Origin of the sequence: Rathayibacter sp. SD072 (genome assembly GCF_017355185.1) — a bacterium.
Lineage (GTDB): Bacteria > Actinomycetota > Actinomycetes > Actinomycetales > Microbacteriaceae > Rathayibacter.
On record NZ_JADILJ010000007.1, the window covers coordinates 1 to 53,317 of the forward strand.

The following is a 53,317-nucleotide window of genomic DNA, read 5'->3' on the forward strand; positions in this document are numbered from 1 at the left end:
GGAGCCGGGCGCGGCGCTGTCGCTCATGGCGCCGAGTCTATCCAGCACCCGTCGGAGACCTCAGGCGGGCAGATACCCGTCGGAACGCAGGCCGCCGACGAAGGCGGTGTAGGCGAGGTACGCGACGACGGCGAGTATCACGACCAGGTAGCCCAGCGCGAAGCCGGCGATCGCCAGACCGCGTCCGCGCTGGCCTGAGCGCCGGGCCTGGGCGAAGCCCACGTGGCCGAGCACGATCGCCGCGGGTGCGAGACCGAGGATCCCGCAGAGCAGTGCGGCGACCGCGAGGCCGTTGAGCGGCGTCCGCGGACGAGGACCACCCGGGAAGCCGGGGTGCGGATCCGCGGAGCCCGCCGGCGGCGGGTAGGCCGCCGACGGTGCTCCCGTCGGAGGGGCGAACGGCAGAGGGGGTGCCGGGTTCCCGGCGACCGCCCCGGCGGACTCGTCGTTCACGTGCTCTCCCCTCGCGCGGCTCCGTCCAGCCTAGGGTCCCCCGAGGGACCGGCCGTCGTCAGTACTCCGACATCGGGACGGTGGCCAGCGCGGCGAAGAAGAGGACTCCGACGATGACTCCGAGGATCAGGGCGGCGAAGCCGATGACGATCGCGGCGATCGCGAGGCCGCGTCCCTTCTCCCCCGTGCGCTTGATCTGCGACAGGGCGATGAAGCCGAGGACGATCCCGACGACGGAGACGAAGAACGAGGCGATGAAGCCGATGATCGCCAGGATGTTGTAGCGATCGGTGGTCGGCGTGTACGGAGTGGTCATGGGATCCCCCTTGATCAGGAACGGCAGGAGAGGCCAGCGTGGCAGGGCGCCGAGCACGCTGTCAAAAGGCTGAGCGCCGCTTGCAGAGCGCCGGATCCACGACTAGTGGACTTGGATCTCGGTGACCGGCAGGGTCGAGTCGGCACTGAAGTCGAGACTCGAGGGTGCGCGACCGGCCCGGATGAGCTGGGCGGCGAGCGCCGCGATCATCGCCCCGTTGTCGGTGCAGAGCGAGAGCGCCGGGATGCGCAGCTGGATCCCCGCCGCGTCGCAGCGTTCCTGCGCGAGGGCGCGGACGCGGGCGTTCGCGACGACTCCGCCGCCCAGGAGGAGCCGCGGCACGTCCCGGTCGCGGCACGCCGCGATCGCCTTCGTCAGCAGCACGTCGGCGACCGCTTCGCGGAAGCTCGCCGCCACATCGGCGATCGGCACCTCCTCGCCCGCGTCCTGGCGCTTCTCCACCCAGCGGGCGACGGCGGTCTTGAGCCCGGAGAACGAGAAGTCGTAGCGGTGGCGCTCGAGGTCCTTCGGCAGGCTGAGCCCGCGCGGGAAGCGGATGGCGCGCGGATCGCCGAGAGCGGCCACCCGGTCGATCTGCGGACCGCCCGGATAGGGCAGGCCGAGCACGCGCGCGACCTTGTCGAACGCCTCCCCCGCCGCGTCGTCGATGGTCTCCCCCAGGAGCTCGACGTCCGACACCAGGTCGCGCACGTGCAGGAGCGATGTGTGACCGCCCGAGACCAGCAGTGCGATCGTGGGCACCTCGACCGGGCTGCCCTCGCTGCCGTCGGCCCGCAGCACGTCGGCCCCGACGTGGCCGACTAGGTGGTTCACGGCGTACAGGGGCTTCCCCAGTGAGACGGCGAGCGCCTTCGCCGCCCCCACGCCGACCATCAGCGCGCCGGACAGGCCCGGGCCGCTGGTGACGGCGATCGCGTCGAGGTCCTCGAGGGCGACGCCGGCCTCGGCGAGGGCCGTTCGGAGCGTGGGCTCGAGCGCCTCGAGGTGGGCGCGCGCGGCGACCTCCGGCACCACTCCGCCGTAGCGCGCGTGCTCGTCCATCGACGAGGCGATGGTGTTGGCGAGCAGCGTGGTGCCGCGGACGATGCCGATCCCCGTCTCGTCGCAGCTGGTCTCGATCCCGAGGACGAGCGGTCCGGCGCTCATGCGGTCTCCTCCGTCGCCGGCGCGAGTGGGGCGCGCATCACGATCGCGTCCACTCCGTCGGGCTGGTAGTAGGCGGGGCGGACCCCGATCTCGTCGAAGCCCTCCGATCGGTAGAGGGTCTGCGCCCCGGGGTTGTCCGCGCGGACCTCGAGGAACACCTCGCGGGCGCCGCGCTCGCGCGCCTCGGCGAGCAAGGCGCGCAGCAGGCGCCGCCCCAGTCCGCGGCGTCGGGCGGAGGCGAGGACCGCGATCGTCTGCACATCCCCCTCGTGGGCGCCGCGCGGGCAGAGCAGCCCGGCGTACCCCGTGACGACTCCGTCGTCCTCCGCGACGAGGTAGTGCGTGTGGGCGCTGCGGATCTCCTCCGCCATCATCGTGCGCGACCAGGCGTCGCTCGTGAACTCCGACTCCTCGATCGCCATGATCGCGTCGAGGTCCGCCGGCACGGCCCTGCGCAGCTGTGCGCTCACGCCGTCACCCGCTTGGGCCCGGCCGACAGCGTCACATCGGGCGAGCGGAGGTAGAGGGGCTCGTCGGCCGCAGGGGCCCGGCCCGCCGCACGGCCGAGCGCGGCGACGGCCCCCAGTGCCGCGGCCGACACGGACGCGGCCTCGAGCCGGGGAAGCTCGGGGAAGGGCAGCGACCCGGGCTTGTCCAATCCCGGGCCGTCGACGCGCACGGGGAGCCCCTGCTCGTCGAGTCCCGCGTAGGCGCTCCAGTAGAGCTCGCGGCGGCGGGCGTCGGTGACGACCAGGAACCCGGGTTCCCGTCCCTCGCGCAGCGCCGCCAGGGCGAGGGCGTCGTGCGACACGACCGGCAGCGCGGGGACGCCGCGGCCGAAGGCGAAGGCGCGCGCGGCGGCGATCCCGACCCGCAGGCCCGTGAAGGGTCCGGGACCCATGCCGACCGCGACGGCCCCGATGTCGGCGCTGGTCGCACCGGCGCCGGAGAGGGACGCCTGGATCAGTCGGCCGACGACCTCGGCGTGCCGCATGGTGTCGCTCTCCGAGCGCTCGGAGAGGACGGCGCCCCGGTCGTCGACGACGGCGACGGAGGTTCCGGAGGAGGTGTCGATCGCGAGCAGCACCCTGACAGGGTACCCGCGCGGCTCACACCCAGCGGGTGCCGCGGAAGCGGACCGTCCGCGGCTCGATCGGCTCCTCGCCCTCCGCGGCGTCGGAGCCGGCGGTCGGGCGCTCGATGACGATGTCGAGCCACGACTCCGCGACCCCGTCCAGCAGCCCCGCACCCCACTCCACGACGACGACGGAGTGCTCGAGATCGAGGTCGAGGTCGTCCAGCTCGACCGCCGAGCCCACGCGGTAGGCGTCGACGTGCACGAGCGGCGGGCCGTCGTGCAGAGGCGGATGCGTGCGCGCGATCACGAAGGTCGGGCTCGTCACGGGGCCGCGGACGTCCAGACCCTCCCCCAGCCCCCGCGTGAACGTGGTCTTGCCCGCGCCGAGCGGTCCGGTGAGCACCAGCACATCACCGGCGCGGAGCGAGCGGCCGAGCTCGCGGCCGAGCTCCTCCATCTCCTCCGGATCCGCGACCTCCACGGTGCGGTCGGCGAACGAAGCGCGGTCGGCGGACCGGGCGCGCTCAGCCACGATCGCCGCCGAGCACCCGGCGCTGCACGCGCCCGCCGACCCGGGTCACGAGCTCGTAGTTGATCGTGCCGCACCAGCGCGCCCACTCGTCGACCGAGGGGACGCCGGTCGTGGGGTCGCCCCACAGGGTGACGGCGTCGCCGGCCTCGACCGGGGTGTCGCCCACGTCGACGACGAACTGGTCCATGGCCACCCGACCGGCGATGCGGTGGCGGCGTCCGCGGATGTGCACCTCGGCGACGCCGGAGGCGCTGCGCGGGATCCCGTCGGCGTAGCCGAACGGGATGAGCGCGAGGCCGGTCGCGGCATCGGCCCGGTAGGTGTAGTCGTAGCTGACGCCGACGCCCTGGTCGACGCGCCGGACGCCCGCGACGCGCCCCTGCAGCGTCATCGCCGGGACGAGGCCGAGCTCGAGCGAGGTCTCGTCATCGAAGGGCGAGAGGCCGTACGCCCCGATGCCGACGCGGACCATGTCGCGCCGCGCCTCCGGGATCCGCAGCGCACCGGCGGACGCCGCGAGATGCACGAGGGGTGCTGCGACGCCGCGCTCGCGCAGCAGCGCCTCTCCGCGGGCCAGGACCGCGAGCTGGGCGAGGTCCTCCTCGCGCGACGTGTTCGAGAGGTGCGAGAACACCCCCGTCAGATGCAGGACACCGCGCGCGGTGTGCCGCACGAGAGCCTCGGCGAGCTCGGGCCACTCCTGCTCCGGAGCGCCGTTGCGGCTCAGGCCCGTGTCGAGCTTCAGCTGCACCGCCGCGCGCGCCCCGCGGTCCTCGGCCGCCTGGGCGAGCGCGTCGAGCTGGGCGAGCGAGGAGACGCCGACGTCGATGCCGTGCTCGACCGCCGCGTCGAAGTCCTCGCCGGGGTCGTGCAGCCAGCAGAGCAGCGGAGCGAGGACCCCCGCCTCGCGCAGGGCGACCGCCTCCCGGAGGTCCGCCGTGCCGAGCGCATCGGCCCCGCCCGCGAGCGCCGCCTGCGCCGCCGCGAGCGCTCCGTGGCCGTAGGCGTTGGCCTTCACGACCACCATGACCCGACGAGCACCCGTCAGCTCCCGCATCCGCCCCACGTTCCGGGCGATCGCGTCGGCGTCGATCAGCGCCTCGCGGAACGACTGCGGCGCGGTCACGACTCGGCCACCACGAACGCGCAGGCGACGCCGGCGTCGTGCGTCATCGAGAGGTGGATCCGCGCGATTCCCCGCGCATCCGCCGCCACCCGCGCCGCACCGTGGAGGGCGAAGGACGGGTTCCCGTGCTCGTCGCGCTCGACGACCATGTCGTGCCAGCGCGCCCCGGCCGAGTCCCCCAGCGCCTTGATGAGCGCCTCCTTCGCCGCGAAGCGCCCGGCGAGGGAGGCGACGGGGAGATGGCGTTCGCTCGGGGCGAACAGGCGATCGCGGAGGCGCGGCGTGCGGTCGATCGCCCGCGCGAAGCGGGCGAGGTCCACGACGTCCACGCCGATCCCCACGATCACGACGGGATCACTCGACCGTGACCGACTTGGCGAGGTTGCGCGGCTGGTCGACGTCCAGGCCCTTCGCGGTCGCGAGCTCCATCGCGAACATCTGCAGCGGGGTGACCGCGAGCAGCGGCTCGAACAGCGGGTCGGCGAGCGGGATCGGCACGACCTCGTCGGCGATCTGGATCGCCGCGGTGTCGCCCTGCTCCGCGATCGCGATGACGCGCGCTCCGCGGGCCTTGATCTCCTGGATGTTCGAGATCACCTTGCGCTGCAGCTCGTACGACTCGCTCGGGCTCGGCACGATCACGAAGACGACCTGGCCGGGCTCGATCAGCGCGATCGGGCCGTGCTTGAGCTCGCCGGCGGCGAAGCCCTCGGCGTGGATGTACGCCAGCTCCTTGAGCTTGAGCGCGCCCTCGAGGGCGACCGGGTAGCCGACGTGGCGGCCGAGGAAGAGCACGGCGCGGGTGTCGGCCATCCAGCCGGCCAGCTGCGCGATGTCGTCGGAGGCGTCGAGGACCTTCGACAGCTTCTCGGGGATCGCCTGGAGCTCGGCGGCCTGCGAGGCGATGACCTCGGCGGAGGAGGCCCCCCGCACGGTGGCGAGGTGCAGTCCGAAGAGGTAGAGAGCCGCGATCTGCGCGACGAAGGCCTTGGTCGAGGCGACCGCCACCTCCGGGCCCGCGTGCGTGTAGAGCACCGCGTCGGACTCGCGCGGGATCGTCGCGCCCTGCGTGTTGCAGACCGAGAGCGTCTTCGCGCCGTGCTCCCGGGCGTACTTGACCGCCATCAGGGTGTCCATCGTCTCGCCGGACTGGCTGATCGAGACCACGAGCGTGCGCGGGCTGAGGACCGGGTCGCGGTAGCGGAACTCGTGGCTCAGCTCGACCTCGACGGGGACCCGCGCCCACTTCTCGATCGCGTACTTGGCGACCATGCCCGAGTAGGCGGCGGTGCCGCAGCCGATGATCGTGATCCGGTCGATGTCCGTGAGGATCGGGTCCAGACCCTCGAGCTCGGGGAGCGTGACGACGCCCTCGTGGATGCGTCCGCGGAGCGTGTTGGCGACGGCCTCGGGACCCTCGGTGATCTCCTTCGCCATGAAGCTCGACCAGCCGCCCTTCTCGGAGGCGGACGCGTCCCAGGCGATCTCGAACGGCTCGGTCTCGACGGGCTCGCCGAAGAAGTCGGTGACGGTGACGAGATCAGGGGTGATCGTGACGATCTGGTCCTGCCCGATCGCGACCGCGCGACGGGTGAACTCGACGAACGCCGCGACGTCCGAGCCGAGGAAGTTCTCGCCGTCGCCCAGGCCGATCACGAGCGGGGAGTTGCGGCGGGCGCCGACCACGACACCCGGCTGGTCCTGGTGCAGGGCGAGGAGCGTGAAGGCGCCCTCGAGCCGCGCGACGATCGCCTGGAAGGAGAGCACGAGGTCGCCGGTGCGGCGGTACTCGCGGGCGATGAGGTGCGCGGCGACCTCGGTGTCGGTCTCGCTCTCGAAGACGACGCCCTCGGCGGCGAGCTCCTCCTTGAGCGGCTGGAAGTTCTCGATGATGCCGTTGTGGATGACGGCCAGCTTGCCGTCGTCCGCGAGGTGCGGGTGGGCGTTGCGATCGGTCGGCCCGCCGTGGGTCGCCCACCGGGTGTGCCCGATGCCGGTCGTGCCCTGCGCCAGCGGGTTCGCCTCGAGGTCGTCGACCAGGACGCTGAGCTTGCCGGAGCGCTTGCGGCTGTCGACCACCCCGTCCGCGTCGATGACGGCCACTCCCGCGGAGTCGTACCCGCGGTACTCCAGACGCTTCAGGCCGCCGAGCAGCACGGCCAGGCTGTCACGCGCGCCGACGTATCCCACGATTCCACACATGGGCTCGATCCTAACCGCGCCGGAGGCCCCGATCGCCGCGACCGGGCCGGTGCGCCCGCGGCCGCTAGGATCGGTGCCTATGCCGTCGTCAGCTCGCGAACCCGGCCGCGAGGCGCAGCCCTCCCCGTTCGTCGAGATCGTCCGCTCCGACTGGGCAGAGCTCGCCCGGTCCACGGAGCTCCCGCTGACCGAGACCGAGGTCGTGCAGCTGCGCGGGCTGGGCGATCGGCTGAGCCTCACCGAGGTGGCGGAGGTGTACCTGCCGCTCTCCCGCCTGCTCGCGCTGTACGCCGCCGGCTCCCGCCATCTGCACCGGGCGACGAGCACGTTCCTCGGCGAGCGGGCGCAGCCCACCCCCTTCGTGATCGGAGTCGCCGGCTCGGTGGCGGTGGGCAAGTCCACGATCGCGCGGCTCCTGCGCGAGCTGCTCGCCCGCTGGGAGGACACTCCCCGCGTCGAGCTGGTGACCACCGACGGCTTCCTGCTGCCCAACGCCGAGCTCGAGCGGCGCGGGCTGATGAGCCGCAAGGGCTTCCCCGAGTCCTACGACCGCCGCGCTCTGCTCCGCTTCGTGTCGGAGGTGAAGGGCGGAGCCGCCGAAGTGCGCGCACCCTTCTACTCGCATCTCTCGTACGACATCGTCCCGGACGCGGAGATCGTGGTGCGCCGGCCCGACGTGCTCATCGTCGAGGGGCTGAACGTGCTGCAGCCGCCCGTTCCCGGGCACGGCCTCGCCGTCAGCGACCTCTTCGACTTCACCGTGTACGTCGATGCGCGCACGGGCGACATCGCCCGCTGGTACGAGGAGCGCTTCCTCGCGCTGCAGCAGGGAGCGTTCGCCAATCCGAACTCCTACTTCCACCGCTACTCGACCCTCACGCCGGACGAGGCCCGCGAGCGCGCCCGCAGCATCTGGGAGGCGATCAACGAGCCGAACCTCGTGCAGAACGTGCGCCCCACGCGCAGCCGCGCCAGCCTGGTCCTGCGCAAGCAGTCTGACCACGCGGTGTCGTCGGTGCTCCTCCGCAAGATCTGAGCGTCGCGGGAGCCCCGCGGCGTCGACTTGTCTCGAGCAGGCGGAACTCCGCTCGCAGAAGAGAGACCGCGCCTCCCTCACTGATCGAGCAGCCGGCGTCTCGAGATCCGCCGGACGCGCGCTCCCTAGGAGCGCAGCCGCTCCAGCACCACGTCGGCGAGCGACTGCGCGAGGCGGTCGGCCGTCTCCTGCGTCGTCGCCTCGACCATGACGCGCACCATCGGCTCGGTCCCGGAGGGGCGGAGCAGGACGCGACCGCCCGTGCCGAGCTCGGCGGACGCGTCCGCGACCGCGGCCGCGATGACCTCGTCGTCGTGCACGCCCTCGCGGTCGACGCCGCGGACGTTCACGAGGGTCTGCGGGAACACCTTCATCACCGAGGCCAGCTCGGCGATGCTCTTCCCGGAGCGCGCCATCTCGGCCGCGAGCTGCAGGCCGGTGAGGACACCGTCGCCGGTCGTCGCGAAGCGGCTCATGATGACGTGGCCCGACTGCTCGCCGCCGAGGGAGTAACCTCCGTCGTTCATCGCCTCGAGCACGTAGCGGTCGCCCACTCCGGTCTCGATGACGCGGATGCCGGCGTCGGCCATCGCGATCTTGAGGCCCAGGTTGCTCATGACGGTGGCGACCAGGACGTTGTCCCGGAGCACGCCGCGTCGGGCCATCGACGTCGCGAGGATCGCCATGATCTGGTCGCCGTCGATGACGCGCCCGGTGGCGTCCACGGCCAGGCAGCGGTCGGCGTCGCCGTCGTGCGCGATGCCCAGGTCCGCTCCGGCCGCGAGGACCGCCTCGGCGACGTGGTCGAGGTGCGTCGAGCCGACGCCGTCGTTGATGTTCAGGCCGTCGGGATCGTTGCCGATCACGGTGACGGTGGCGCCCGCGTCGGTGAAGACCTCGGGCGAGATGCCGGCCGCCGCGCCGTGCGCGCAGTCGATGACGACGTGCAGGCCGTCGAGTCGGGTGCTGCCGAGCGACCCGAGCAGGTGGACCACGTAGCGGTCCTCCGCGTCGGAGAAGCGGCGGATCCGGCCGACGTCGGGGCCGGTGGGCGTGAGCGCGGGGACGCCGAGAGCCGCCTCGATGCGGTTCTCGAGCTCGTCGGGCAGCTTGCGCCCGCCCGCGGCGAAGAACTTGATGCCGTTGTCGGCGGCCGGGTTGTGCGACGCCGAGATCATCACGCCGAAGTCGGCCTGCTCGTCGGCGATCAGGTATGCGGTCGCGGGCGTGGGGATGACGCCGGCGTCGAGGACGTCGACTCCGGCGCTGGCGAGTCCGGCGGCGACAGCGGCGCCGATGAACTGGCCGGAGATTCTGGGGTCGCGGGCGAGCACCGCGAGGGGGCGTCGACCCTCCGCCCGGGCGGCCGCACCGAGTACACGGGCGGCCGCCTGGGCGAGGCCGAGAGCCAGGTCGGCCGTGACCTCGCGATTCGCGAGGCCACGGACGCCGTCGGTTCCGAACAGGCGCGTCATAGTGCGCAGTCCACTTCTCCAGCTACTGGTCGCGCGGCCCGAGGGGCCGCACCGACTAGCGCTTCGAGAACTGCGACGCCTTGCGGGCCTTCTTGAGACCGGCCTTCTTGCGCTCGATGACGCGGGCGTCGCGCGTGAGGAAGCCGGCCTTCTTGAGGATGGCGCGGTTGTTCTCGCGGTCGATCTCGTTCAGCGCACGGGCGATGGCGAGGCGCAGCGCGCCGGCCTGGCCGGAGGGGCCGCCGCCGGTGATCTTCGCGACGACGTCGTACGACCCGACGAGGTCGAGCACCTTGAACGGGTCGGTGATCAGCTGCTGGTGCAGCTTGTTGGGGAAGTACTCCGCGAACTCGCGGGCGTTGACGGTCAGGCTGCCGGAGCCCGGGACCAGGCGCACGCGGGCGATGGCCTGCTTGCGACGGCCCACGGCTGCGCCGGAGACGTTGAGGACGGCGCGGGGCGTCGAGGACGCCTCGGTGGCCGGGCTTTCGGTGGAGTAGCTCTCGGGAGCCACGTCGATCTGGTCTGCGATCTTCGCCACGGTGTAGGTGATCCTTTGTCTTCGAAGTCTGGGGTGTCGGGGAGGGCCGGAGCCTACTGGGCGACCTGGGTGAAGGCGTACGCCTTGGGCTGCTGCGCCGCGTGAGGGTGCTCGGTGCCCGTGTAGACCTTCAGCTTGCGCAGCTGCGCACGGCCGAGGGAGTTCTTGGGGAGCATTCCGCGGATGGCCTTCTCGACGGCGCGGACCGGGTTCTTCTCGAGGAGCTCGGCGTACGTGGTGGCCGAGAGGCCTCCCGGGTAGCCGGAGTGGCGGTAGGCCTTCTTCTGGAGGAGCTTCTGGCCGGTCAGGGCGACCTTCTCCGCGTTGACGATGATGACGAAGTCGCCCATGTCCATGTGCGGCGCGAAGGTGGCCTTGTGCTTGCCGCGCAGGAGCGCCGCGGCGTGGGTGGCGAGACGGCCGAGCACGACGTCGGACGCGTCGATGACGATCCAGTCGTGCTGGACGTCAGCCGGCTTCGGAGAAAAAGTGCGAGTCACGTGAGTGCTGCTTTCTGGTCGGAGTGAGGTGTTCGTGAATCCCGCTCCGTGGCCGTTCGACCCGCGAGGGGGCCGAACCGATCCGGTGGAGGGCTCAACTTCGGGCGCTCGGCACACGGCCGAAAACACCAAGGGTCGACATTACAGCAAAGATGCCGTCAGCGATAGCGACGACGGCGTCAGCGATAGCGACGACGGCGTCAGCGATAGCGACGACACCGTCAGCGATGGCGACGACGCCGATCGGCGGCCCTCGCGGGACGGGAGCAGCCGCTCACTCCGTCCCGCCGAGTGCGGCGAGCACGTCCTCCGCGAGCGTCTCGAGCGCGTCCTGCGCGCCCACCGACGACCGGAGGGACACGAGCCGGTCCCCCGCGAGCACCGTGAGGGTGGACGCCGGGTCCAGCGCCGGATCCCCGGGCTGGAAGAAGGCGGCCTCGCCCAGGTCGCTGCCTACGGCGCCCACCGTCGACGCCTGTCGCGAGGTCACGTCGGCGGCAGTCGCCCCCGTCGCGGTCTGGAGCAGCAGCGCAGTGGGATTGCCGGCCATCGACCACGCGCAGGCCCCGAGCTGCTCGGAGGGTGTCGCGAACCCCTCCGGGAGATCGAGGACCGACTCGATCGTCTCGACCGGCAGCACCTGCGCGCAGTCCAGCGTCTCGGCGGTGAGCGTCGGTGCCGCGGGAGCGGCCGGATCGGTCGTCGCGGGCGTCGTGCCGGCGGCGGGGGCCTGCGTCGCGATGGTGGGCTGCGCCTGCTCCGGGATGTCGACCGTGGTGCCCGAGCAGCCGACGAGTGCGAGCGCGAGCACGGCAGCGCCGGCGAGGGCGGCGGGCGTGGAGCGGATCATGACGGGTCCTCCGCGAGAGGCTCGGCGACCGGCAGGGTGCGGCGCACGCGCGTCCGGGTGGCGCGCTCGGCGAGCGAGGACTCCTCAGGATAGTCGACCTCGCGCAGGATGAGCCCGCGGGCCGGCATCACCGCGAACGCGTTGGTCCTGGCCGCGTCGTCGCGGAGCCCCTCGACGTCCTCCGCGGCGAGCCGCCCGTGCCCCACCGCGACGCAGGCACCGACGAGCGCGCGCACCATGCTGTGGCAGAAGGCGTCGGCCCGGAGGTGCGCGTGCAGGACGCCGTCGGAGTCGCGCTCCCAGTCGAAGTCGAGCAGCGTCCGGATCGTGGTCGCGCCCACCCTCGCCCGGCAGAAGGACGCGTAGTCGTGCAGGCCCAGCAGCGACTGCGCCGCCCGGTTCATCGCCTCCTCGTCGACCGACTCCGTGATCCACGTCGTGTACGCCCTCTCGAGCGGGTGGCGCAGCGACGAGGCGTCCGCCAGCCGGTACTCGTAGCGCCGCCACCGGGCGGAGAAGCGGGCGTCGAACCCTTCGGGCGCTCGCGAGACGCGGTGCACGCTGAGGTCCGAGTACTGCCCGAGGATCCCGCGCAGCCGCCGCTCCAGCACCGCCTCCTGCGGCAGCGTCCCCTCGCCCGCGCGGCGACCGCCGCTGAGCCGGATCCACTGCTCCTCGCTGAGGTCGGCGTGCGCGACCTGCGCGCTGGCGTGCACGCCGACGTCGGTGCGGCCCGCCACCGTGACCGTCGTGCGCTCTGGCGTGCGCAGCACCTTCGACAGCGCGTCCTCGAGCACCCCCTGCACCGTGCGGAGTCCGGGCTGGAGCGCCCAGCCCGAGAAGTGGGAGCCGTCGTAGGCCAGGTCGAGGCGGACGCGGTGAAGCACCCGTCGAGTCTAGATCGACGCACCGGGCCTCCCCGGCCGGTCGGATCCGGCCTAGAGGCGCACGCCGGCAGCGGCGAGGACGGTCTCCGCCCAGTCGAGCGCGGCGGCGGAGTCCCCGAGGTGCGAGACGATGCGCACCTCGTAGCCGCCGGCCTGGATCGCCAGCTCGCCGGGCTGCGACGCCCCTGCGTCGCGGTCGACGCGGTAGCCGGCATCACCCAGGGGCACCGGCGTCGCACCGACGGCCTCTCCCGCACCGACGAAGGTCTCGAGCAGGCGGGCGGGCGCGAGGGTCACCTCGAGCGCGGAGGGGTTGCCCGCGACGGAGTAGGTGCAGCGTCGGCCGTCGCCGACCAGCGCGACCGATCGGGTCGGCAGCCCCGTGCTCTCCTCGATCCGCGAGGCGGGCAGGACGGTCGCGCAGTCCAGGACCGGCTGCGCGGCGGCGGTCGGCTCGGCGGGTACCGGCGTCGGCGTGATCACCGCGGTCGCTCCGGACTGCTCCGGGATCTCGACCACCGGCTCGGACGAGCAGCCCGCGAGGACGACGACGAGGGAGAGGACCAGGACGGCCGGTCGTCGGGAGCGCAGGCGCACGACTCCCCTTCCGCAGGCTCACCGGGGCGGCGGCCCCGGCCGCACCGGGCGGCGCGGTCGCGCGATGCAGCGCGATGACGCCATCGTAGGCGACGTTCCGCGCCACCGGAGTGTCGACGACCGCCCTCCCGGAACGACGAGAGCCCCCCGTCCCGGAGGACGGAGGGCTCTCGAGGTTCGCGCGGGACTACTTGGTCTCGCTGGTCTCCTCGACAGGAGCGTCCTCGACAGGAGCGTCCTGGACGGTCGCGACGTCCTCGGACGGCGCGTCCTGGACGTCGGTCTCCTCGACGGGCGCGTCCGCGACGGGAGCCGTCGCCGGCGCCGCCGTGGTGCGGGACTTCTTCGCCTTCGGGGTCACGGGCTCGAGGACGAGCTCGATGACCGCCATGGGGGCGTTGTCGCCCTTGCGGGGACCGATCTTGGTGATGCGGGTGTAGCCGCCCTCGCGCTCGGCGACGAGCGGAGCGATCTCGGTGAAGAGCTCGTGCACGACGGACTTGTCGCCGATGGTCGCGAGGACGCGACGACGGGCGTGCAGGTCGCCGCGCTTGGCGAACGTGACGAGGCGCTCGGCGAGCGGACGCAGGCGCTTGGCCTTGGTCTCGGTCGTCTTGATGCTCTTGTGCGTGAACAGGGCCGCGGCCAGGTTCGCCAGCATCAGACGCTCGTGTGCGGGACCGCCTCCGAGGCGGGGGCCCTTGGTGGGCTTGGGCATGGGTTTACTCCAGTACTAAAGGGGTGTCAGCAGGTCGGTCGCGAAGAGCCTCAGGCTCCGGAGCGGAGACCTAGATGCTCTCGTCGTCGTAGCTGTAGAAGTGGGCGCCGTCGAACCCGGGGACCGAGTCCTTGAGCGACAGGCCGAGCTCCGTCAGCTTCTCCTTGACCTCATCCACCGACTTCTGACCGAAGTTGCGGATGTTCATGAGCTGCGTCTCCGAGAGGGCGACGAGCTCATTGACGTTGTTGATGCCCTCGCGCTTGAGGCAGTTGTAGCTGCGCACCGAGAGGTCGAGGTCCTCGATGGGCATCGACAGCTCGGTCGAGAGGACGGCGTCGACCGGCGCGGGGCCGATCTCGATGCCCTCTGCCGCGTTGTTCAGCTCGCGGGCGAGTCCGAACAGCTCGGTCAGCGTGCGACCGGCGGAGGCGATGGCGTCGCGCGGCGTGATCGCGGCCTTCGTCTCCACGTCGACGACCAGGCGGTCGAAGTCGGTGCGCTCGCCGGCACGGGTGGCCTCGACGCGGTAGGTGACCTTCAGCACGGGCGAGTAGATCGAGTCGACCGGGATCTGGCCGGCCTCGGAGAACTCGCTGCGGTTCTGGGTCGCCGACACGTAGCCGCGGCCGCGCTCGATGGTGAGCTCCAGCTCGAACTTCGCCTTGTCGTTCAGCGTGGCGATGACGAGCTCCGGGTTGTGGATCTCGACACCGGCCGGAGCCGAGATGTCGGCGGCGGTGACCTGACCGGCGCCCTGCTTGCGCAGGTAGGCGGTGATCGGCTCGTCGTGCTCCGAGGAGACGACCAGGCCCTTGATGTTCAGGATGATCTCGGTGACGTCCTCGCGGACTCCCGGGACCGTCGTGAACTCGTGCAGGACTCCGTCGATCCGGATGCTGGTGACAGCGGCGCCCGGGATGGAGGACAGCAGGGTGCGACGCAGCGAGTTGCCGAGCGTGTAGCCGAAGCCGGGCTCGAGGGGCTCGATGACGAAGCGGGAACGGAACTCCGAGATGTTCTCCTCGGTGAGCGTCGGACGCTGTGCGATAAGCACTGTTGATTCCTTTCGATCACGTGTCCGCTATATGACACGTGCGTTTGCGAGGTATGAAGTTGTGAAAGAAATGCGCGATCCGCCGGTCGGCCGGCGCCCGCCGCGGAGGGCGGGAGCGCGGCCGACCGACGGCTGCGAGTGCTGGTGCTAGACGCGGCGGCGCTTGGGCGGGCGGCACCCGTTGTGCGCCTGCGGGGTGACGTCGTTGATCGAGCCGACCTCGAGGCCTGCGGCCTGGAGGGAGCGGATCGCCGTCTCGCGACCCGAGCCCGGGCCCTTCACGAAGACGTCGACCTTCTTCATGCCGTGCTCCTGAGCCTGGCGCGCGGCCGACTCGGCGGCGAGCTGGGCGGCGAACGGCGTCGACTTGCGCGAGCCCTTGAAGCCGACTCCACCGGACGAGGCCCAGCTGATGACGGCCCCGGAGGGGTCGGTGATCGAGACGATGGTGTTGTTGAACGTCGACTTGATGTGGGCCTGGCCCACTGCGATGTTCTTCTTCTCCTTGCGGCGCGGCTTACGAGCGGCCGACTTGGGGGTAGCCAATGTGTATCTCCTCTAGGTCCGTGTCGCCCGCGTTACTTGCGGCCGGCCTTCTTCTTGCCGGCGACGGTGCGCTTGGGTCCCTTGCGGGTGCGCGCGTTCGTCTTGGTGCGCTGTCCACGGACCGGGAGGCCGCGACGGTGACGGAGGCCCTCGTAGGAGCCGATCTCGACCTTGCGGCGGATGTCGGCGGCGACCTCGCGGCGGAGGTCTCCCTCCACCTTGTAGTTGCCCTCGATGTAGTCGCGGAGCGCGACGAGCTGGTCGTCGCTGAGGTCCTTGACTCGGATGTTGCCGTCGATCCCGGTGTCGCTGAGGGTCGCGAGCGCCCGAGTGCGGCCGACACCGTAGATGTAGGTCAGTGCGACCTCCACGCGCTTCTCGCGCGGGATGTCTACTCCTGCCAGACGTGCCATTGTGGCTTCTCCTGTTGAGTGAGTGGAGGTGTGATGCAACGCCGGTGCCCCGGCCTCCACCGGGGGTGTCCTCGCCGTTCGTCCCCGCCGGGGCGGGGATGCAGCGCGAGTGGTGACGTTGCGGTTCTGTGTTCGGTTGTGGGGCGGCGGACCGCCCCGGCGCTCCCTGCCGGGAGCAGCGGTCGGGACTAGCCCTGGCGCTGCTTGTGGCGGGGGTTGCTGCTGCAGATGACCATCACATTGCCGTGGCGGCGGATGATCTTGCAGTGATCGCAGATGCGCTTGACGCTGGGGTTGACCTTCATGGTTCTGTTCCTTGATTTCGCTGGCGTCGTGCTCCCGGCGGATGCCGGGGCCGTTCCTTACAGGACACGCACGTCGCGAACGGAGCGGGGCGAACGCCTACTTGTAGCGGTAGACGATCCGGCCGCGGGTCAGGTCGTAAGGGCTCAGCTCCACGATCACGCGGTCCTCGGGGAGGATGCGGATGTAGTGCTGACGCATCTTGCCCGAGATGTGGGCGAGAACTTTGTGTCCGTTGGTCAGCTCCACGCGGAACATCGCGTTGGGGAGCGCCTCGACAACCGCACCTTCGATTTCGATGACACCGTCTTTTTTGGCCATAGCCTCACTGTCGTTCGGAAGTAGTGTGTGTACTGGTCGTGCGAATGTTTCCGCGCGATCCTCCCCCGGGCGAGTGCCCGGGATGCGGTGTGCGGGCGTGCCGGAGCACGCGCAAAACACCAAGGGTCGATGCTACGCGATTCCGGCCCGCTCCGCCACCTCGGGCGTGTCGCACGGGCGGCCGGACAGGACGCGCCTCCGCCGATCGGCCCCTCGCCGCCGCTTAGGCTGGCACCCGGGTCCGGGTCGGGCCGACGGAGGGAGTGCCGATGGCGCGCACGAGGAGATCCACGGACCGCGACGGGCGGCGCTGGTACTCGCATCCGCTCGTCACGGTGCTGGTCGCGATCGTCGTCATCGCCCTCGTGCAGACCTTCTTCGTGAAGGTGTACACCGTGCCCACCGGGTCGATGGAGAGCACCCTGCAGGGCGGCGGCTTCTTCGGCGACCGGATCCTCGTCGACCGCACCGCGGCACTGCAGGGCGAGCCGGGGACGGGGCGCATCGTCGTCTTCTCGCGCGACGAGGCGTGGGGGGCCGCCGACACGGTCGGGAACCCGCTCTCGGAGGCCGTGAAGTACTTCGGCGACGTGACGAGCATCGGTCCCAGCCACGAGGAGTTCCTCGTGAAGCGCGTCATCGCGTCGGCCGGTCAGACGGTCTCGTGCTGCGACGCCGAGGGGCGGGTGCTCGTCGACGGGCGGCCGCTCGACGAGGACTACGTCTTCGAGGACTTCCCGTTCGACGCCGGGTCCCTCGACTGCTCGACGACGCCCGCCTCGACCCGGTGCTTCCAGGAGTACACGGTGCCGGAGGGCGCCCTCTTCGTCCTCGGCGACCACCGCTCGAACTCGAACGACTCGCTCGGGCTCTGCCGCGGTGCGATCGGACCGATCGACGCCTGCGTCAAGACGGTGCCCGTCGAGCGCGTGGTGGGCCGCGTCTTCGCCGTCGCCTGGCCGCTGACCCGCTGGCGGCTGTACTGACCCTCGCGGGGAAGCACTGACGGACGGGACCCGTTCGGGTCCCGTCCGTCCGACAGGGGCGTGCTGCCTGCCGCTAGGAGCGCACGACCTCGACGAGCTGCGGGAACAGCGGGTGCTCGGCAGAGAGCCCGGTCACATCCGCGACGAACTCCTCCGGCGAGAGCGCGGCGAGCTTCTCGCGCAGCTCGACGCTCTGCGGGTCCTCCGGCACGTCGAAGCGCAGCGCAGCGCCGACGGCGGCCAGGAGCCCCGACGGGGTGCGTCCCCGCTCGGCGAGCTCGGCCGCGGGGCCGATGAAGCGCTCGTGGCGCGACAGCTTCCGCAGGGGCTGACGGCCGACCCGGTCGACCGTGTCGGTCAGGTACGGGTTGCCGAAGCGCTTCAGGGTCTTCTCGAGGTAGGCCTGCTGCTCCTCGTCGCTGAAGCCGTGCTTCGCCACGATGAGCGCCTTGGTGTCCTCGAGAGCCGCCTTGACCGCGTCGTGCACCTCCGGGATCGCCAGAGCGTCCGAGAGCTTGTGCGCGCCGGCCGCGAAGCCGACGTAGGCCGCCGTCGCGTGGCCGGTGTTCACCGTGAAGAGCTTGCGCTCGATGAAGGGCTCCAGGTCGTCGACGTAGGTCGCGCCCGGCAGCTCCGGCTCGCCGCCCTCGAAGGGAGTGCGGTCGATGACCCACTCGAAGAAGCTCTCGACGGTGACGTCCAGGCCCTGTCCCGGCTCCTGGTTCGGCACGATGCGGTCCACCGCGGTGTCGGCGAAGACCGCTCGGGAGCGCAGTCGCTCCCACTCGTCGGCGCCCAGGTTCGCGGCGACCTCGGTCTGCAGCAGACGGGTCGCGTTGATCGCGTTCTCGCAGGCCATCACGCTGAGCCGTGCCGCGGACTCGTCCCGGGCCGCGAGGCCCTTCGCGATCACGGGAGCGACGAAGCGGAGGATGGTGGGGCCGACCGCCGTCGTGACGATGTCGGCCGTCGCGATCTCGCGGATCAGGGCCTCCTCGTCGGCGGCGGAGTTCACGGCGCGGAAGCGGTCGACCACGTGCGTGACCGACTCCTCCCCCACCTCGTGCACCTCGTAGCTGTCGGCGGCGGCCAGCTGGTCGATCAGCGCGGCGTTGACGTCGGCGAAGACGATCTCGTAGCCGGACCCGTGCAGGATCAGCCCGACGAAGCCGCGGCCGATGTTGCCGGCGCCGAAGTGGACGGCCTTGGGCATCAGGAGTTGACCTCCCCGAGGAGCCCGTAGAGCGCCTGCGCGTCGGGGGCGTCGAGGAGCTTCTGCACCTCGTCCTCCTCCGAGAAGATGATGGCGATCTTCGAGAGGATCTCGAGGTGCTCGTTGTTCACGCCGGCGATGCCGACGACGAAGCGCACCTCGTTGCCGTCCCAGTCGATCGGCTGCGCGTAGCGGACGAACGACAGCGCGGAGGAGCGGATCTCGTCCTTCGCGTCGTTGGTGCCGTGCGGGATCGCGAGCAGGTTGCCCATGTAGGTGGAGACGGTCGCCTCGCGGGCGAGCATGGCCTCGTGGTAGGCGGGGGTCACCGCGCCGACTCCCACGAGCATGTCGGCGGCCTCCTTGATGGCGGCCTCCTTCGTGGTGGCGGTGCCGGAGGCGTTGATCTGTCCGATGGTGAGCACTTCGCTCATGGCTTCAGTCCTTCCGTGGGTGGAACGGGAGAGGGGACCCGCAGGGGCGAGCGGAGCGTGTCCGCCTCGTCGCACCCTACGGGTCCCCTCGTCGTGCTTACTGGATGTCGATCCCGACTACTTGCCGTGCTGCTCGCGGACGAGCGAGACGACCTCGTCGTACTTCGGGCTGTTCATGAAGTTGTCGACGGAGACGTGGATCGCGCCGGGCGTGCGCTGGCGAGCGCGCTCGGTGAGCTCGGCCTGGGTGATGACCAGGTCGACGTCGTCCTCGAGGGCCGCGATCGCCTTGTTGGTGACCGTGACGTCCTCGAAGCCTGCCTTCTTCATCTTGTTGCGCAGGACGGAGGCGCCCATGGCGGACGATCCCATCCCGGCGTCGCAGGCGAACACGATGTTCCGGACCTGGGTCGCGGTCGCGGTGGCACCGGCGACGGAGGCGCCGCTGGAGTCCTGCGGGGTGTTGGCTCCGCCGGCGTTGATGAGCGAGCCGACGGCGCTGTCCTTGCCCTTGTTGGCCTGGTTCGCGGCGACGGCGGCGGCGAGCTTGTCGTCGCCCTCCTGCGCTGCGGCGAGGTCGCTCTTGCGGCCGGCGCGGATGATCACCGAGGCGACCGCGAACGAGACGGCGGCGGCGAGGATGACCGACAGGATGACTCCGATGAAGCTGTCGTTCGCGGTCTGCAGGAGCACCGCGATGATCGAGCCGGGCGAGGCCGGCGCGCGCAGGCCCGAGTTGAAGGCGACGTTGGTGGCGACACCGGTCGCTCCGCCGAGGATGACGGCGGCGAGGAGGGCCGGCTTCATCAGCACGTACGGGAAGTAGATCTCGTGGATGCCGCCGATGAAGTGGATGACCGCGGCGCCGGGAGCGGAGGCGCGGGCGGCACCGACTCCGAAGATCGCGAAGGCGAGGAGCACGCCCAGGCCGGGGCCGGGGTTCGCCTCGAGGAGGAAGAGGAAGGACTTGCCGGTCTCCTCGGCCTGCTGCACGCCGAGCGGGGTGAGCACGCCGTGGTTGATCGCGTTGTTGAGGAACAGGATCTTCGCGGGCTCGATGAAGAGGCTCGTCAGCGGGAGCAGGCCCGCGCCGACCAGCCACTCGACTCCGGCGCCCAGGATGTCCGACAGGCCCTCGACGAGCGGGGCGACACCGGCGAACGCGATGAGCGCCAGCAGGAGGCCGAGGATGCCGGCCGAGAAGTTGTTGACGAGCATCTCGAAGCCGGGCTTGATCTTGCCGTCCCAGATCGCGTCGACCTTCTTCATGAGCCACGCTGAGAGCGGGCCCATGATCATGGCGCCGATGAACATCGGGATGCCCGCGCCGACGATGACGCCCATGGTCGCGATGGTGCCGACGACGCCGCCTCGGGCGCCGTAGACCATGCGGCCACCGGTGTTCGCGATGAGCAGCGGGAGGAGGTACGTGATCATCGGGCCGACGAGGCCGGTGTTCACCACGTCGGGGTCGCTGCTCCAACCGCCGAACTGCTGGACCCACGTGGCGTCGACGCCGAGCAGCGGCAGCCACCCGGTCTGGATGAAGAGGGCCGTGATGAAGCCCCACGCGATGAAGGCCGCGATGTTCGGCATGACCATCCCCGAGAGGAAGGTGCCGAAACGCTGGATGTGGACGCGCGCTCCACCGCGCGTCGACGTCGCTGACGTCGTTGTCATGTGGTGTTCTCCGATTCTTGGTGCGGGATCCGGTCGTTCCTGAGCGGCCGGGTCCCGCGGGCGGGTCGTGATGAGGGGTGGTGCAAGGGGGTCTGACGGGGTGGTGCGGGACGGCGGCCGGGAGGCCGCAGGATCAGGAGGCGGCGATCGCCTCGGTGACGGCGGAGCGCGCCGCAGCGGCGCTGTCCGTCGAGAGCGCGAGCTCGGCGAACCGCTTCGCGTCCTCGAGGGAGTGCTCGGCCAGCTCGGCGCGCACGTCGGCGAGAGCCGAGGGCGACATCGACAGGCTCGTCGCGCCGAGGCCCACGAGGACCACGGCGAGCAGGGGGTCGGCGGCGGCCTCGCCGCAGATGCCGACGGGCTTGCCCAGCGCCGCACCCGCGCGACCGACCTCGCCGACGAGTCGGAGGACGGCCGGGTGCCACGGGTCCTGGTACGCGGAGACGGTGCCGAGCATCCGGTCCGCCGCCAGCGTGTACTGGGTCAGGTCGTTGGTGCCGATGGAGGCGAAGTCCGCGACTCCGAGGATCCGGTCGGCGAGCAGGGCCGAGGAGGGCACCTCGACCATGACGCCCGCGGTGCGGATGCCGAGCTCGCGGGCCATCGTGGTGAAGTAGCGGGTCTCGTCGACGGTCGCGACCATCGGCGCCATGACCCAGAGGTCGGCGTCGGTCGCGGCGTCGGCCTGCGCGAGGGCGGTGAGCTGGTCGCGGAGGATCTGCTCGCTGGCGCGCAGAGCGCGGAGTCCGCGGAGCCCCAGGGCGGGGTTCTCCTCGTGGTCGTCGTTGAGGAAGCTCAGCGGCTTGTCGGCACCGGCGTCGAGCGCTCGGACGACGACCTTCTTCCCCGGGAACGCGGCGAGCAGGCGCGTGTACTGCTCCGCCTGCTCGGCGACGGTCGGCGCGGTCTTCGCGTCGAGGAAGAGGAACTCGGTCCGGAACAGGCCCACGCCCTCCGCTCCCAGCTCGACCGCGCCCTGCGCGCCGTCGGCCGAGCCGAGGTTCGCGAGCAGCGGGACGGCGTGGCCGTCGGCGAGGGCGCCGGGGACGACGGGCGCGGCGAGGCGCTCGGCGCGCTCGGTGATCGCGGCCTTCGCCTCCGTGATCTCGACGTCCGACGGGTTCACGGTCACGACGCCGGTGGTGGCGTCGAGGATCACGAGCTGGCCGTCGCGCAGGTCGAGTGCACCGGTGGTGCCGACGATCGCGGTGATCGACTTCTCGCGGGCGAGGATCGCGGTGTGCGAGGTCGGACCGCCGTCGCTGGTGACGAGGCCGAGGACCTTGTCGAGGTCCAGCAGCGCGGTGTCGGCCGGCGCGAGGTCGCGGGCGACCAGCACGAACGGCTCGTCCGACTCGGGCACGCCCGGTGCGGCCACGCCGCGCAGGTGCGCCACGACGCGCTGCGAGACGTCGTCGAGGTCGGTCGCGCGCTCGGCCATGTACCCGCCCATCGCGACGAGGAGGTCGCGGAACCCGGCGAACGCCTCGTGCACCGCCCGCTCGGCCGTCTTGCCGTTCGCGATGCGCGCCTTGACGTCGTCGGCGAGCGACGGATCCTCCGCCATCAGCGCCTGCGCGTCGAGGACGTCCTTCGCGGAGCCGCCCGCGCGCTCCCCGCGGTGGCGGATCGTCGCGGCCGTCGCCGACAGGGACGACACGGCGCGCTCCTCCTCCTGCACGGGAGTGCGCGTGCTCGCCACGTCCTCGGGCTCGGGGAGCGGCTCGGGCATGCGCAGGACGGGCCCGAGGGCGAGCCCGCGGCCGACTCCGGTGCCCTGGAGCTTCGCAGAGGCGTAGGCGGTCGAAGGAGTGGACAGCGTCATGAGTGCTCGGTTCCTGTCGTGCTCTCGTCGGTGAGAGAGCGGGGGTGATCGAGTGGGGTGCCGGTGGGATCTAGGCGTCGTGGTCGGTGGTCAGGAACTCCGCCAGCTCGTCGAGCACGGCCTGCTCGTTGTCGCCCTCGACGGTGAGGGTGAGGTCGTCTCCGTGCTCGATGCCGAGCGAGATGATGCCGAGGATCGACGCGGCGTTGACCGCGGTGGCGTCGCCCTTCTTGACGAGGACCTTCTGGCCCGACTTCGCCGCGGCCTGGCTGAAGAGCGAGGCGGGGCGGGCGTGGAGGCCCTTCGACGATGCGACCTGAACAGTGCGCTCGACCATGAACGTTTCTCCTTGGATCTGCAGCCGGGGCTGCGTCAGTGGTGGCCTGCTCCGGGCTCGGCGCCCGGTGCTGGTCGTCCGGAGGGATCCCCGTCCGCTCCTGCGACGACCGCGCGAGCGGCGAAGAGGACGGGCAGGGTGTCGAGCACGGTGTCGGCACCGTGCACTCCGAAGACGTCGTGCGGGAGGAGGGCGGCCGCGACTCCGACCGCCTCCGCCTGGTGGCGGAGTCCGTCGAACTGCGACTCGAGATGCGGCCCGACCAGGAGGACGTCGGCCTCCGGGAGGGAGTCCGCGAGACCGGCGAGGGTCTCGGAGCGGAACGAGGCGTCCACGCCCCGCTCCTTCGCACCCGCCCGCAGGCGGTGCGCCAGGAACGTGCTCGACGCCCCTGCACCGCAGACGATCAGGATCTTCCGCATACGATCGCCTCCTCGCGCCCGTGTCGTCCTTCAGTGAAGCACCCCTCCCGCGCGGGCGGGGCTGCCGCAGGCAATCTTCCGCAGGGCCGGAAGAGCGCTTCCACGCCGACGGCGCGGGGATTTCCCGGCCTGACTCCGAGATGGTTGACTGCGAGGACCGACGACTCGCCGACCTCGCGACGAGCGGGCCCGCGGCGGGGCGCACGCTCTCCGCCGGATCCCCCTTCGCGCCTGGAGCCCCTGGATGCCTGACAACCGCGAACGCCTGCTGGAGTACCTCTCCCGCGCGGACGGGTGGGTGACCGCGCACGAGCTCGCCGATCGGCTCGGAGTGACCACCCGGAGCGTGCGCAGCTACGTCACCGCGATCAAGACGCAGGCCGCACCGCTCGAGCCCGTCGAGTCCTCCGCCAACGGCTACCGGCTGGCCCGCGACGCCTACGCCGCGTTCCTCGACGCCCAGCGCAGCCGCTACGTCGAACCGGACACCCCCCGCGATCGTCTGTACGGACTCGTCCGGCGGCTGGTCGACTCCGACGACGGACTCGACGTCGTCGCCCTCGCCGAGGACCTCGCGGTGAGCGAGTCGACGGTGGAGGCGGACCTGAGGCGCGTGAAGTCCCTCGCCGACGAGGCGGGTCTCTCCCTCGCCCGCCTCAGCGCGACCGTGCGGCTCGAGGGCAGCGAGGAGGCGCGCCGCCGCCTGATCTCGCGCATGTTCCGGGACGAGAGCGCCCAGGGCGTCTTCACCCTCGACGACGTGCAGCGGGAGTTCGCCTCCCCCGGTCTCGGGGCGTTCAAGACCGAGCTGCTGGGCGCCCTGCAGGAGCGCGGCTACTACATCAACGACTACGGCGTGAACAGCGTCCTGCTGCACATCGCCATCGCCGTCGACCGGGTCTCGCGCGGGATCGGGGACTCGTCGGCGGGGCACCCCTCCCCCGCTCTGCACGGCGAGCTCGCCGCACTGCTCGCCGAGCTGGTCGAGCGCCACTACGCGACGCGGCTCACGGACGCCGAGCTGGCCCAGCTCGCGATCCTGATGACCACCCGCGTCGCGACTCCCGGGCAGAACGAGCCGGTCGCCGCCGTCGTCGAGAACTACGTCGATCCCGAGGACCTCGCCGTGGTCCGGGAGCTGGTCGCCGAGGTGAACCGCGAGTACCTGGTGGACCTCGACGACGAGGGCTTCATCGTGCGCCTCGCCCTGCACGTCCGGAATCTCATCGCCCGGGCGTCCGAGGGCGGCTACTCCCGCAATCCGCTCACCCGCTCCATCAAGACCAGCTTCCCGATGACGTACGAGATCGCGGTCTTCCTCGCCTCGGGACTCCAGCGCCGCCGCGGCATCCTCGTGAACGAGGACGAGATCGCGTACATCGCCCTGCACGTGGGCTCGTTCCTCGAGCGTGTCTCGCGCCGCGAGGAGCGGCTGTCCTGCGTCATCGTCTGCCCCAACTACTACGACCTCGCGCACATGCTCAGGCTCCGGGTCGAGCGCTCACTGGGCACCGAGGTCGAGGTCCGCTCGCTGATCACCCGGAGCGACGTCGACTGGGACCGCCTGACCGCCGATCTGGTGATCACCACGATCGACGAGCGGCCGTACGCCGACGACGTGGTCGTCGTGCAGCCGTTCCTCACCGATCACGACGTCGACTCGGTCCGTCGAGCGATCGCCCGGGTCCGCCGGCACCGGCGCCGCGCGCAGATCAAGGACGAGCTGCTGCAGTTCTTCGACGAGTCGCTCTTCTTCCGCAACCTCCACGCGCGCGACGAGTCCGCCATGATCCGCCTCCTGGGCGAGCGGATGATCGCGCAGGGCATCATCGACGACGATTACGTCGCCGGCGCGATCGAACGCGAGCGGATGAGCTCCACGGCCTTCACCGACAATCTCGCCGTGCCGCACGCCATGGCGATGAGCGCGCGGCGCACCTCGATCGCGATCGTCGTGAACGACGTGCCGATGGAGTGGGGCGAGCAGCGGGTGAACGTCATCGCGATGATCGCGTTCGCGTCGGCGGGCCGCAGCACCTTCCAGTCGGTCTTCGACCAGTTCGTGGAGGTCTTCTCGGAGCGCGCGGAGGTGCAGCGGCTGATCCGCCGCTCCACCGACTTCGGCGCCTTCATCGAGGAGCTGGTGAGGGTGGTCGACAGCTAGCTGTCGGACACCCTCACCAGCTCCTCCCAGGCGGCAGCCGGGCGGTCCAGTGGACCGCCCCGCCGCGGAAGACCGCGATCCGTGACGGCGACCCTCAATGGGTCGCATCCGCATCCCCCGGTGCTGCAGGCGGAGAAAGGTCTCGATACGCCGCCCCGCGGCTATCCGACCAGCAGGAGGCGCGACAGATCCTCCCCGCTCTGCTCCACGCGATCGGCGTCGGCACGATCCCGTACGGTGCGAGCGCCGCCGCTCGATGCGTCTCTGCGGGGCTGCTCGACCAGCAAGGGGACCGCCGTCGCGTCTGCTCCTCCGGTCCGAGCCGTCGTGCTGTCTGCAACCGAGGTCGGGACGGCCCGCGGGTTCCGTTCGAGTCGCCCGCGCGGCTCCTGACCTCGGTTGCGAACGGCTCGGCCCGCAGAACCAAGGCTGACTGAGGAGATCCGAGCGGGAATCACCGGATCGCGTCGTGGAGCCTTGCGTAGAGGCCCACCGGGAGTGGTGGGTCTCTGAGGAGAAGTCCCCTCGTACGCGTGGCGACCGGGTCGGCAGCAGCCGACTTCTCCCTCACCGCTGAGACGCGAACCCGCTTCACCGCTCGACACGCCGCTGCGCGGCTGCTCGATGAGCGGATCGAGCCACACTCGCGCCTAATTCACGCGATCGGCGTCGGCGCGATCCCGTACGGCGCGAGCCCCGCAGCTCCCCCGTCGGCGAGCGTCGTCACCCAGATGCCGTCGCGGTGCACCGCGACGGAGTGCTCCCAGTGCGCGGACATGCTGCCGTCGACGGTCGCGACCGTCCACTCGTCCTCGCGCACGACGGTCTCGGCGCTGCCGGCCGTCACCATCGGCTCGATCGCGACGACGAGCCCGGGCTTCACCTCGGGTCCGCGCTGGCGCACCCGGTAGTTGAAGACGGGCGGTGCCTCGTGCATCGAGCGGCCGATGCCGTGGCCGATGTAGTCGGTCAGGATCCCGTAGACGCGGCCCGACTTCTCGGCCTCGTCCTCGATGTACTCCTCGATCGCCGCACCGATCTCGTTGAGGTGCCGGGCGGAGGCGAGGGCGGCGATGCCGCGCCAGAGCGAGCCCTCGGTCACGCGCGACAGCTCGGCCCGGGCCGCGACCTCCTCGGGACGCGAGGGGTCCGGCAGCACGAGCGTCATCGCGGAGTCGCCGTTCCAGCCGTCGATCTCGGCGCCGCTGTCGATCGAGACGATGTCGCCCGCGGCGAGGACGCGCCCACCGGGGATGCCGTGCACGACCTCGTCGTTGACCGACGCGCAGACCGTGTGCCGGTAGCCGGGCACCAGCTTGAAGTTCGAGTGCCCGCCGCGCTCGATGATCGCGGCCTCCGCGATCGCGTCCAGCTCGAGCGTGGTGACGCCCGGACGGATCGCGGCGCGCACGGCATCGAGCGAGGCGGCCGTCGCGAGCCCCGGGGCCAGCATCGACCGCAGCTGCGCGGGCGTCTTGTAGAGGGAGGAGCGGAACCCCACGGCGTCAGGCGGCCGACGGGTCGTCGACCAGCCGGCTCACCCGGTGGCCCTCGAGGGCCACGACGATCCGATCGGTGACCTCCTCGACGGGCCCGAGGCCGTCGACGACGACGACGAGGCCGCGGCGGGCGTAGACGTCGATGAGCGGAGCGGTCTGCTCCTCGTACAGCGCGAGCCGGCGGCGGATGACGTCCTCGGTGTCGTCGCTGCGACCCTGCTCGTGCGAGCGCTTCAGCAGGCGCGTGACGACCTCATCGGTGTCGGCCGTCAGCTGCACGACGGCGTCGAGGCTGTTGCCGTCCGCAGCGAGGATGCGGTCGAGCTCGTCGACCTGCTCCGTGGTGCGCGGGTAGCCGTCGAGGAGGAAGCCCGTCTTGACGTCCGCCTCCTGGAGCCGGTCGTGCACGATCGCGTTGGTGAGCTCGTCCGGCACGTAGCGACCGGCGTCGAGGAAGGCCTTGGCCTGCAGGCCCAGCTCGGTCTCGTTCGCGACGTTCATCCGGAAGATGTCGCCGGTCGAGACGGCCGGGACGCTCAGGATCTCGGAGAGTCGCGAGGCCTGGGTGCCCTTGCCGGCACCGGGAGGGCCGATCAGCAGGAGACGGAAGCCCACCACCGGGGTCGCGGTCATCGGAGGAGCCCTTCGTAGTGGCGCTGCTGCAGCTGCGAGTCGATCTGCTTCACGGTCTCCAGTCCGACTCCGACGATGATCAGGATGGACGTGCCGCCGAACGGGAAGTTCTGGTTGGCGCCGACCAGCGCGAGCGCGACCAGCGGGACCAGGGCGATCAGGCCGAGGTAGATCGATCCGGGGAGCGTGACGCGGGTGAGCACGTAGTTGAGGTACTCGGCCGTCGGGCGGCCCGCGCGGATGCCGGGGATGAAGCCGCCGTAGCGCTTCATGTTGTCGGCGACCTCGTCCGGGTTGAACGTGATGGCCACGTAGAAGTACGTGAAGCCCACGATCAGCAGGAAGTAGAGCGCCATGTAGAGCGGGTGGTCGCCCTGCGTGAGGTAGTTGGTGATCCAGGTCACCCAGGCGGGTGCCTCCTGGCCGGCCGCGGGCTGGTTGAACTGCGCGATCAGAGCGGGCAGGTAGAGCAGCGAGGACGCGAAGATGACGGGCACGACCCCGGCCATGTTCACCTTGATCGGGATGTAGGTGTTGTTGCCGCCGTAGGTGCGGCGACCCACCATCCGCTTGGCATACTGCACCGGGACGCGGCGCTGCGACTGCTCGACGAAGACGACCGCGACGACGAGGAGGAGACCGACGCCCAGGACGAGGAGGAAGGTCTCGAAGCCGCGCGACTGCGCGATGGACCAGAGGGAGGTGGGGAACTGCGCCGCGATCGAGGTGAAGATCAGGAGCGACATGCCGTTGCCGATGCCGCGCTCGGTGATGAGCTCGCCCATCCACATGATGATGCCGGTGCCGGCGGTCATGGTGATGACCATGAGCAGGATCGAGTACCAGGCGTCGGTCGTGATCAGCTGCGAGCACTCGGGAACGCCCGAGGAGCCGAAGAGGGCGCCGGAGCGGGCGACCGTGATCAGGGTGGTGGACTGCAGGACGCCCAGCGCGATGGTGAGGTAGCGCGTGTACTGCGTCAGCTTGCCCTGACCGGACTGACCCTCCTTGTAGAGGGTCTCGAAGTGAGGGATGACCACGCGCAGCAGCTGCACGATGATCGACGCCGTGATGTACGGCATGATGCCGAGCGCGAAGATCGACAGCTGGAGCAGGGCTCCACCGCTGAAGAGGTTGACGAGCTCGTAGAGACCGGAGGTCCCCTGGTTGCCGGCGAGACAGGCCTGCACGGCGCTGAAGTCGACGAACGGAGCAGGGATGAAGGATCCCAGCCGGAAGATCGCCACGATCGCGAGAGTGAAGCCGATCTTGCGGCGGAGGTCGGGGGTGCGGAAGATCCGCGCAACGGCGCCAAACACTACCTAAGGTCTCCTGCTCAGTTCTTGGTGCGGGATACAGGTCGAGCTTGCCACGCGCCCCCCGGAGGGAGTCGGCGTGACAAGCTCGACCGACAAGCTGCTGGTGCTACTTGATGGATCCGCCCGCGGCGACGATCTTCTGCTCAGCAGAGCTGGAGACCTTGTCGACCGCGACGTTCAGCTTAACCGCAATGTCCCCGTCGCCGAGAACCTTGACCTTCTCGTTCTTGCGAACGGCACCCTTCGCGACGAGGTCGCTGATGGTGACGTCACCGCCCTGAGGGTAGAGGTCGGCGAGAGCCGAGAGGTTGACGACCTGGTACTCGACGCGGAACGGGTTCTTGAACCCGCGCAGCTTCGGAGTGCGCATGTGCAGAGGCATCTGCCCACCCTCGAAGCCGATGCGCACCGTGTAGCGGGCCTTCGTGCCCTTGGTGCCGCGACCGGCGGTCTTGCCCTTCGAGCCCTCACCGCGTCCGACGCGGGTCTTGGCCTTCTTGGCACCCGTGGCCGGGCGGAGGTGGTGGACCTTGAGCACGTGCTCCTTGGTCGCCGGAGCGTCGGCCGGGGCCGCGCCCTTCGTGGACGTCTTCGCGGGAGTCGTCGACTCCGGCGCGACGGCCTGGTTCTTGTCAGCCATTAGTCAATCTCCTCGACCTTCACCAGGTGGGCGACGGTCTTCACGTATCCGCGGTTCTGAGAGTTGTCCTCGCGGACGACGCTCTGACCGATCTTCCTGAGACCGAGCGAGCGCAGCGTGTCGCGCTGGTACTGCTTCTCGCTGATCTTCGACTTGATCTGAGTCACCTTGAGCTGGGCCATCACTTGCCTGCCTTCGCGCTGGACGCGGCGGCGAGGGCATCGGCCTCGGCACGGACGAGACGGGCCGGAGCGACCTGGTCGAAGTCGAGACCACGACGGGCGGCAACGGCGCGCGGCTCCTCGAGCTGCTGGAGAGCCTCGACGGTCGCGTGGACGATGTTGATGGTGTTCGACGAGCCGAGCGACTTGCTCAGGACGTCGTGGATGCCGGCGCACTCGAGCACGGCGCGGACGGGACCACCGGCGATGACACCGGTACCGGCGGCGGCGGGGCGCAGGAGCACCACACCGGCCGCTGCCTCACCCTGGACGGGGTGCGGGATGGTCGAGCCGACGCGCGGGACGCGGAAGAAGTTCTTCTTCGCCTCCTCGACGCCCTTGGAGATGGCGGTCGGGACCTCGCGGGCCTTGCCGTAGCCGACGCCCACCAGTCCGTTGCCGTCGCCGACGACGACGAGCGCGGTGAAGCTGAAGCGACGACCGCCCTTGACGACCTTCGACACGCGGTTGATGGTCACGACGCGCTCGAGGAACTGGCTCTTCTCGGCGTCACGGCCACCGCGGTCGCGGCCACCCTGGTTGCGGTCGCGGCCGCCGCGGCGGGGCTCGCGAGCCTCCTGCTGCGGCTGCGTGGACGCAGCGGTCTCGACGGGGGCCTCCGACACAGCGGCGACCTCGGGTTCCTTGTTCTCTGCGGCGCTCACAGGTTGAGCCCTGCCTCTCGTGCTCCATCGGCGATCGCGGCGACGCGACCGGCGTACTTGTTGCCTCCGCGGTCGAAGACGACCGCCTCGACACCGGCGTTCTTCGCGCGCTCGGCGACGAGCGCGCCGACCTTGCGGGCCTTGGCGGTCTTGTCACCCTCGAACACGCGCAGATCGGCCTCGAGCGTGGACGCCGACGCGAGGGTACGACCCTGGGCGTCGTCGACGATCTGCACGAAGACGTGGCGGGCCGAGCGGTTGACGACGAGGCGGGGGCGCTCGGCGGATCCGACGACCTTCTTGCGCAGGCGGTCGTGACGACGACCGCGAGCGGCGGACTTGCTCTTTCCTCTGGTTCCGAGACCCATGATTACTTACCGCTCTTTCCGGCCTTGCGGCGAACGACCTCGCCGGCGTAGCGCACGCCCTTGCCCTTGTAGGGCTCGGGCTTGCGGATCTTACGAATGTTGGCGGCCACCTCACCGACGGCCTGCTTCGAGATGCCGTGCACGGTGAGCTTGTTGTTGCCCTCGACCGTGAACGAGATGCCCGCAGGCGGGGTGACGACGACCGGGTGCGAGAAGCCGAGCGCGAACTCGATGTCCGAGCCCTTGGCGACGACGCGGTATCCGGTGCCGACGACCTCGAGGCCCTTGGAGTAGCCCTGCGTGACACCGATGATGTCGTTCGCGATGAGCGTCCGGGTGAGGCCGTGGAGCGAGCGCGATTCGCGCTCGTCGTCGGGGCGCGAGACCAGCACCTGGCTGTTCTCGACGGAGACCTGGATGGGGCTGGCGACCGGGACGGTCAGCTCGCCCTTGGGGCCCTTGACGGTCACGACGGATCCGGCGACGGAGACGTCGACGCCCGCCGGGATCTCGATGGGGAGTCTTCCAATACGCGACATGAGGGGTTACCACACGTAGGCGAGGACTTCCCCACCCACGCCCTTCTTCTCGGCCTGGCGGTCGGTCAGCAGACCGCTCGAGGTGGACAGGATTGCGACGCCGAGGCCGCCGAGCACGGTGGGGATCTCGGAGGACTTCGCGTAGACGCGCAGACCCGGCTTCGAGACCCGCTTGATGCCGGCGATCGAGCGCTCGCGGTTCGGGCCGTACTTGAGGGAGATGGAGAGCGTCGTGCCGACGCGCGCCTCCTCGACCTTCCAGTCGGCGATGTAGCCCTCGCGCTGGAGGATCTCGGCGATGTTCGCCTTGAGCTTCGAGCCCGGCAGGGTGATGGAGTCGTGGTGCGCGGAGTTCGCGTTACGGATTCTGGTCAGCAGATCTGCGACCGGATCAGTCATGGTCATGGCTGATGGTGCCTTTCTCGCCTGGTTTCGGCACCCTTTACAAGAGTGACGACCTGTGGTGTGGGACGGCGCCGACGACGTCGACGCCCGTGCGGCCGCGCGAACGCAGGCCAACGAGCCATGGTACATGGCCGAGGGCCGGCGGTCGAGGGCCGATTCTCACCGCGACTCCCGGAGGAGTGCGGCTCCGTCCTTGCACGCGGACGTGCAACGAGGTCGGGGGGCGGTTCTCACCACCCCCCGACCTCGGAGGTTCTCGCTACGCGTTGTCCGCCGACTTGAACGGGAAGCCGAGCTGCTTGAGCAGCGCGCGACCCTCGTCGTCGGTCTTCGCGGTGGTCACGACGGTCACGTCGAAGCCGCGGACGCGGTCGATGCGGTCCTGGTCGATCTCGTGGAAGATCGACTGCTCCGTGATGCCGAAGGTGTAGTTGCCGTGGCCGTCGAACTGGCGGTCCGACAGACCGCGGAAGTCGCGGATGCGCGGCAGCGCCACCGTGACGAGGCGGTCCAGGAACTCCCAGGCGCGGTCGCCGCGGAGGGTGACGTGAGCGCCGATGGCCTGGCCCTCGCGCAGCTTGAACTGCGCGATGGACTTGCGGGCCTTCGTGACCTGGGGCTTCTGGCCGGTGATGGCCGTGAGGTCCTTGATCGCGCCGTCGATGATCTTGCCGTCGCGAGCAGCCTCGCCGACGCCGGTGTTCACGACCACCTTCACCAGGCCGGGGACCTGGTGGATGTTGCCGAACCCGAACTGCTCCTTGAGCGCCGGGACGATGTCGGCCTGGTACTTGGCCTTGAGCCGCGGCTGAACCTTCGCAGCCTGTGCGGTGGTGTCAGTCATCAGAGTTCCTCACCCGACGCCTTCGCGTAGCGAACGCGAACGGTCTTCGTCACGCCGTCCTTGGTGACGGACACGTTGCGGTGCCCCACCCGGGTCGGCTTCTTGGTCTTCGGGTCGACGAGCGCGATGTTCGAGATGTGGATCGAGGCCTCGACGGTCTCGATTCCACCCTCCTTCGAGCCGCGCTGCGACTGGCCGACGCGGGTGTGCTTCTTGACGAAGTTCACGCCCTCGACGACGACACGGTTCTTCTCGACCAGGACCTCGAGAACCTTGCCCTGCTTGCCGCGGTCTCCGCCGCGGGCCTGGGTAGCGCCCGAGATGACCTGGACGAGGTCACCCTTCTTGATCTTGGCCATGACTAGATAACCTCCGGTGCCAGCGAGACGATCTTCATGAACTTCTTGTCGCGGAGCTCGCGACCGACCGGTCCGAAGATGCGGGTGCCGCGGGGGTCCCCGTCGTTCTTGAGGATGACGGCGGCGTTCTCGTCGAACTTGATGTACGAGCCGTCGGGACGACGGGTCTGCTTGACGGTGCGGACGATGACCGCCTTGACGACGTCGCCCTTCTTGACGTTGCCACCGGGGATCGCGTCCTTGACGGTGGCGACGATGATGTCACCGAGACCGGCGTACCGGCGGCCGGAGCCGCCGAGCACGCGGATGGTGAGGAGTTCCTTGGCGCCGGTGTTGTCGGCGACCTTCACTCGGGATTCTTGCTGAAGCATGTCTCTCTCCTGCTAACTCAAGTAGGCCGCGGCCTACTTGGCCTTCTCGAGGATCTCGACCAGGCGCCAGCGCTTGGTGGCGCTGAGGGGACGGGTCTCGCTGATGACGACGAGGTCGCCGATGCCCGCGGAGTTCAGCTCGTCGTGAACCTTCACCTTGGACGTGCGGCGGATGACCTTGCCGTAGAGCGGGTGCTTCACGCGGTCCTCGACCTCGACGACGATGGTCTTGTCCATCTTGTCGCTGGTGACGTATCCGCGGCGGGTCTTGCGGTATCCGCGAGTGCCCGCCTCCTTGACGTCGTGGGCGGCCGACTCGTGGCCGGCGGTCTCATTGGCCGTTGCCATTACTTGGCCTCCTCATTCGACTCGGTCGCCGCGACCTCGGCCTTGGCGGCCTTCTTGGTGGTCTTCGGCTTCTTCTCCGCCTTGGCCGGGGCCTCTACGGGTGCGGGGGTCGCGCGGATGCCCAGCTCGCGCTCACGGATGACCGTGTAGATGCGGGCGATGTCGCGCTTGACCGCACGCAGGCGGCCGTTGGTGTCGAGCTGTCCGGTGGCCGACTGGAAGCGGAGGTTGAACAGCTCCTCCTTGGCCTTCTTCAGCTCGGTGACGAGACGCTCGTCCTCGAAGGTGTCGAGCTCGGCGGGGGCGAGCTCCTTGGATCCGATCGCCATTACGCGTCTCCCTCCTCGCGCTTGATGATGCGTGCCTTCAGGGGCAGCTTGTGGATGGCACGAGTCATAGCTTCGCGAGCGAGCTTCTCCTCGACGCCGGCGACCTCGAAGAGGACCCGACCCGGCTTGACGTTGGCGACCCACCACTCGGGCGAGCCCTTGCCGGAGCCCATGCGGGTCTCGGCGGGCTTCTTGGTCAGCGGGCGGTCGGGGTAGATGTTGATCCACACCTTTCCACCGCGCTTGATGTGACGCGTCATGGCGATACGAGCGGACTCGATCTGACGGTTGGTCACGTAGGCCGGCGTGAGCGCCTGGATACCGAAGTCACCGAACGACACCTTGGTGCCACCGGTGGCCTGGCCCGAACGGCCGGGGTGGTGCTGCTTGCGGTGCTTGACTCGACGGGGAATCAACATGGTTATGCCTCAACTCCTGCTGCGACGGGCGCCTCGCCCTGCTGGCGGGGGGCGCGACGCGGACGGTCGCTGCGCTCGGGGCGCGACGACTTGCTGTTCGCCTGCTCCCGCGCGAGCTCCTTGTTCGTGATGTCGCCCTTGTAGATCCAGACCTTCACGCCGATGCGGCCGAAGGTGGTCTTGGCCTCGTAGAAGCCGTAGTCGATGTTCGCGCGGAGGGTGTGCAGCGGCACACGGCCTTCGCGGTAGAACTCCGAGCGGCTCATCTCGGCGCCGCCGAGGCGGCCGGAGACCTGGATGCGGACGCCCTTGGCGCCGGCGCGCTGAGCGCCCTGCAGACCCTTGCGCATCGCGCGGCGGAAGGCCACGCGGGCGGAGAGCTGCTCGGCGATGCCCTGCGCGACGAGCTGGGCCTCGGCCTCGGGGTTCTTGACCTCGAGGATGTTGAGCTGGATCTGCTTGCCGGTGAGCTTCTCGAGGTCGGCGCGGATGCGCTCGGCCTCGGCGCCGCGACGACCGATCACGATGCCCGGACGGGCGGTGTGGATGTCGACGCGGACGCGGTCACGGGTGCGCTCGATCTCGATGCGGGCGACGCCCGCACGGTCGAGCTGCGTGGCGAGCAGGCGGCGGATCTTGACGTCCTCGGCGAGGTAGTCGCTGTACCGCTGGCCCTTCTTGGTGCTGTCGGAGAACCAGCGCGACACGTGGTCGGTGGTGATTCCCAGACGGAAACCGTAGGGGTTTACTTTCTGACCCATTACTTGGTCCCCTCCTCAGGAGTGGCCAGCACGACGGTGATGTGGCTGGTGCGCTTGTTGATGCGGAAGGCACGACCCTGAGCACGGGGCTGGAATCGCTTGAGGGTGGTTCCCTCATCGACGAAGGCGCGGGACACGAACAGGTCCTGGTCGTCGAGGTACTCGTTCGAGGCATCGGCCTTGACGCGAGCGTTGGCCATCGCCGAGGCGACGAGCTTGTAGACGGGCTCGGACGCGCCCTGCGGCGCGAACTTCAGGATGGCCAGTGCCTCCTGAGCCTGCTTCCCGCGGATCAGGTTCACGACACGGCGAGCCTTCTGGGGGGTGACGCGGATGTGTCGCACGCGTGCGATCGACTCCACCATTTCTCTCCTCCTTCTCGTCGCCGCTTAGCGGCGACGGCCCTTCTTGTCGTCCTTCTCGTGACCGCGGAAGGTCCGAGTGGGGGCGAACTCGCCGAGCTTGTGGCCGACCATGGTCTCGGTCACGAACACGGGGATGTGCTTGCGACCGTCGTGGACCGCGATGGTGTGACCCAGCATCGCCGGGATGATCATCGAACGGCGCGACCAGGTCTTGATGACGTTCTTGTTGCCGGCTTCGTTGGCCGTGAACACCTTGCGGAGCAGGTGGTCGTCAACGAAGGGGCCCTTCTTGAGACTGCGAGGCATCTTCTACAACTCCTACTTGCGCTTCTTACCGGCGGTGCGGCGGCGGACGATGAGCTTGTCGCTCTCCTTGTTGGGGCGACGGGTGCGTCCCTCGGACTGTCCCCAGGGGCTGACCGGGTGGCGTCCACCGGAGGTCTTGCCCTCTCCACCACCGTGCGGGTGGTCGACCGGGTTCATCGCGACACCGCGGACGGTCGGGCGGACGCCCTTCCAGCGCATGCGGCCGGCCTTGCCCCAGTTGATGTTCGACTGCTCGGCGTTGCCGACCTCGCCGATCGTGGCGCGGCAGCGCGCGTCGACGTTGCGGATCTCGCCCGACGGCAGGCGGAGCTGCGCGTAGGGGCCGTCCTTGGCGACGAGGCGGACCGAGGTGCCGGCCGAGCGGGCGAGCTTCGCTCCCCCACCGGGCTTGATCTCGATGGCGTGGATGACCGTACCGGTCGGGATGTTGCGCAGCGGCAGGTTGTTGCCGGGCTTGATGTCGGCGCCGGCGCCCGACTCCACGATGTCGCCCTGCGAGAGCTTGTTCGGAGCCAGGATGTAGCGCTTGGTGCCGTCCACGAAGTGGAGCAGCGCGATGCGCGCCGTGCGGTTGGGGTCGTACTCGATGTGAGCGACCTTGGCGTTGACGCCGTCCTTGTCGTTGCGACGGAAGTCGATCAGACGGTACTGGCGCTTGTGGCCACCACCGATGTGACGCGTCGTGATGCGGCCGGAGTTGTTGCGGCCACCGGTCTTGGACAGCGGGCGAAGGAGCGACTTCTCGGGCGTCGAGCGGGTGATCTCGGCGAAGTCGGCAACGCTGGAGCCGCGGCGACCAGGGGTCGTGGGCTTGTACTTACGAATAGCCATTGTCTGTTTCCTCTACGCTTCTTCGGCTCAGCCGACGTTCGTGAAGATGTCGATGGAGCCGGACTTCAGCGTCACGATCGCGCGCTTGGTGTCCTTGCGCTTGCCGGTGCCGAACTTGGTCCGACGGGTCTTGCCCTGGCGGTTCAGCGTGTTGATCGACGCGACCTCGACTCCGAAGATCTTCTCGATGGCGAGCTTGATCTCGGTCTTGTTCGAGCGGGGGTCCACCACGAAGGTGTACTTGCCCTGGTCGATCAGGCCGTAGGACTTCTCCGAGACCACCGGGGAGATGATCACGTCGCGGGGGTCCTTGTTGAACGCGGCGGACTGGCTCATGCGTTCACCTCTTCCTTCTTGGACTCGACGCCGGTCTTGAGGGCGACGAAGCCCTCGAGAGCAGCCTGCGAGAAGACGATGTCGTCCGAGACGAGCACGTCGTACGCGTTGAGCTGGTCGAACGGCAGGATGTGCACGAACGGCACGTTGCGGAGGGAGAGCTCGGCGATGAAGTCGTCGCGCTCGAGGACCACGAGGACGTTCCGCGACACCGAGAGGGCCTCGAGGAGGACGAGGACGTCCTTGGTCTTCGGGGTCTCGCCCAGGGCGAGGGTCTCGACCGCGTGGATGCGGCCGCCGCGGGCCCGGTCGGAGAGAGCACCGAGCAGAGCAGCGGCGATCATCTTCTTGGGGGTGCGCTGCGCGTAGCTGCGGGGGGTCGGTCCGTGGACGACGCCACCACCGGTCATGTGGGGGGCGCGGATCGAGCCCTGACGAGCGCGACCGGTTCCCTTCTGCTTGAACGGCTTGCGGCCGGCTCCGGAGACCTCGCCACGGTTCTTCGTCTTGTGGGTTCCCTGGCGCGCCGCGGCGAGCTGGGCCACGACGACCTGGTGGATGAGGGGGATGTTGGTCTGGACGTCGAACAGCTCGGCGGGCAGCTCGAACGAGCTCGCCTTCTGGCCCTTGACGTCGACGATGTCGATAGAGGTAGCCATGGAACTACGCTCCCTTCACGGCGTTGCGAACGAACACGAGGCGACCGCGCGCACCGGGGACGGCGCCCTTGACGAGCAGCAGGCCCTTCTCGGCGTCGACGGAGTGCACCTTGAGGTTGAGCACGGTGACGCGCTCGCCACCCATGCGACCGGCCATGCGCATGCCCTTGAAGACACGGCTGGGGGTCGAGGAGGCACCGATGGAGCCCGGCTTGCGGTGGTTGCGGTGCGAACCGTGCGAAGCCGAGACGCCCTTGAAGTTGTGACGCTTCATGACACCGGCGAAGCCCTTGCCCTTGCTGGTGCCGACGACGTCGACCTTGGTGCCGGCCTCGAAGACGGCGTCGACGGTCAGCTCCTGGCCGGCCGAGTACTCGGCGGCGTCGGCGGTGCGGACCTCGGTGAGGTGGCGGCGGGGGGTGACTCCCGCGGCGTCGAAGTGACCGGCGGCGGGCTTGCTCACCTTGCGCGGGTCGATGGCGCCGGCGGCGATCTGGACGGCCGAGTAGCCGTCCTTCGCCTCGGTGCGGATCTGGGTCACGACGTTGGGGCTGATCTCGATGACGGTGACCGGGACGAGCTTGTTGTCGGCGTCCCACACCTGGGTCATGCCGAGCTTCGTGCCGAGGAGGCCCTTGGAGGTCTTGGTGGCGACAGACATGTGTTACCCCTCCCCTTAGAGCTTGATCTCGATGTTGACGTCGGCCGGGAGGTCGAGGCGCATCAGCGAGTCGACGGCCTTGGGCGTCGGGTCGATGATGTCGATGAGGCGCTTGTGGGTGCGCATCTCGAAGTGCTCGCGGCTGTCCTTGTACTTGTGGGGAGAACGGATCACGCAGACCACGTTCTTCTCGGTCGGAAGCGGCACCGGGCCGACGACCGTGGCTCCGGCACGGGTGACCGTGTCGACGATCTTGCGCGCCGACGTGTCGATGACCTCGTGGTCGTACGACTTCAGTCGGATGCGGATCTTCTGTCCCGCCATGTGTGATCTCTCACTCTCTTGTTATTGCGTCGTACGCGACGGGCCTGTGGGGCCTCGCCTCGCATTGGACGCGCTCGCGAAGGAACTCCGGCGAACCGGGAGTGCACCGATGTTCTTCTGTCAAAAGCGCCGCACTCGTGGGCGCTCCGATCGGCGTGCAGAACGCACGACGCACGGAGAGCCCGGTGAGATGTCGGTTGTTGTCGTTCTGCTACCCGCCGCCTCGATGTCGCACCGGCTGGGCCGCCCTCTCGGGTCGAGCCTCAGCGATGCCGTCTCGGCACTGCCTGGCAGTGTTCCACCGGCTGCAGCACGCTGCGTCGGCGAAAATTTTGAACTAGAAGAGTCTCCCACAGATGAGCCACCCGTGCAACCCGGGCGTGTCGCGCGTCGGGGGCCTCCACTCCCGCGGGATTCCGGGGCGGCGGGTCACTCGTAGAGGAGGGCCCGGAGGGTCGTCTCGGCCGAGTCCGGGCGGCGGGGATCGATGGTCTCGCCGGCGCGGTAGTGGTCCAGCACCCGCGGATCGACGTAGCTCGCCCGCGCCACGGTGGGGGTGTTGCCGAGGACGTCGGAGGCGTCGCGCATGGCCTGCGCGATCGCCGCGTTGCGGGCGCGCTGGGTCGGCTGCGGGCCGGTCCGCGCCAGGCTCAGCGCGGCCGCCACCGTTCCGTGCAGAGTGCGGAAGTCCTTCGCCGTGAAGTCGTCGCCCGCCTTCTCGCGCACGTAGTCGTTGATCTCCGGTGCCGAGAGGGGATGCCATTCGCGGCCGTCCTTCCAGGCGAGCAGCCGGGCGTTCGGACCGCGTCGCTTGAGGGAGCGGACGACGCTGGAGAGGTCCTTGTCGAAGATCTCGCTCGTCCAGGCCTGGTGGCTCTTGCCCGGGAACGCGAGGGCGACGCGGTCGCCGTGCGTGGTGGCGTGGGAGCAGAGGAGGGTCGAGAGGCCGATGCTCCCGTGCTCCTTCGCGTAGCGCTCGCTGCCGACGCGGAGGGAGCCGGTGTCGAGCATCCGGAACGCCGTCGCGAGGGCGCGCTCCCGGCCGTACCCGTCGCGGCGGAGGTCCATCGTCACGGCTCGGCGCGCACTCGGGAGGGACTCCGCGAGACGGAGCGCCCGATCGAACTTGATCCGGTCCTTCTGCTCGCGCCAGGTCGGGTGGTAGATGTACTGCCGGCGTCCGGCCGCGTCCACGCCCATGGCCTGGATGTGGCCGTTGGGGTACGGAGCGATCCAGACGTCCTTCCAGGCCGGTGGGATTCCGAGTGCGTCGAACCGCGCCCGCAGCTCCGGGTCGGTGACCGTGACGCCCTTGGGGTCGCGGTAGCTGAAGCCGGAGCCGGCACGGACCCGGGTGTATCCGCGACTGCTCGAGTCGGTCCTTCGGAGTCTCTGCGCGCGCGTCTCAGCCATCGGCACGACCCTAGGACGGGGGCACCTCGCTCGGCACCCGCTTGACGGGAGGGTGCCGAGCGGGCCAGGGAGGCCCTACTCGTTGCCGAGGCGCTTGTCGGCCTGGCGCTTGAGGTCCTCGATGCGGTCGTCGTACTTGCCCTTGGTGAGGCGGCTCGCGATGTCGCTCGTCTTCTCGAGGACCTGGTCCGAGACGCGCTCGGCCTTCTCGCTGCGGAGCGCCTCCTGGGCCTTCTGGCTCTGCAGCAGCTCCGCTGCCTGACGTCCGAGCTTCCCGAGATCCACCATGACTTCTCCTTGATCGACGCGCGGCGTTCCGCGCGCGCCCAGTGTGGCGTCCCGTCCTGGACGAACGGTGGGGCGCTGCAGCGCGAGGACCCGGGCCGCCGCGTCGGCGAGAGCGCGCCCGTACGAGGGCCCGTGGCCGGCGGCGTGCACGGCCAGCGGATGCAGCTGGTGCAGCGGGACCCGCGCCTCCCAGCCGTCGGCGAGCGGATGCGCGTCGTCGTAGCCGGCGAGGATCTCGTCGAGACGGGGGGCGCCGAAGAGCGCGAGCATGGCGAGGTCGGTCTCGCGGTGCCCTCCGTGAGCTGCGGGGTCGATGAGCACGACTCCGGACGCCGACCACAGGACGTTGCCCGTCCACAGGTCGCCGTGCAGTCGCGCCGGCGGCTCGTCGTCGTCGAACTCGCCCGCGGCGATGCGCTCGAGCGCACGCTCCACTGTCGTGGCATCCGCCTTGCGCAGGTTCCCGGCCGCCACCGCGGTCGCGAGGAACGGGCGGACCCGCTGCTCGGCGTAGAAGCGGCCCCAGGACTCCTCGGCGGTGCAGGGCATCCGACGGCGGCCGATCCAGGCGGGGCCGTCCCAGCCCTCGGGGGCGGCACCGAACGCCTCCGCCCCGAGATCGTGCGTCGCCGCGAGCGCACGGCCGAAGTCGGCGGCTGCGGCGGCGGTCGGATGCACCGGGTCGACCGTCGCGAGCTCGATCCGACCGGGCGACACCGAGAGGACCTCGACGCACCGGGCGCCGCCGCGCGGCTCCGCCTCGCTCAGCCAGCGCAGCCCGGCGGCCTCCCACTCGAAGAACTGCGCAGCGGCGGACGGATCGCTCTTGACGAACACCATGCGCTCCACGCTAACCGGCGAGCGGACCGGCGCGGCCGACGGTCGACCGCGGGGAACACGGAAGGGGCCGCCCGCACGAAGCGGACGACCCCTCTCGAGAGATCAGCAGGAAGAACCTACTTGACGATCTTGGTGACCGTTCCGGCACCCACGGTGCGTCCACCCTCGCGGATGGCGAAGCCGAGGCCCTCCTCCATGGCGATCGGCTGGATCAGCGCGACCGTCATGTCGGTGGTGTCGCCGGGCATGACCATCTCGGTGCCCTCGGGCAGCGTGATGACGCCGGTGACGTCGGTGGTGCGGAAGTAGAACTGCGGGCGGTAGTTCGCGTAGAACGGGTTGTGACGCCCACCCTCATCCTTGGACAGGATGTACGCGGTGCCCTCGAAGTCGGTGTGCGGCGTGACCGAACCCGGCTTGACGACGACCTGGCCGCGCTCGACGTCCTCGCGCTTGGTGCCGCGGAGGAGCAGACCGCAGTTCTCGCCGGCCCACGCCTCGTCGAGCTGCTTGTGGAACATCTCGATACCGGTGACCGTGGTCTTCTGCGTCGGGCGGATGCCGACGATCTCGACCTCGGAGTTCAGAGCGAGGGTTCCGCGCTCCGCACGGCCGGTGACGACGGTTCCACGACCGGTGATCGTGAAGACGTCCTCGATCGGCATGAGGAACGGCTTGTCCTTGTCGCGGATCGGGTCCGGGATGGACTCGTCGACAGCGTCCATGAGGTCGATGATCGACTGGGTCCAGGCCTCGTCGCCCTCGAGGGCCTTGAGACCGGACACGCGCACGACGGGGGCGTCGTCGCCGGGGAAGCCCTGCGACGAGAGCAACTCGCGGACCTCGAGCTCGACGAGCTCCAGGATCTCCTCGTCGTCCACCATGTCGGCCTTGTTCAGGGCGACCAGGAGGTAGGGGACGCCGACCTGCTTGGCGAGGAGGACGTGCTCACGGGTCTGAGCCATGGGGCCGTCGGTGGCGGCGACCACGAGGATCGCGCCGTCCATCTGCGCCGCGCCGGTGATCATGTTCTTGATGTAGTCGGCGTGACCCGGGGCGTCGACGTGCGCGTAGTGGCGCTTCGGCGTCTCGTACTCGACGTGCGAGATGTTGATCGTGATGCCGCGCTGGCGCTCCTCGGGAGCGGAGTCGATCGACGCGAAGTCGCGCTGAACGTTGGTCGCGGACGGGAACTTGTCAGCGAGAACCTTGGAGATCGCCGCGGTCAGCGTGGTCTTTCCGTGGTCGACGTGACCGATGGTTCCGATGTTGACGTGCGGCTTGGTCCGCTCGAACTTGGCCTTAGCCACTGTGGGTCCTCCTCAGGACTTAGGTGCAAGCATCCGCATCCGACGCCGCACGGGGCGGCACGAGGACATGAGGGCTTGCGGGGGTTTTGTGTACTTATGTTACCGGCAGAGGTCGTGCGGGTTTCCACGCGCGTAAGCGGCAGCAAACCCGCACGACACTACCAGTCCCCCGCCGTCCGGTCGAGCGGCGGGGGGAGGGGGCGGAGTTACTCGCCCTTGTTCTTCTGGACGATCTCCTCGGCGACGGCCTTGGGGACCTCGCTGTAGGTCTCGAACGTCATCGAGTAGACGGCGCGGCCCGAGGTCTTCGAGCGCAGGTCGCCGATGTAGCCGAACATCTCGGACAGCGGCACGTTGGCGCGGATGACCTTGATGCCGGTGGCGTCCTCCATCGACTGGATCATGCCGCGGCGCGAGTTGAGGTCGCCGATGACGTCGCCCATGTACTCCTCGGGAGTGCGGACCTCGACGGCCATGAGCGGCTCGAGGAGGACGGGCTGCGCCTTGCGCGAGGCCTCCTTGAACGCGATCGAGCCGGCGATCTTGAACGCCATCTCGGAGGAGTCGACGTCGTGCGCCGCTCCGTCGACCAGGGTGGCCTTCACGCCGACCATGGGGTAACCGGCGAGGACGCCGACCTGCATGGCGTCGCGGATGCCCGCATCGACCGAGGGGATGTACTCGCGGGGGACGCGTCCACCGGAGACGCCGTTGACGAACTCGTAGGTCTTGTCGGCCTCGACCTCCATCGGCTCGATGGTGATCTGGACCTTCGCGAACTGACCCGATCCACCCGTCTGCTTCTTGTGGGTGTAGTCGTACTTCTCGACGGTGCGGCGGATCGTCTCGCGGTAGGCCACCTGCGGCTTGCCGACGTTGGCCTCGACGTTGAACTCGCGCTTCATGCGGTCCACCAGGATGTCGAGGTGCAGCTCGCCCATTCCCTTGATGACCGTCTGACCGGTCTCCTGGTTCTGCTCGGTGCGGAAGGTGGGGTCCTCCTCCGCGAGCTTCTGGATCGCGGTGCCGAGCTTCTCCTGGTCGGCCTTCGTCTTGGGCTCGATGGCGACCTCGATGACGGGCTCCGGGAAGGTCATCGACTCGAGGACGACCTGGGCCTGCGGGTCGCTCAGGGTGTCACCGGTGGTGGTGTCCTTGAGGCCGATGACCGCGTAGATGTGGCCGGCGGTGACCGAGTCGACCGGGTTCTCCTTGTTGGAGTGCATCTGGAAGATCTTGCCGATGCGCTCCTTCTTGCCCTTGGTCGAGTTGATGACCTGGGCGCCGGAGTCGAGCTTGCCCGAGTACACGCGGACGTAGGTCAGGCGACCGAAGAACGGGTGCACCGCGACCTTGAACGCGAGCGCCGAGAAGGGCTCGGTCGAGTCGGCGTGCCGCATGATGACCTTCTCCTCGTCGCGGACGTCGTGGGCCTCGATGGCCGGGACGTCGAGCGGGGAGGGGAGGTAGTCGACGACCGCGTCGAGCATCGGCTGCACGCCGCGGTTCTTGAACGCGGAGCCGCAGAGCACGGGGTAGATGTCGGAGTTGACGGTCAGCTTGCGGATCGCGGCCTTGATCTCGGCCACGGTCAGCTCCTCGCCGCCGAAGTACTTCTCGAGCAGCTCGTCCGAGGTCTCGGCGACGGTCTCGAGCAGCTTCTGGCGGTACTCGGCGGCCTTGTCGGCGAGGTCGGCCGGGATCTCCTCGATCTCGTACTTCGCACCGAGCTGGACGTCTCCCTTGGAGTCGCCGCGCCACGTGAGCGCGCGCATCTCGACCAGGTCGATGACGCCCTCGAACGAGGACTCCGCGCCGATCGGCAGCTGGATGACCAGCGGCTTCGCGCCGAGGCGGTTGATGATCGTGTCGACCGTGTAGTAGAAGTCGGCGCCGAGCTTGTCCATCTTGTTGACGAAGCAGATGCGCGGGACGTCGTACTTGTCGGCCTGGCGCCAGACGGTCTCGGACTGGGGCTCGACGCCCTCCTTGCCGTCGAACACCGCGACGGCGCCGTCGAGGACGCGGAGCGAGCGCTCCACCTCGACGGTGAAGTCGACGTGACCCGGGGTGTCGATGATGTTGATCTGGTTCTTGTTCCAGAAGCACGTCGTCGCGGCGGACGTGATCGTGATGCCGCGCTCCTGCTCCTGCGCCATCCAGTCCATCGTGGCGGCGCCGTCGTGCACCTCACCGATCTTGTGCGTGATACCCGTGTAGAACAGGATGCGCTCGGTCGTGGTGGTCTTGCCGGCATCGATGTGGGCCATGATGCCGATGTTGCGGACCTTGTTCAGGTCGGTGAGCACATCTTGTGCCACGGAGTTCCTCCGATTGGTGATGGAGCCAGCGCAACGGGCTCATGGCCGATCGGCTGGGGTTCTGGTGGGACTGTCGCCCGACCGCGGGGATCGGGGATCGGCCGCCGGGCCGGGCCCGCAGCACTGACGCTGCGGGCCCGGGGGTCGCGGCCGCTCGGGAGCGGCCGCGGGACGCGCTACCAGCGGTAGTGCGCGAAGGCCTTGTTCGACTCGGCCATCTTGTGGGTGTCCTCGCGACGCTTCACAGCGGCGCCGAGTCCGTTCGACGCGTCGAGGATCTCGTTCATGAGACGCTCGGTCATCGTCTTCTCGCGACGGGCCTTCGCGTAGCTGGTGAGCCAGCGGAGGGCGAGGGTGTTGGCGCGGTGCGGCTTGACCTCGACCGGGACCTGGTAGGTCGAGCCGCCGACGCGGCGGCTGCGGACCTCGAGGGTCGGTCGGACGTTGTCGAGCGCCTTCTTGAGCGTGACGACGGCGTCCTGGCCGTTCTTGGTGGACACGCCCTCGAGCGCGCCGTAGACGATGCGCTCGGCGAGACCCTTCTTGCCGTCCAGGAGGATCTTGTTCACGAGCTGGCTGACGACCGGTGCGCCGTAGACGGGGTCTGCGACGACGGGGCGCTTGGGAGCGGGGCCCTTACGAGGCATTACTTCTTCTCCATCTTCGCGCCGTACCGGCTGCGAGCCTGCTTGCGGTTCTTGACGGCCTGGGTGTCCAGGGCGCCGCGAACGATCTTGTAGCGGACACCGGGGAGGTCCTTCACACGACCGCCGCGCACGAGCACCATCGAGTGCTCCTGCAGGTTGTGGCCCTCACCGGGGATGTAGGCGGTGACCTCGGTGCCGTTGGAGAGCTTCACGCGGGCCACCTTGCGGAGGGCCGAGTTCGGCTTCTTGGGCGTGGTCGTGTACACGCGGGTGCACACGCCGCGCTGCTGGGGGTTGGCCTTCAGGGCGGGCGCCTTGGTCTTGGTGACCTTCGGCGTGCGTCCCTTCCGGACCAACTGCTGAATCGTTGGCACTGATCTGCTCCTTGAATGCTGCACGGTGACAGCGGATCGATGGTCGACATTCGGCCTGTCCGTCGCCGGACGCGGCCGAGTTCATCTGGACCCGACGCACCCCGGTGCACCGGCGAGCGGGGCAGCGGGGAGGAGGACGGGTATGCCGTGGGGGCCGCCCGATCGGACGAACCCGCGGACCCTTGCGGACCCGGTGGAGCGAAGCGCGGCGCCCGGCGGGCCCGGAGGCACGACAGGAGCGCACGCCAAAGCGCACACCCGAAGAATATTACGGGGAGTGACGGGGCCGGTCAACCGGACGGCGTCCGCTCCCAGCGAGCAGGAGGGAGCTGCGACGGTCGGAGGGACCGCCCGTGCACCTCACTCCCGCTCGTCGCCCTCCCAGCCCCAGTGCGGGCGCTGCCCGCCGGCGTCGCGGCGCAGCAGCAGGAGCAGGAACACCACGTGCACCGCTGCAGCGAGGACTCCGGTCGCGATCGCGAACGCGGTGCCCGCGTGCTCGAGCGCGTAGCCGAGGATCTCCCCCGGCTCCTGCCGGCCGAGACCGTAGAGAGCGCCGCCCACGAGCAGGAACAGCAGGTACGCGACGAGCCCGGCGAGCAGCGACGGCCCGACGATGCGGGTGACGGACGGGCGCGCCGCGAGGGTGATCATCGAGAGCAGGACCGCCAGGACGCAGGCGGCCACGGACACCGGTCCGAGCAGCGGTCCGGCGTCGCGCTCGGGCACGACGTCCTGATCCAGCAGGAGGCTCAGCACGCCGAACGCGCAGACCACGAGGGCGAGGTAGAGGAAGGCGGCGAACGCGGCGAGTGCGATCCCGTAGCCCAGGCCCGCTCCCCGGCCCTCCTCCCCCGGCGCGCTCACGAGCGCGCGGCGGCTTCCCGCTCGGCGTTGCGGCGCTTCACTCCGCGGGCGCGCCCGGCGATCAGCGCGCCGCCCCAGACGCTCACCTCGCGGGCGAGGACCGCGGCGGCGAGGACGCTCGCGAGCACGACCGGATCGCGGAGGAACTCGACGAGCACAACGCGGTCGGAGGGGAGCGCCGCGCCTCCCACGCTGTACCAGGCGCCGACGAGCGCGGCCGCTCCGGCGAGTACGGCGACGAAGAAGCCGCCGAGGACGTACGCCCACCACCCCGCGCGGTTCACGGCGAGGACGATCAGGGCGAGGCCCGCGAAGAAGACCGCGACGGGGGCGAGGAAAGCCGGGCTGGGCGCCTCCGCGAGTGCGACGGCGAGCGGGTCACCGGGCACCGCGTCCACGACGATCCGGATCGCGGTGATCGCCGCGAGCAGCAGGGCGGCGTAGACGGCCGTCGTCAGCAGCGCGATCGCGAGCCCCGCGAGGCGGTTCCCCCTGCGGGCGGGCGGTGCGGGGTCGGGCTCGACCGCGCCCAGCGGCGACGGCTCGGCGGCCGCGGCGGGTACCGCGGCGCTGGATCCCGTCGGCGGCTCGGGCCACACGTACTCGCGCGTCGGCTGGGGGCCGGTCGCGGTGCCGGACCCCTCGGTCGCGGACGGCATCCGCTCGGTCTCGGCGTCGCTTCTCCCAGTCACCCGGTCAGGATAGGCACGGAGGACTGCGTCGGCGGTCAGGCGCGCGGTCACCCGCAGAAGGGTGTCACCCGGAGTGGCCTCCGGGCTGCACGGCCGCGGGCGCCTCACTCCAGGGGGTTCAGGAGGCGGTGCAGGAACTGCCGGGTGCGCGGCTCGTGCGGATCGCGCAGCAGCTCGGCCGGCACGCCCCGCTCGACGACGACGCCGTCGGCCATGAAGACGACCTCGGAGGCGACGCGGCGCGCGAACTCGAGCTCGTGGGTGACGACGAGCATCGTCCAGCCCTCGGCCGCCAGCTCGCGCATGAGCGAGAGCACCTCGCCCACCAGCTCCGGATCCAGAGCGGAGGTGGGCTCGTCGAACAGCAGCAGCTCGGGGCGCAGCGCGAGCGCGCGCACGATGCCCACCCGCTGCTGCTGGCCGCCGGAGAGCTCGAAGGGGTACGCGCCGCCCCGGCCGCCGAGACCGACGCGCTCGAGCAGCGCCTCCGCCTCCGGCACCACCTCGGCCGCGGGGCGGCGCTGCACGCGCAACGGCCCCTCCGTGACGTTCTCGAGCACCGTGAGGTGGGGGAAGAGGTTGAAGTGCTGGAAGACCATCGCCGAGCGGTCGCGCAGCGCCGTGAGCGGTCGCTTGCCGACGCCGGCGGCGAAGTCGAGAGCGGTGCCGTCCGAGAGGACGACCACGCCCGCATCCGGGACCTCGAGGCTGTTGAGCGAGCGCAGCACGGTGGTCTTGCCGGAGCCGGAGGGCCCGATCAGCGCGATCACCTCTCCCCGGCGGATCTCGAGATCGATCCCGCGGAGCACCTCGATCGACCCGAACGACTTGCGGAGGCCGCGGACGCAGAGCACGGGCCGGGCGTCCTGGGCGGCGTCAGCGGGCGACATAGCGGTCCAATCGCTTCTCGAGGAGGCTCTGCCCGCTCGAGAGGACGAGGCAGATGAGCCAGTAGATCAGGGCGGCCTCGAGGTAGAGGAGCATGAACTCGCTCGAGGCGGTGGCGATCTTCTGCGCCTGGCGGAACAGCTCGGTGACGAGGATCAGCGACGCGAGCGACGTGTCCTTCACCAGGGAGATGAAGGTGTTCGACAGCGGCGGGACGGAGACCCGGGCGGCCTGCGGCAGGATGATGCGCCGCAGGGCGAGCCCGCGACCCATCCCGATCGTGTGCGCCGCCTCCCACTGCCCCTTCGGCACGCTGAGGATCGCGGCGCGGATGACCTCGGCCGCGTAGCCGCCGACGTTCAGGGCAAAGGCGATGATGGCGCTGGGCCACGGATCGATCCTGATCCCCAGGCTCGGCAGCCCGTAGAAGATCACGAAGAGCTGCACCAGGAGCGGCGTGCCCCGGATGACGGAGATGTAGACGCGGGCGATCCAGGCCAGGACGCGCACTTTGGAGAGCCGGATGAGCGCGACGCCGAGGGCGAGGACGAGACCCAGCACGAAGCTGGCGAGCGCCAGCGGGATCGTGCCGACGAGACCGCCCGACAGGATCGGCCAGAACGACCGGAGCACCAGGTCGATGTCCATGTCGTCTCCTCTCGACGGGGGTGGCGGAGCGCGGGCCGCTCCCCCGGAATGCTGTCACGCCCGAGGCGCCGACGCGCGAGGTTGCCACGGAGGCCCGGGCGTGGGAGGCCCGGGCATGGCAGGAGGGAGCCGGCCGCGCCGACTCCCTCCGATCCGGCTACTCGGAGACGTCCGCTCCGAAGTAGCGCTCGGAGATCTCGGCGAGGGTGCCGTCGGCGCGGAGCTCGCCCAGCGCCTCGTCGACCGCGTCGACGAGGTCGTCGGAGCCCCTCGGGAACGTGAAGGCGCTCTCGGAGCTGTCGTCGGTGGTCACCGCGACCTTGAGGCCGGCGGCCTGGTCGGGGAAGTTCGTCGACCAGTCGAGCCACGTGAGGCGGTCGTTGATGGTCGCGTCGACGCGGCCCTGCTCGACGAGGGCCACGGCCTGCGCCCAGCCCTCGACGCCCTCGACCTGCGCGCCGGCGTCCTGGGCCAGCTCGTACCAGTTGCTCGAGAGCGACTGAGCGGTGGTCTTGCCCTCGAGGGAGTCGAGCGAGGTGATCTCGGTGTCGGAGGTCGGGACGACGACGACTCCGGGGCTCACGGCGTAGGGCTCGGAGAAGTCGTAGCGGGCGCTGCGCTCGTCGTTGATCGAGACCTGGTTGGCGATGACGTCGAAGCGCCCGCCGTCCAGACCCGCGAACATGGCGTCCCACTGGGTCTCCTCGAACTCGGGCTCGACGCCCAGCTTCTCGGCGACGGCGGTGATGATCTCGACGTCGTAGCCGGTGAGCTCCCCGGTGCCGCCGTCGGCGTGGAAGGAGAAGGGCTGGTAGGTGCCCTCGGTGCCGATCGTCAGCACACCGGCGTCCTGCACCTCGGCGAGCGTCAGGCCCGAGTTCGCGGCCGTCGTGCCCTCGTCGGTCGATCCGGAGACCGCGTCGTCGGTGGATGCGGGAGCGCATCCGGCGAGGACGAGGGCGGTGGCGGCTGCGGCGGTGCCGAGCAGGACGCGCAGGGAGGTGCGGGCGGGGAGGTGCGTCACGGTGGGTGTCCTTCGATGCTTCACGTTGTCGTCGCGCCGGTTCTCGGCGCGGGTGCCGGGCGGAGCGGGGGCTCCGCCGAGCGGACGGCGCGGACTCGGTCCGCGGGCGCCCGGAGTGACCATAACCACCGGGAGGGGGCGGCCTATTCCCCGATGACCCCGGATGACGGCGCGAGAGCGGCGAGGAACTCCTCGGCGCCGGCCACCTCGTCGGAGGTCAGGCCCTCCGCCGCCTCCGGGCGGACGAGGTGGAACGGGGTGTCCTGCTCCCCCGCCCAGGCGTAGGCGTCCTCCCGCAGGTTGTCGTCGATCCAGACGACGGCGTCGATCGGCTGCCGATCGCGGGCCTGGTCGAGCCAGGCGGCGACGGGCTGGAGCTTGCCCGTCTGCCCGGGGAAGCGCGGATCGCGCGGCAGACCGCCGCGGAAGACGATCGCCTCGGTCCCCTCCGGAAGTCGCAGATCGCGGGCGAGGACCGAGGTGAGCTCGGGCGGCCAGGTCGTCGCCCAGACGATCGTGCCGATCACGGCGAGACGGGCGACGAGGGCGGCGCGATCCTGGTCGAGGACGAGCCGGTGCCCGCCCGCCGCTCGATCGCTGACGACGGAGGGGTTCAGGACGCCGTCGACGTCCAGGAGGATGAGGGCGGCCATGGCTGCCACCGTAGCCGCGCCGACCCGGGCGCGCGGGACGCGCGCTAGCGTGGCGGGATGCCTCCCTCCGCTCGTCTGCCCGGCGGCCGGACCGTCGCGCTCGAGCCGGACGCCGTCCGCCCGGACTCGCTGGTGCTGAGGATCGACGGGTCGGAGCAGTCGCTCATCGATCCCGCGGATCCGGGGGCGCTGGATCTGGAGTACACCGCCCGGCTCGGGGCGGTCGTGGACGCCCTCGCGCCGGCCGCGCAGCCGGTCCGCGTGCTGCACCTGGGCGCCGGGGCGCTGTCGCTCGCCCGCTACACGGCGTCGTCACGGCCGGGATCCGAGCAGACCGTCGTCGAGCTGGAGGAGGGACTGGTCGAGTTCGTCCTCGCGCACGCCCCGCTGCCGGCCGGGGCCCGCCTGAGAGTGATCACCGGGGACGCGTCGGCGGTGCTCCCCTCCGGATCCTTCGACCTCGTCGTCCTGGATGCGTACGACGGAGACGAGATCCCGGCCGCCTTCTACCGCGCCGAGGTGCTCGCGGGCATCGCCGAGCGCGTCGGCGGCGGGCTGCTCGCCGTCAACGTGGCGGACGACGCCGACCACCGGCGCCTGGACCGGCTGCGCGGCGAGGTGGGACGGCTGCTGCCCGTCACCGCGGCGGTCGGAGCGGCGCCGTTCGTCGAGCACCGCTCGGGCGGCAACGCGATCCTGCTGGCGTCACGCGGATCCGTCGCCGCCGACGTCGCGATCGCCCTGCTGCGCGCGGGACCGCATCCGGTCGCCGCCGCTGCGCAGCGCGACGTCGTGCCCGTCGAGGTGCCGGTAGAAGTCGACCCGTGACTCCAGGGCGACACCGGCGTCGAGGTACTTGATCTTGATGCGCTTGATGTAGGTGCGCACGGTGTGCTCGGCGATCCGCATCTCGAGCGCGACGGCCTTGACGGCCGTGCCCCCGCCGTAGGAGCGCATCACCCTGCTCTCCTGCGGACTGAGGACCGGCCGCCGCTCCTCGCTCGTGCGGAGGAAGCGCACGCGCGCCGCCTCCGAGATCCAGGTGCGGCCCGAGGCCACCGACACGACGGCCGCCGCGAGGTCGCCCGGCTCGTCGCCCTTCCAGACGAAGGCCGACCGCTCGAAGCGCAGGACGGCGCGGACGGTCTCGAGCGCGACCGAGGTCGACAGCGCGACGAGACCGCGGTACCGCCCGCCCATCAGCGCCAGAGTGCGGACGAGCTCGCCGGGGGCGACGCTGTCGAGATCGACGACGACGACGGTCTCGGCGGGGGTGCTGCCGGCGCCGTCCTGCACGTCGAACTGCGGGACGGCGCTGCGCAGAAGGGCGAGCAGGGCTGCGCGCTCGATCGCGAGACCGTCGACGACGGTCAGGGCGAGGCGCTCGGTCTCGGGCACGGGGACTCCTCGTGGGCGCGGTCGGGAGCCGCCCCCGGGGGCAACGTAGCGCCACGTGCCGCGCTGATCCAGCCATCGGGACATGCCGTCTCGAACAGTGCCGAGGGCAGCGGTCCGGAGGGGCTCCACGTGCTCCGGTGCGCCGCCGCGGCTCTCGGGCTAGTCTCTGCTCTCTATGGACGACGTCGACCCCCGCCCCCCGCGCGCCCGGCGGCTCCCCGCCGACGTGGTGCGGGAGCGCATGCTCTCCGCCGCGCGCGGCGTGATCTCGCAGAACGGTCTCACCGTCGGGTTCGCGCACCTGCCGATGGAGGAGTACATCCGCCTCGCCGACGTGCCCCGCAGCTCCGTCTATCGCCTCTGGAGCACTCGCGAGGAGTTCGTCGCGGATCTGATCGGCGAGGTGTTCGTGCACGACCGCTACGCCGGCGGGGACGATCCCGAGGCGCAGGAGCTCATGCGGGAGGTCTACGAGCGCCACTCCGACCGGCTGGGCACCGCGACCGGTCGGCGGGCCGTGGCCTGGGAGATGATCCGGATCGGCGCGAACGCCAATCTGGCGAACCTGCGCCGCTCGGTGGACTGGTCCTCGTACAACGCGCTGCTCGCCTGCACGTTCTCGATGGAGGAGGGGCCGGCGCGCGAGGCCGTGCGCGCCACTGCGAAGCGGATCGAGACGATGCTCACGCACCGCATGCAGGTCTTCTACCAGGAGATGCTCGACGTCTTCCAGGGCAGCCTGCGTCCCGGATTCACGACCCTGCAGCTCGCCCACCTCACCGCGATCGTCATCGACGGCCTCGCCCACCGCAGCCGTCTGATCGACGGGGACCTGGACGAGGTGATCACGGCGCCCGGGCTCACCGGCGAACCGGTCCAGTGGCACCTGGCGTCGTGGACCATCCGCTCGATCGTCGAGGGGATGCTCGAGCCTCCGGCCGACGACTAGGCCGTGCCGGACACGATCTCGCGTGCTCCGCTCGGCCTGATGGCACGATCTGCCGCGATCCCGTGCTCGACAGGCCCTAATCCTCCGGGACCGGCTCGCAGAAGCCGTCGATCAGCATCATCACGCCGGCCACCACCAGACTCGGAGTCTGCGGTCGAGCGGGGTCGAGGGGACCGGTCACCAGTGCGGGGTCGGCGATCCTCGCGACGCAGAGCCCCTCGATGTACGCGGAGATCGCCGAGGCGAGCGCCGTGTAGGCGTCCCCGTAGACCGGCCGGACCCTCAGCCCCGCCTGGGTGAGCGTGTGCCGGTAGTACTTGGCCATGTTCTCGACGAAGTGCTGCTGCCGCTTGCGCAGCGCGTCGTGCAGGACGCTCCGCGCGGGGTCCTCGTGCGACTCCACCGTGCCGGCGAGGGCGATGAAGTTCCGCCAGTGCCGTGAGGCGAACGTGTTCTCGTAGTTCGCCTCGATCGCGACGGCGACGGAGGCGACGAGGGTCGCGCGCCGCTGCTCGGGCCCCGCCTGCTCGTCGGTGTTCTGGTGCAGGTAGGACGCGCCGACCTGCAGCGCCGGCTCGTCGAGCCGGTTCGAGAGCAGGCGGT

Annotated in this window: 68 protein-coding genes (1 of these 68 cut by a window edge); 4 read left to right on the forward strand and 64 right to left on the reverse strand. The window is 70.2% G+C overall.

Features of this window, described 5'->3' with window-relative positions; translation table 11 throughout:
* Positions 1-60: 60 nt before the first annotated feature.
* The 9 genes from IOC53_RS19175 to glmS all read right to left on the reverse strand — a co-directional run bounded on the left by IOC53_RS19175 (position 61) and on the right by glmS (position 6,874).
* Entirely contained in the window at positions 61-453 is a 393-nt protein-coding gene (locus tag IOC53_RS19175; RefSeq protein ID WP_207403147.1) for a DUF4190 domain-containing protein, read from the reverse strand.
* A 58-nt stretch (positions 454-511) separates the two neighbouring features.
* On the reverse strand, positions 512-769 hold the full coding sequence (locus IOC53_RS04260; protein ID WP_207403148.1) for a DUF4190 domain-containing protein: 258 nt from the start codon (positions 767-769) through the stop codon (positions 512-514).
* A 102-nt stretch (positions 770-871) separates the two neighbouring features.
* Positions 872-1,936 carry a tRNA (adenosine(37)-N6)-threonylcarbamoyltransferase complex transferase subunit TsaD gene (gene tsaD, locus IOC53_RS04265; RefSeq protein WP_207403149.1) on the reverse strand — a complete coding sequence of 355 codons (1,065 nt, stop codon included), beginning with the start codon at positions 1,934-1,936 and terminating at the stop codon, positions 872-874.
* On the reverse strand, positions 1,933-2,406 hold the full coding sequence (gene rimI, locus IOC53_RS04270) for a ribosomal protein S18-alanine N-acetyltransferase (RefSeq protein WP_207403150.1): 474 nt from the start codon (positions 2,404-2,406) through the stop codon (positions 1,933-1,935). Before rimI ends, tsaD begins: the two co-directional genes overlap by 4 nt.
* Positions 2,403-3,023: a tRNA (adenosine(37)-N6)-threonylcarbamoyltransferase complex dimerization subunit type 1 TsaB gene (gene tsaB, locus IOC53_RS04275; protein WP_207403151.1), complete on the reverse strand. Its 621-nt coding sequence runs from the start codon at positions 3,021-3,023 to the stop codon at positions 2,403-2,405. Before tsaB ends, rimI begins: the two co-directional genes overlap by 4 nt.
* Positions 3,024-3,045: 22 nt before the next feature.
* Complete coding sequence (tsaE, locus tag IOC53_RS04280; RefSeq protein WP_207403244.1) at positions 3,046-3,471, reverse strand: tRNA (adenosine(37)-N6)-threonylcarbamoyltransferase complex ATPase subunit type 1 TsaE; 426 nt, start codon at positions 3,469-3,471, stop codon at positions 3,046-3,048.
* 67 nt (positions 3,472-3,538) lie between these two features.
* Positions 3,539-4,672 carry an alanine racemase gene (alr, locus tag IOC53_RS04285; RefSeq protein WP_207403152.1) on the reverse strand — a complete coding sequence of 378 codons (1,134 nt, stop codon included), beginning with the start codon at positions 4,670-4,672 and terminating at the stop codon, positions 3,539-3,541.
* Positions 4,669-5,019, reverse strand: coding sequence for a holo-ACP synthase (locus IOC53_RS04290; RefSeq protein WP_207403153.1), 351 nt, complete (start codon positions 5,017-5,019; stop codon positions 4,669-4,671). Before IOC53_RS04290 ends, alr begins: the two co-directional genes overlap by 4 nt.
* Before the next feature lie 7 nt (positions 5,020-5,026).
* Positions 5,027-6,874: a glutamine--fructose-6-phosphate transaminase (isomerizing) gene (gene glmS, locus IOC53_RS04295; RefSeq protein WP_207403154.1), complete on the reverse strand. Its 1,848-nt coding sequence runs from the start codon at positions 6,872-6,874 to the stop codon at positions 5,027-5,029.
* 79 nt (positions 6,875-6,953) lie between these two features.
* On the opposite strand from glmS, the gene coaA reads away from it, so the two are divergent.
* A complete protein-coding gene (gene coaA / locus IOC53_RS04300) occupies positions 6,954-7,910 on the forward strand; it encodes a type I pantothenate kinase (RefSeq protein ID WP_207403155.1) in 957 nt (318 codons plus the stop codon).
* 125 nt (positions 7,911-8,035) lie between these two features.
* Here coaA and glmM read toward each other — a convergent pair whose 3' ends face one another.
* The 12 genes from glmM to infA form a co-directional block, all read right to left on the reverse strand.
* Positions 8,036-9,385 (reverse strand): phosphoglucosamine mutase, encoded by a 1,350-nt coding sequence (gene glmM, locus IOC53_RS04305; protein WP_207403156.1) that lies wholly within the window; start codon positions 9,383-9,385, stop codon positions 8,036-8,038.
* A 55-nt stretch (positions 9,386-9,440) separates the two neighbouring features.
* Positions 9,441-9,926, reverse strand: coding sequence for a 30S ribosomal protein S9 (gene rpsI / locus IOC53_RS04310; protein ID WP_194607437.1), 486 nt, complete (start codon positions 9,924-9,926; stop codon positions 9,441-9,443).
* Between the two features lie 53 nt (positions 9,927-9,979).
* Positions 9,980-10,426 carry a 50S ribosomal protein L13 gene (rplM, locus tag IOC53_RS04315; protein WP_207403157.1) on the reverse strand — a complete coding sequence of 149 codons (447 nt, stop codon included), beginning with the start codon at positions 10,424-10,426 and terminating at the stop codon, positions 9,980-9,982.
* A gap of 274 nt (positions 10,427-10,700) precedes the next feature.
* Positions 10,701-11,276, reverse strand: coding sequence for a hypothetical protein (locus IOC53_RS04320; RefSeq protein WP_207403158.1), 576 nt, complete (start codon positions 11,274-11,276; stop codon positions 10,701-10,703).
* On the reverse strand, positions 11,273-12,163 hold the full coding sequence (truA, locus tag IOC53_RS04325; RefSeq protein WP_207403159.1) for a tRNA pseudouridine(38-40) synthase TruA: 891 nt from the start codon (positions 12,161-12,163) through the stop codon (positions 11,273-11,275). The genes IOC53_RS04320 and truA overlap by 4 nt, the downstream gene beginning before the upstream one ends.
* A 51-nt stretch (positions 12,164-12,214) precedes the next feature.
* The gene (locus IOC53_RS04330; protein ID WP_207403160.1) at positions 12,215-12,760 is read right to left on the reverse strand and encodes a hypothetical protein; all 546 of its coding nucleotides are present in this window, start codon (positions 12,758-12,760) and stop codon (positions 12,215-12,217) included.
* A 187-nt stretch (positions 12,761-12,947) separates the two neighbouring features.
* Entirely contained in the window at positions 12,948-13,478 is a 531-nt protein-coding gene (gene rplQ / locus IOC53_RS04335) for a 50S ribosomal protein L17 (protein WP_207403161.1), read from the reverse strand.
* Between the two features lie 70 nt (positions 13,479-13,548).
* Positions 13,549-14,535 carry a DNA-directed RNA polymerase subunit alpha gene (locus IOC53_RS04340; protein WP_173248947.1) on the reverse strand — a complete coding sequence of 329 codons (987 nt, stop codon included), beginning with the start codon at positions 14,533-14,535 and terminating at the stop codon, positions 13,549-13,551.
* Positions 14,536-14,682: 147 nt separating this feature from the next.
* Positions 14,683-15,081 (reverse strand): 30S ribosomal protein S11, encoded by a 399-nt coding sequence (rpsK, locus tag IOC53_RS04345; protein ID WP_055787170.1) that lies wholly within the window; start codon positions 15,079-15,081, stop codon positions 14,683-14,685.
* 32 nt (positions 15,082-15,113) lie between these two features.
* Positions 15,114-15,494 carry a 30S ribosomal protein S13 gene (gene rpsM / locus IOC53_RS04350; RefSeq protein ID WP_207403162.1) on the reverse strand — a complete coding sequence of 127 codons (381 nt, stop codon included), beginning with the start codon at positions 15,492-15,494 and terminating at the stop codon, positions 15,114-15,116.
* Between the two features lie 188 nt (positions 15,495-15,682).
* A complete protein-coding gene (gene rpmJ, locus IOC53_RS04355; protein ID WP_055787164.1) occupies positions 15,683-15,799 on the reverse strand; it encodes a 50S ribosomal protein L36 in 117 nt (38 codons plus the stop codon).
* 97 nt (positions 15,800-15,896) lie between these two features.
* Positions 15,897-16,118 carry a translation initiation factor IF-1 gene (gene infA / locus IOC53_RS04360; RefSeq protein WP_022883252.1) on the reverse strand — a complete coding sequence of 74 codons (222 nt, stop codon included), beginning with the start codon at positions 16,116-16,118 and terminating at the stop codon, positions 15,897-15,899.
* Between the two features lie 269 nt (positions 16,119-16,387).
* On the opposite strand from infA, the gene lepB reads away from it, so the two are divergent.
* A complete protein-coding gene (gene lepB / locus IOC53_RS04365; protein WP_207403163.1) occupies positions 16,388-17,104 on the forward strand; it encodes a signal peptidase I in 717 nt (238 codons plus the stop codon).
* A gap of 73 nt (positions 17,105-17,177) precedes the next feature.
* On the opposite strand, the gene IOC53_RS04370 is transcribed toward lepB, so the two are convergent.
* The 6 genes from IOC53_RS04370 to IOC53_RS04395 form a co-directional block, all read right to left on the reverse strand.
* A complete protein-coding gene (locus IOC53_RS04370) occupies positions 17,178-18,317 on the reverse strand; it encodes a mannitol-1-phosphate 5-dehydrogenase (RefSeq protein WP_207403164.1) in 1,140 nt (379 codons plus the stop codon).
* Entirely contained in the window at positions 18,317-18,751 is a 435-nt protein-coding gene (locus tag IOC53_RS04375; RefSeq protein WP_207403165.1) for a PTS sugar transporter subunit IIA, read from the reverse strand. Before IOC53_RS04375 ends, IOC53_RS04370 begins: the two co-directional genes overlap by 1 nt.
* A 117-nt stretch (positions 18,752-18,868) precedes the next feature.
* On the reverse strand, positions 18,869-20,431 hold the full coding sequence (locus tag IOC53_RS04380) for a PTS mannitol transporter subunit IICB (RefSeq protein WP_207403166.1): 1,563 nt from the start codon (positions 20,429-20,431) through the stop codon (positions 18,869-18,871).
* Between the two features lie 133 nt (positions 20,432-20,564).
* A complete protein-coding gene (gene ptsP, locus IOC53_RS04385; protein ID WP_207403167.1) occupies positions 20,565-22,256 on the reverse strand; it encodes a phosphoenolpyruvate--protein phosphotransferase in 1,692 nt (563 codons plus the stop codon).
* A gap of 70 nt (positions 22,257-22,326) precedes the next feature.
* Positions 22,327-22,593: an HPr family phosphocarrier protein gene (locus tag IOC53_RS04390; protein WP_107574610.1), complete on the reverse strand. Its 267-nt coding sequence runs from the start codon at positions 22,591-22,593 to the stop codon at positions 22,327-22,329.
* Between the two features lie 35 nt (positions 22,594-22,628).
* A complete protein-coding gene (locus IOC53_RS04395) occupies positions 22,629-23,015 on the reverse strand; it encodes a PTS sugar transporter subunit IIB (RefSeq protein WP_207403168.1) in 387 nt (128 codons plus the stop codon).
* Between the two features lie 244 nt (positions 23,016-23,259).
* Here IOC53_RS04395 and IOC53_RS04400 point away from each other — a divergent pair, with 244 nt between their 5' ends.
* Complete coding sequence (locus IOC53_RS04400; RefSeq protein ID WP_207403169.1) at positions 23,260-25,179, forward strand: BglG family transcription antiterminator; 1,920 nt, start codon at positions 23,260-23,262, stop codon at positions 25,177-25,179.
* A 655-nt stretch (positions 25,180-25,834) separates the two neighbouring features.
* On the opposite strand, the gene map is transcribed toward IOC53_RS04400, so the two are convergent.
* The 36 genes from map to IOC53_RS19410 all read right to left on the reverse strand — a co-directional run bounded on the left by map (position 25,835) and on the right by IOC53_RS19410 (position 51,765).
* Entirely contained in the window at positions 25,835-26,680 is an 846-nt protein-coding gene (map, locus tag IOC53_RS04405) for a type I methionyl aminopeptidase (protein ID WP_207403170.1), read from the reverse strand.
* 4 nt (positions 26,681-26,684) lie between these two features.
* Complete coding sequence (locus IOC53_RS04410; protein ID WP_207403171.1) at positions 26,685-27,311, reverse strand: adenylate kinase; 627 nt, start codon at positions 27,309-27,311, stop codon at positions 26,685-26,687.
* Positions 27,308-28,630 (reverse strand): preprotein translocase subunit SecY, encoded by a 1,323-nt coding sequence (gene secY / locus IOC53_RS04415; RefSeq protein ID WP_207403172.1) that lies wholly within the window; start codon positions 28,628-28,630, stop codon positions 27,308-27,310. Before secY ends, IOC53_RS04410 begins: the two co-directional genes overlap by 4 nt.
* A 106-nt stretch (positions 28,631-28,736) precedes the next feature.
* Positions 28,737-29,270 (reverse strand): 50S ribosomal protein L15, encoded by a 534-nt coding sequence (gene rplO / locus IOC53_RS04420; protein ID WP_207403173.1) that lies wholly within the window; start codon positions 29,268-29,270, stop codon positions 28,737-28,739.
* Positions 29,270-29,452, reverse strand: coding sequence for a 50S ribosomal protein L30 (rpmD, locus tag IOC53_RS04425; protein ID WP_077221985.1), 183 nt, complete (start codon positions 29,450-29,452; stop codon positions 29,270-29,272). The genes rplO and rpmD overlap by 1 nt, the downstream gene beginning before the upstream one ends.
* The gene (gene rpsE / locus IOC53_RS04430) at positions 29,452-30,156 is read right to left on the reverse strand and encodes a 30S ribosomal protein S5 (protein ID WP_055787117.1); all 705 of its coding nucleotides are present in this window, start codon (positions 30,154-30,156) and stop codon (positions 29,452-29,454) included. Before rpsE ends, rpmD begins: the two co-directional genes overlap by 1 nt.
* Positions 30,153-30,524, reverse strand: a complete 372-nt coding sequence (rplR, locus tag IOC53_RS04435; protein ID WP_207403174.1) for a 50S ribosomal protein L18 — start codon at positions 30,522-30,524, stop codon at positions 30,153-30,155. The genes rpsE and rplR overlap by 4 nt, the downstream gene beginning before the upstream one ends.
* A 2-nt stretch (positions 30,525-30,526) precedes the next feature.
* On the reverse strand, positions 30,527-31,063 hold the full coding sequence (gene rplF / locus IOC53_RS04440) for a 50S ribosomal protein L6 (RefSeq protein WP_055787111.1): 537 nt from the start codon (positions 31,061-31,063) through the stop codon (positions 30,527-30,529).
* A gap of 6 nt (positions 31,064-31,069) precedes the next feature.
* Entirely contained in the window at positions 31,070-31,468 is a 399-nt protein-coding gene (gene rpsH / locus IOC53_RS04445; protein ID WP_207403175.1) for a 30S ribosomal protein S8, read from the reverse strand.
* A 259-nt stretch (positions 31,469-31,727) separates the two neighbouring features.
* Positions 31,728-32,312 carry a 50S ribosomal protein L5 gene (gene rplE / locus IOC53_RS04450; RefSeq protein WP_207403176.1) on the reverse strand — a complete coding sequence of 195 codons (585 nt, stop codon included), beginning with the start codon at positions 32,310-32,312 and terminating at the stop codon, positions 31,728-31,730.
* Positions 32,312-32,671: a 50S ribosomal protein L24 gene (rplX, locus tag IOC53_RS04455; RefSeq protein WP_207403177.1), complete on the reverse strand. Its 360-nt coding sequence runs from the start codon at positions 32,669-32,671 to the stop codon at positions 32,312-32,314. The genes rplE and rplX overlap by 1 nt, the downstream gene beginning before the upstream one ends.
* 2 nt (positions 32,672-32,673) lie before the next feature.
* On the reverse strand, positions 32,674-33,042 hold the full coding sequence (gene rplN, locus IOC53_RS04460; protein ID WP_055787095.1) for a 50S ribosomal protein L14: 369 nt from the start codon (positions 33,040-33,042) through the stop codon (positions 32,674-32,676).
* Positions 33,043-33,075: 33 nt separating this feature from the next.
* Positions 33,076-33,390 (reverse strand): 30S ribosomal protein S17, encoded by a 315-nt coding sequence (rpsQ, locus tag IOC53_RS04465; protein WP_207403178.1) that lies wholly within the window; start codon positions 33,388-33,390, stop codon positions 33,076-33,078.
* Positions 33,390-33,719, reverse strand: coding sequence for a 50S ribosomal protein L29 (rpmC, locus tag IOC53_RS04470; RefSeq protein ID WP_055787089.1), 330 nt, complete (start codon positions 33,717-33,719; stop codon positions 33,390-33,392). Before rpmC ends, rpsQ begins: the two co-directional genes overlap by 1 nt.
* Positions 33,719-34,138 (reverse strand): 50S ribosomal protein L16, encoded by a 420-nt coding sequence (gene rplP / locus IOC53_RS04475; RefSeq protein WP_055787085.1) that lies wholly within the window; start codon positions 34,136-34,138, stop codon positions 33,719-33,721. Before rplP ends, rpmC begins: the two co-directional genes overlap by 1 nt.
* Positions 34,139-34,140: 2 nt before the next feature.
* Positions 34,141-34,899 (reverse strand): 30S ribosomal protein S3, encoded by a 759-nt coding sequence (gene rpsC / locus IOC53_RS04480; protein ID WP_055787081.1) that lies wholly within the window; start codon positions 34,897-34,899, stop codon positions 34,141-34,143.
* Entirely contained in the window at positions 34,899-35,264 is a 366-nt protein-coding gene (rplV, locus tag IOC53_RS04485) for a 50S ribosomal protein L22 (protein ID WP_082480979.1), read from the reverse strand. Before rplV ends, rpsC begins: the two co-directional genes overlap by 1 nt.
* Positions 35,265-35,288: 24 nt before the next feature.
* Positions 35,289-35,570 (reverse strand): 30S ribosomal protein S19, encoded by a 282-nt coding sequence (gene rpsS, locus IOC53_RS04490; protein ID WP_055787078.1) that lies wholly within the window; start codon positions 35,568-35,570, stop codon positions 35,289-35,291.
* Between the two features lie 12 nt (positions 35,571-35,582).
* Positions 35,583-36,422, reverse strand: coding sequence for a 50S ribosomal protein L2 (rplB, locus tag IOC53_RS04495; protein ID WP_055787074.1), 840 nt, complete (start codon positions 36,420-36,422; stop codon positions 35,583-35,585).
* A gap of 27 nt (positions 36,423-36,449) precedes the next feature.
* Positions 36,450-36,758: a 50S ribosomal protein L23 gene (gene rplW, locus IOC53_RS04500; protein ID WP_055787071.1), complete on the reverse strand. Its 309-nt coding sequence runs from the start codon at positions 36,756-36,758 to the stop codon at positions 36,450-36,452.
* Positions 36,755-37,417, reverse strand: a complete 663-nt coding sequence (gene rplD, locus IOC53_RS04505; protein WP_207403179.1) for a 50S ribosomal protein L4 — start codon at positions 37,415-37,417, stop codon at positions 36,755-36,757. The genes rplW and rplD overlap by 4 nt, the downstream gene beginning before the upstream one ends.
* A gap of 4 nt (positions 37,418-37,421) precedes the next feature.
* Positions 37,422-38,078 carry a 50S ribosomal protein L3 gene (rplC, locus tag IOC53_RS04510; RefSeq protein ID WP_207403180.1) on the reverse strand — a complete coding sequence of 219 codons (657 nt, stop codon included), beginning with the start codon at positions 38,076-38,078 and terminating at the stop codon, positions 37,422-37,424.
* A gap of 15 nt (positions 38,079-38,093) precedes the next feature.
* Positions 38,094-38,402 (reverse strand): 30S ribosomal protein S10, encoded by a 309-nt coding sequence (gene rpsJ, locus IOC53_RS04515; RefSeq protein ID WP_005050520.1) that lies wholly within the window; start codon positions 38,400-38,402, stop codon positions 38,094-38,096.
* 429 nt (positions 38,403-38,831) lie between these two features.
* Positions 38,832-39,815, reverse strand: coding sequence for a DNA topoisomerase IB (locus IOC53_RS04520; protein ID WP_207403181.1), 984 nt, complete (start codon positions 39,813-39,815; stop codon positions 38,832-38,834).
* 75 nt (positions 39,816-39,890) lie between these two features.
* Positions 39,891-40,943, reverse strand: coding sequence for an Rv0909 family putative TA system antitoxin (locus tag IOC53_RS04525; RefSeq protein ID WP_207403182.1), 1,053 nt, complete (start codon positions 40,941-40,943; stop codon positions 39,891-39,893).
* A 116-nt stretch (positions 40,944-41,059) separates the two neighbouring features.
* Positions 41,060-42,253, reverse strand: a complete 1,194-nt coding sequence (tuf, locus tag IOC53_RS04530) for an elongation factor Tu (protein ID WP_055787051.1) — start codon at positions 42,251-42,253, stop codon at positions 41,060-41,062.
* Positions 42,254-42,459: 206 nt separating this feature from the next.
* A complete protein-coding gene (gene fusA / locus IOC53_RS04535) occupies positions 42,460-44,574 on the reverse strand; it encodes an elongation factor G (protein WP_207403183.1) in 2,115 nt (704 codons plus the stop codon).
* Positions 44,575-44,750: 176 nt separating this feature from the next.
* A complete protein-coding gene (gene rpsG, locus IOC53_RS04540) occupies positions 44,751-45,221 on the reverse strand; it encodes a 30S ribosomal protein S7 (protein ID WP_056037355.1) in 471 nt (156 codons plus the stop codon).
* Positions 45,221-45,595 carry a 30S ribosomal protein S12 gene (gene rpsL / locus IOC53_RS04545; protein WP_011186743.1) on the reverse strand — a complete coding sequence of 125 codons (375 nt, stop codon included), beginning with the start codon at positions 45,593-45,595 and terminating at the stop codon, positions 45,221-45,223. Before rpsL ends, rpsG begins: the two co-directional genes overlap by 1 nt.
* 360 nt (positions 45,596-45,955) lie before the next feature.
* Entirely contained in the window at positions 45,956-46,462 is a 507-nt protein-coding gene (locus tag IOC53_RS04550) for a DUF6121 family protein (protein WP_207403184.1), read from the reverse strand.
* Complete coding sequence (locus IOC53_RS04555) at positions 46,459-47,154, reverse strand: hypothetical protein (RefSeq protein WP_207403185.1); 696 nt, start codon at positions 47,152-47,154, stop codon at positions 46,459-46,461. The genes IOC53_RS04550 and IOC53_RS04555 overlap by 4 nt, the downstream gene beginning before the upstream one ends.
* 104 nt (positions 47,155-47,258) lie before the next feature.
* Positions 47,259-48,044 carry an amino acid ABC transporter ATP-binding protein gene (locus IOC53_RS04560; RefSeq protein ID WP_242682919.1) on the reverse strand — a complete coding sequence of 262 codons (786 nt, stop codon included), beginning with the start codon at positions 48,042-48,044 and terminating at the stop codon, positions 47,259-47,261.
* Positions 48,031-48,690 carry an amino acid ABC transporter permease gene (locus tag IOC53_RS04565; protein ID WP_207403186.1) on the reverse strand — a complete coding sequence of 220 codons (660 nt, stop codon included), beginning with the start codon at positions 48,688-48,690 and terminating at the stop codon, positions 48,031-48,033. Before IOC53_RS04565 ends, IOC53_RS04560 begins: the two co-directional genes overlap by 14 nt.
* A gap of 157 nt (positions 48,691-48,847) precedes the next feature.
* On the reverse strand, positions 48,848-49,714 hold the full coding sequence (locus IOC53_RS04570; protein WP_307786067.1) for an amino acid ABC transporter substrate-binding protein: 867 nt from the start codon (positions 49,712-49,714) through the stop codon (positions 48,848-48,850).
* 143 nt (positions 49,715-49,857) lie between these two features.
* Entirely contained in the window at positions 49,858-50,367 is a 510-nt protein-coding gene (locus IOC53_RS04575) for an HAD domain-containing protein (protein WP_207403188.1), read from the reverse strand.
* Positions 50,368-51,072: 705 nt separating this feature from the next.
* On the reverse strand, positions 51,073-51,765 hold the full coding sequence (locus IOC53_RS19410) for a LuxR C-terminal-related transcriptional regulator (RefSeq protein WP_207403189.1): 693 nt from the start codon (positions 51,763-51,765) through the stop codon (positions 51,073-51,075).
* Between the two features lie 175 nt (positions 51,766-51,940).
* Between IOC53_RS19410 and IOC53_RS04585 the strand changes: the two genes are divergently transcribed.
* Complete coding sequence (locus IOC53_RS04585; protein ID WP_207403190.1) at positions 51,941-52,714, forward strand: hypothetical protein; 774 nt, start codon at positions 51,941-51,943, stop codon at positions 52,712-52,714.
* 76 nt (positions 52,715-52,790) lie between these two features.
* On the opposite strand, the gene IOC53_RS04590 is transcribed toward IOC53_RS04585, so the two are convergent.
* On the reverse strand, positions 52,791-53,317 hold the 3' portion of the coding sequence (locus tag IOC53_RS04590) for a TetR/AcrR family transcriptional regulator (protein ID WP_207403191.1). It continues 241 nt past the right edge of the window; the window shows 527 of its 768 coding nt (coding positions 242-768); its start codon lies beyond the right edge, outside the window; its stop codon occupies positions 52,791-52,793.

Excerpts from the sequence above, each read along its gene's own strand:
- IOC53_RS04320 (WP_207403158.1), bottom strand. The coding sequence starts at position 11,276 with ATGATCCGCTCCACGCCCGCCGCCCTCGCCGGCGCTGCCGTGCTCGCG.
- glmM (WP_207403156.1), bottom strand. The coding sequence starts at position 9,385 with ATGACGCGCCTGTTCGGAACCGACGGCGTCCGTGGCCTCGCGAATCGC.
- IOC53_RS04560 (WP_242682919.1), bottom strand. The coding sequence starts at position 48,044 with ATGTCGCCCGCTGACGCCGCCCAGGACGCCCGGCCCGTGCTCTGCGTC.
- rplC (WP_207403180.1), bottom strand. The coding sequence starts at position 38,078 with ATGTCTGTCGCCACCAAGACCTCCAAGGGCCTCCTCGGCACGAAGCTC.
- glmS (WP_207403154.1), bottom strand. The coding sequence starts at position 6,874 with ATGTGTGGAATCGTGGGATACGTCGGCGCGCGTGACAGCCTGGCCGTG.
- IOC53_RS04375 (WP_207403165.1), bottom strand. The coding sequence starts at position 18,751 with ATGAGCGAAGTGCTCACCATCGGACAGATCAACGCCTCCGGCACCGCC.
- rpsH (WP_207403175.1), bottom strand. The coding sequence starts at position 31,468 with ATGACCATGACTGATCCGGTCGCAGATCTGCTGACCAGAATCCGTAAC.
- rplD (WP_207403179.1), bottom strand. The coding sequence starts at position 37,417 with ATGGCTACCTCTATCGACATCGTCGACGTCAAGGGCCAGAAGGCGAGC.
- rplX (WP_207403177.1), bottom strand. The coding sequence starts at position 32,671 with ATGGCCAAGATCAAGAAGGGTGACCTCGTCCAGGTCATCTCGGGCGCT.
- rpsQ (WP_207403178.1), bottom strand. The coding sequence starts at position 33,390 with ATGGCAACGGCCAATGAGACCGCCGGCCACGAGTCGGCCGCCCACGAC.
- rplR (WP_207403174.1), bottom strand. The coding sequence starts at position 30,524 with ATGGGTCTCGGAACCAGAGGAAAGAGCAAGTCCGCCGCTCGCGGTCGT.
- rplV (WP_082480979.1), bottom strand. The coding sequence starts at position 35,264 with ATGGTGGAGTCGATCGCACGCGTGCGACACATCCGCGTCACCCCCCAG.
- IOC53_RS04585 (WP_207403190.1), top strand. The coding sequence starts at position 51,941 with ATGGACGACGTCGACCCCCGCCCCCCGCGCGCCCGGCGGCTCCCCGCC.
- tsaD (WP_207403149.1), bottom strand. The coding sequence starts at position 1,936 with ATGAGCGCCGGACCGCTCGTCCTCGGGATCGAGACCAGCTGCGACGAG.
- rpsS (WP_055787078.1), bottom strand. The coding sequence starts at position 35,570 with ATGCCTCGCAGTCTCAAGAAGGGCCCCTTCGTTGACGACCACCTGCTC.
- IOC53_RS04525 (WP_207403182.1), bottom strand. The coding sequence starts at position 40,943 with ATGGTGTTCGTCAAGAGCGATCCGTCCGCCGCTGCGCAGTTCTTCGAG.
- IOC53_RS04575 (WP_207403188.1), bottom strand. The coding sequence starts at position 50,367 with ATGGCCGCCCTCATCCTCCTGGACGTCGACGGCGTCCTGAACCCCTCC.
- ptsP (WP_207403167.1), bottom strand. The coding sequence starts at position 22,256 with ATGACGCTGTCCACTCCTTCGACCGCCTACGCCTCTGCGAAGCTCCAG.
- rpsM (WP_207403162.1), bottom strand. The coding sequence starts at position 15,494 with ATGGCACGTCTGGCAGGAGTAGACATCCCGCGCGAGAAGCGCGTGGAG.
- lepB (WP_207403163.1), top strand. The coding sequence starts at position 16,388 with ATGGCGCGCACGAGGAGATCCACGGACCGCGACGGGCGGCGCTGGTAC.
- rpsC (WP_055787081.1), bottom strand. The coding sequence starts at position 34,899 with ATGGGTCAGAAAGTAAACCCCTACGGTTTCCGTCTGGGAATCACCACC.
- IOC53_RS04520 (WP_207403181.1), bottom strand. The coding sequence starts at position 39,815 with ATGGCTGAGACGCGCGCGCAGAGACTCCGAAGGACCGACTCGAGCAGT.
- rplP (WP_055787085.1), bottom strand. The coding sequence starts at position 34,138 with ATGTTGATTCCCCGTCGAGTCAAGCACCGCAAGCAGCACCACCCCGGC.
- rpmJ (WP_055787164.1), bottom strand. The coding sequence starts at position 15,799 with ATGAAGGTCAACCCCAGCGTCAAGCGCATCTGCGATCACTGCAAGATC.
- tsaE (WP_207403244.1), bottom strand. The coding sequence starts at position 3,471 with ATGGAGGAGCTCGGCCGCGAGCTCGGCCGCTCGCTCCGCGCCGGTGAT.
- rpmC (WP_055787089.1), bottom strand. The coding sequence starts at position 33,719 with ATGGCGATCGGATCCAAGGAGCTCGCCCCCGCCGAGCTCGACACCTTC.
- IOC53_RS04390 (WP_107574610.1), bottom strand. The coding sequence starts at position 22,593 with ATGGTCGAGCGCACTGTTCAGGTCGCATCGTCGAAGGGCCTCCACGCC.
- rplF (WP_055787111.1), bottom strand. The coding sequence starts at position 31,063 with ATGTCGCGTATTGGAAGACTCCCCATCGAGATCCCGGCGGGCGTCGAC.
- rpsG (WP_056037355.1), bottom strand. The coding sequence starts at position 45,221 with ATGCCTCGTAAGGGCCCCGCTCCCAAGCGCCCCGTCGTCGCAGACCCC.
- IOC53_RS04260 (WP_207403148.1), bottom strand. The coding sequence starts at position 769 with ATGACCACTCCGTACACGCCGACCACCGATCGCTACAACATCCTGGCG.
- rpmD (WP_077221985.1), bottom strand. The coding sequence starts at position 29,452 with ATGGCCCAGCTCAAGGTGACTCAGATCAAGTCGAAGATCAGCGAGAAG.
- IOC53_RS04565 (WP_207403186.1), bottom strand. The coding sequence starts at position 48,690 with ATGGACATCGACCTGGTGCTCCGGTCGTTCTGGCCGATCCTGTCGGGC.
- rplO (WP_207403173.1), bottom strand. The coding sequence starts at position 29,270 with ATGGCTGACAAGAACCAGGCCGTCGCGCCGGAGTCGACGACTCCCGCG.
- IOC53_RS04400 (WP_207403169.1), top strand. The coding sequence starts at position 23,260 with ATGCCTGACAACCGCGAACGCCTGCTGGAGTACCTCTCCCGCGCGGAC.
- rplE (WP_207403176.1), bottom strand. The coding sequence starts at position 32,312 with ATGACTGACACCACCGCACAGGCTGCGAAGGTTCAGCCGCGGCTCAAG.
- rplW (WP_055787071.1), bottom strand. The coding sequence starts at position 36,758 with ATGAGCCAGTCCGCCGCGTTCAACAAGGACCCCCGCGACGTGATCATC.
- rplN (WP_055787095.1), bottom strand. The coding sequence starts at position 33,042 with ATGCTTCAGCAAGAATCCCGAGTGAAGGTCGCCGACAACACCGGCGCC.
- IOC53_RS04410 (WP_207403171.1), bottom strand. The coding sequence starts at position 27,311 with ATGACCGCGACCCCGGTGGTGGGCTTCCGTCTCCTGCTGATCGGCCCT.
- IOC53_RS04395 (WP_207403168.1), bottom strand. The coding sequence starts at position 23,015 with ATGCGGAAGATCCTGATCGTCTGCGGTGCAGGGGCGTCGAGCACGTTC.
- rplB (WP_055787074.1), bottom strand. The coding sequence starts at position 36,422 with ATGGCTATTCGTAAGTACAAGCCCACGACCCCTGGTCGCCGCGGCTCC.
- coaA (WP_207403155.1), top strand. The coding sequence starts at position 6,954 with ATGCCGTCGTCAGCTCGCGAACCCGGCCGCGAGGCGCAGCCCTCCCCG.
- IOC53_RS04370 (WP_207403164.1), bottom strand. The coding sequence starts at position 18,317 with ATGCCCAAGGCCGTCCACTTCGGCGCCGGCAACATCGGCCGCGGCTTC.
- rpsJ (WP_005050520.1), bottom strand. The coding sequence starts at position 38,402 with ATGGCGGGACAGAAGATCCGCATCCGACTGAAGTCGTACGACCACGAG.
- IOC53_RS04380 (WP_207403166.1), bottom strand. The coding sequence starts at position 20,431 with ATGACAACGACGTCAGCGACGTCGACGCGCGGTGGAGCGCGCGTCCAC.
- infA (WP_022883252.1), bottom strand. The coding sequence starts at position 16,118 with ATGGCCAAAAAAGACGGTGTCATCGAAATCGAAGGTGCGGTTGTCGAG.
- rplQ (WP_207403161.1), bottom strand. The coding sequence starts at position 13,478 with ATGCCCAAGCCCACCAAGGGCCCCCGCCTCGGAGGCGGTCCCGCACAC.